We start from the raw sequence: 46,510 nt of genomic DNA on the forward strand, positions 1-46,510 counted from the left end.
GCGAACAGGCGAGTTCACGCCGCCCGGGATAAGCTCGCGGGCTGCACTGTAGAGGTTTTCAGACTTGCTCATGGCGTCGTTCCTGGTTCGTATAAAATGATTAAGCACACTATTCTAAGTGATCCGCGGAAGGTAATGAAATTTTTGCCCCCTTTCATTGCTAAACAATTTTTAAGTATTTTTCACGGGACGACCTGATGCACTCTGGTAAAATCCCTGCGGCGATTTGTATGACGAAAAGACATGGTAATGAAAGCAGACTCTCCCTCTTTTGAAGAACAACAGTTCCGGCGCGCGCAACACCGGATCAGTATCCGGCGCTTGCTTAACCGCGATAAGACACCGCTGGCAATTTTACTGGCCGCCGCTGTAGTCGGTACGCTCGCCGGGCTGGCGGGCGTCGCCTTTGAAAAGGCAGTCAATGCGGTGCTGAACTGGCGTATTGGTACGGTGGCCGGTTTCGCCGACAAAGGATGGCTGGTCTGGGTCTGGGCGTTCGGGTTGTCCGCGCTATTTGCCATGGTGGGCTACTTTCTGGTGCGTAAATTTGCGCCGGAAGCGGGCGGTTCCGGGATCCCTGAAATTGAAGGCGCGCTGGAAGAGCTGCGCCCGGTGCGCTGGTGGCGCGTCATCCCGGTGAAGTTTATCGGCGGCATGGGAACGCTTGGTGCGGGTATGGTACTGGGCCGAGAGGGGCCAACCGTGCAGTTGGGCGGGAACGTCGGGCGCATGGTGGGGGATCTGTTCCGGATGCGCAGCGCGGAAGCGCGCCATACGCTGCTGGCAACAGGTGCCGCAGCGGGGCTTTCGGCGGCGTTTAACGCGCCGCTGGCGGGGATCCTGTTTATCATCGAAGAGATGCGCGCCCAGTTCCGTTACAACCTTATCTCGATCAAAGCGGTCTTTACCGGTGTGATCATGTCGAGCATTGTGTTTCGCATTTTCAATGGCGAAAGCCCGGTGATCGAAGTGGGCAAACTGACCAATGCGCCGGTGAACACGCTGTGGCTGTACCTGATCCTCGGCATGATATTCGGCATTGTCGGCCCGCTGTTTAACACCTTTATTCTGCGTATGCAGGATATGTTCCAGCGCATCCACGGCGGGAATACCATGAAGTGGGTGTTGATGGGCGGTCTGCTGGGCGGCCTGTGCGGCGTGCTGGGGTTCATTGAGCCGAACGCGGCGGGGGGCGGGTTCGGGCTGATCCCGATTGCGGCTGCGGGCAACTTCAGCGTGGGTCTGCTTCTGTTTATGTTTATTTCTCGCGTCATCACGACGGTGCTCTGTTTTTCCTCCGGTGCGCCTGGCGGTATCTTTGCCCCGATGCTGGCGCTGGGGACGCTGCTTGGTACTGCCTTTGGCATGGCCGCTGAGGTCAGTTTTCCGGCATACCATCTGGATGCGGGCACCTTTGCCGTTGCCGGAATGGGGGCGCTGCTGGCGGCCTCCCTGCGCGCGCCGCTCACCGGCATCGTGCTGGTGCTGGAGATGACGGATAATTACCAGCTCATTTTGCCAATGATCATTACCTGTCTCGGCGCGACACTATTAGCCCAATTCCTGGGTGGAAAACCGCTATACTCCACCATTCTTGCACGCACCCTGGCGAAGCAGGAGGCAGAACGGGCCGCAATGCAGAATACTTGAATGAATTACCAGGGTATTAGATAATGACAAAAAGAATTGGGTGAATTTTACCCAATTGCAGTAGCAGTATTCATGGGAGCATAAGATGAGTGATGACGTAGCGTTGCCGCTGGAGTTTACCGAAGCAGCAGCCAACAAAGTGAAAACCCTGATTGCCGACGAAGACAATCCGGATCTGAAACTGCGTGTCTATATTACCGGTGGCGGCTGCAGCGGCTTCCAGTATGGTTTTACCTTTGACGACCAGGTTAACGACGGCGATATGACTATCGAGAAACAGGGCGTCGCGCTGGTGGTTGACCCGATGAGCCTGCAATATCTGGTGGGCGGTTCGGTAGATTACACAGAAGGTCTGGAAGGTTCACGCTTTGTGGTGACGAACCCAAATGCCACCAGCACCTGCGGGTGTGGGTCTTCGTTCAGTATTTAAGCGGGGGCGGGCTGATGCCCTCACACCGGCCCTCTCCCACAGGGAGAGGGAGAAAAGATTAAAAACGGTAACCTTGCGGTTACCGTTTTGCGTTTATCTTCCATTCTCATCCAGCGCGAACGTCGGCAATTTAAGGTGCCAGCGTATCGCCGCCAGACGTATCGCCAGCGTCACCACCATTCCCAGCATGGCTGAATTTTCCAGCGGTATCGCAAAGGTATAGTACGCCGTGGCGTGTACAATCCCGCCAATAATGCAGGCCGTAGCATAGATTTCGGTACGCAGGATCATCGGCACTTCTCGTGCCAGAATATCGCGAATAATCCCGCCGCCTACGCCAGTCAGCACGCCCATGCAGATGGCAACCATGGGCCCTGTACCCGCATTAAAGGCTTTATTCACCCCAATGCCGACAAACACAGCCAGCCCGACGGCATCCAGCACCGGGAGGATCCATTTTGGTAAGCGGCGGGGCTGGCGAACCAGCACGATGGTTAACAGGCAGGTGACCATCGCCACCACCAGATCGGTGGGATCTTTCACCCAAAATACCGGGCCATTATCCAGCGCCATATCGCGGATCGTTCCACCGCCTACGGCGGTCACCACGCCAAGCACCAGCACGCCAAACGGATCCATGCGCAGCTTTCCGGCGAGCAGGACGCCGGAGATAGCAAAAACGGCTGTGCCAAGAATATCCAGCCAATAAACGAGCATCGTTAAATCCTCGAGGGGGGTCTTATGTTAATGACTCTCGGCCAGTGCGGCACAGAGTTGTTTTGCGGCGAGGATAATACGCGGGCTGGCGCGTTCAAACCAGTCGCTGGTGAGGGGGATCACCGGAATTTTTAGCTGGCTTTGCCAGAATTGTTCAATTTTAGGAATCTCGCTCGCATTTCCGACCACAACGATCGCCTGTGGTCGGCGAGCCAGTACCTGTTCCCGGCTGACCTGAGGCCACGGTATCCGGCTGGCCGCAAAGATATTTTCTCCGCCGCACACTTCCAGGACCTGATTCTGAATGGAGCCTTTCCCGGTGGTGAACAGCGGCTGGCTGCCAAACTGCAAAAAGATGCGCTTTTTAACGGGGGTATCGTATTTTGCTTTGAGTGCCGCATAGTCGCTGAGCAGTTGTTTTGCCGCATCCTCGGCTTTGGCCGGGGTTGGGCTGTAGGGCGCCAGAGCGCGTAACGCCTGAGCGACCTGCTCAATGCTCACGGCATCCACCCACATGACCTTGATCCCAAGCGACGTCAGTTGATTAACCTGCCGCTCTGCATTGCCGCCACGCCAGGCGAGCACGAGATCGGGCTTAAGCGCCACGATGCGCTCAAGGTTCATCCCTTGCCAGGTTGCGACCTGTTCAATATGCGCGGCCTGCGGTGGGTAATTGGAAAAGCTGCTTACACCAACGGGGGTGATGCCGGCGGCAAACGCCAGTTCGGCGTTAGCGGGGGAGAGGGTAATCACACGCGGCGCGGCGCAGAGCCAGGCCGGTGCGAGCAGAAGCAGGGCGACCAGCGCCCTGATGGCATGTTTAGCCACGAGCCAGTTTCTGCACAAGGCTCTCCACCATCACGGTGGACTGTTTTGCCGCGACAACCAGGAATTCGTCGAAGCTGATATGAGACTGCTGATCGGCCACGTCAGAGATGGCGCGGACCACCACGAACGGGACGTTGAAATTATGGCAAACGTGGGCAATCGCGGTCGCTTCCATCTCAACGGCGATAGCCTGCGGGAAGTTGTGACGGATTTTTGCCAGGCCGACGGAGCCATTGATGAAGGCATCACCGCTCACAATCAGGCCGCGTACGGCGTTGAGGTTCAGCTCAGCAATGCACTCTTCTGCCGCCGCAACCAGCTTATCGTCGGCCTTAAAGCCGGCCGGGCAACCCGGAAGCTGACCGTATTCGTAGCCGAATGCGGTAACGTCTGCATCGTGGTAACGCGCTTCATCGGAGACGACGATATCACCCACTTTCAGGGTCGGTGCCAGACCGCCTGCAGAGCCGGTGTTAACGATCACGTCTGGCTTGCAGCGCTCAAGCAACAGCGTTGCGCCCAGCGCAGCAGCAACCTTACCGATGCCTGATTTCAGCAGAGCCACGTCAACACCGTTCAGTTGACCGGTATAGATCTCACAACCCCCCAGAGAGAGAGTCTGACGGTTCTCAATTTTGTCACGCAGCAGCGTAACTTCTTCTTCCATTGCACCAATAATGCCGATTTTCATAGATTTACTCGCGATGTGCCTTGTTAAGATGCATAGTCTATCATGCGCTTAAGGGGAAACGCATTCTCACGCGGGGGAGCACATGTCACAGATCGATTTTCGCACCAAAATTAACTGGCACCGACGTTTCCGTTCGCCGCAGGGTGAAAAGAGCGAACATGAGATCCTGCGTATCTTCGAAAGCGATCGCGGGCGGATCATTAACTCGCCTGCCATTCGTCGTCTGCAGCAAAAGACCCAGGTGTTTCCGCTTGAGCGTAACGCTGCCGTGCGCACACGCCTTACCCACTCAATGGAAGTTCAGCAGGTGGGGCGCTACATTGCCAAAGAGATTTTAAGCCGTCTCAAAGAGCAGCGCTTGCTGGAAACCTACGGTCTGGATGAGTTGACCGGACCCTTTGAGAGTATTGTTGAGATGGCCTGCCTGATGCACGACATCGGCAACCCGCCGTTTGGTCACTTTGGCGAGGCGGCGATCAACGACTGGTTCAGGCAGCGACTCTTCCCGTCGGATGCCGTCAGCCAGCCGCTCAGTGATGACCGCTGCGTGGTGCGGGATTTACGCCTGCGTGAAGGCGAAGACGGGCTAAACGATCTGCGTCGTAAAGTGCGTCAGGATCTCTGTCATTTTGAAGGCAATGCGCAGGGGATACGGCTGGTGCACTCCCTGATGCGCATGAATCTGACCTGGGCACAGGTGGGATGCATCCTCAAATATACCCGTCCCGCCTGGTGGATGGGCGAAACGCCCGCTTCGCACAGCTATCTGATGAAAAAGCCGGGCTATTACCTCTCCGAAGAGGCCTATATTGAGCGGTTACGTAAAGAACTTTCATTGACTGCAAATGGCCGCTTCCCGTTGACGTGGATTATGGAAGCCGCCGATGACATCTCCTATTGCGTTGCTGACCTGGAAGACGCGGTTGAAAAAAGAATATTTAGCGTCGAGGAGCTTTATCAGCATCTTTATGATGCATGGGGGAAACATGAAAAAGGTTCGCTGTTTGCCCAGGTGGTTGAAAATGCCTGGGAAAAATCGCGTGCAAATACATTAAGCCGGAGCACCGAAGATCAGTTCTTTATGTATTTGCGGGTCAATACATTAAATAAACTGGTGCCTTACGCCGCCTCGCGCTTTATTGATAATTTGCCGATGATTTTTAGCGGCGAGTTCAATCATGCCTTGCTGGAGGATGACAGTAGCTTCAGCCAGTTGCTTGAGTTATATAAACATGTCGCGATGCGTCATGTATTCAGCCACCCCGATGTCGAACAGTTAGAGCTACAGGGATACCGGGTTATCAGCGGCTTACTGGAAATATATCGCCCTCTGCTGCAATTGTCGGTCGATGAATTCAGCGAGCTGGTGGAACAAGAGCGCGTGCGACGAATACCGATTGAGTCCCGGCTTTATCAGAAACTTTCTACCCGTCATCGTCTGGCTTACGTTGAAGCCATCGGCAAACTGGATCGCCACTCACCGCAGTGGCCGGTGCTCGAATATTATTATCGCTGTCGTCTCATCCAGGACTATATCAGCGGAATGACCGATTTGTATGCCTGGGATGAGTACCGCAAGCTGATGGCGGTGGAATAATCCCGGAGTTTTGTAAAGACGACCAATAAATTTTTACTTTTTCCATAAACTTATCGCCGGAACTAAGCGGTATAAAACGAATCTGAGTTACACAGCAATTTTGCGTTATCTGTAAATCGAGATTGAGAAACATGAAAAAAACCACATTAGCAATGAGTGCACTGGCTCTGAGTTTAGGTTTAGCGCTGTCTCCTCTGACTGCTACTGCAGCCGAGACCGCGTCGTCGGCAGCAACCGCGCAGCAGATGCCAAGCCTGGCACCGATGCTCGAAAAAGTGATGCCATCGGTGGTGAGTATTAACGTTGAGGGCAGCACGACCGTCAATACGCCGCGTATGCCGCGTAACTTCCAGCAGTTCTTCGGCGATAACTCGCCGTTCTGCCAGGACGGTTCGCCATTCCAGAGTTCTCCGTTCTGTCAGGGCGGTGGCGCAGGGGATGACGGCCAGGGCGGCGGCCAGCAGCAGAAATTCATGGCGCTTGGCTCGGGGGTTATTATTGATGCCGCGAAAGGGTATGTCGTTACCAACAACCACGTGGTGGATAACGCCAACAGCATTAAGGTTCAGCTGAGCGACGGGCGTAAATTTGACGCCAAAGTGGTGGGCAAGGACCCACGCTCTGATATCGCACTGATCCAGATTCAGGATCCTAAAAACCTGACGGCGATTAAAATTGCCGACTCCGACGCGCTGCGTGTCGGTGACTACACCGTGGCCATCGGTAACCCGTTCGGTCTGGGCGAAACCGTGACCTCGGGGATTGTTTCAGCGCTGGGCCGTAGCGGCCTGAACGCGGAGAACTATGAAAACTTCATCCAGACGGATGCGGCGATCAACCGCGGTAACTCCGGCGGTGCGCTGGTGAACCTGAACGGTGAGCTGATTGGTATTAACACTGCCATCCTGGCACCGGACGGCGGCAACATCGGTATCGGTTTTGCTATCCCAAGTAACATGGTGAAAAACCTGACCGCGCAGATGGTGCAGTACGGCCAGGTGAAACGCGGTGAGCTGGGTATCATGGGTACCGAGCTGAACTCTGAACTGGCGAAAGCGATGAAAGTTGACGCCCAGCGCGGCGCGTTCGTGAGCCAGGTTATGCCTAACTCCTCCGCAGCAAAAGCGGGGATTAAAGCCGGGGATGTGATCACCTCCCTGAACGGTAAACCGATCAGCAGCTTTGCCGCCCTGCGTGCCGAAGTGGGCTCAATGCCGATTGGCAGCAAAGTCACCCTTGGCCTGCTGCGTGACGGTAAGGCGGTTAACGTGAGTCTGGAGCTGCAGCAGAGCAGCCAGAATCAGGTTGATTCCAGCACCATCTTCAGCGGTATTGAAGGGGCGGAGATGAGCAACAAAGGTGCAGATAAAGGCGTGGTGGTGAATAACGTGAAAGCGAATTCCCCGGCAGCCCGTATCGGCCTGAAAAAAGGTGATGTGATCATGGGTGCTAACCAGCAGCCAGTGAAAAACATCGCTGAACTGCGTAAAATTCTCGACAGCAAACCATCCGTGCTGGCGCTGAATATTCAGCGTGGTGATACTTCTATCTACCTCCTGATGCAATAATCCTCGTAAGCCCCTGCGTGATGTAAGCAGGGGCTTTTTTGTTTCTGTGACCCTTCCCACAAGTCCATACTTCACTGCCTGATTTTGTGCATTCGCACAATGCGACCGTAACCGAACTCCCCTATGCTTGAGCTCTGCTCACAGGAGGGTTACATGGCTGGCTGGCATCTTGATACCAAAATGGCGCAGGATATCGTGGCGCGCACCATGCGCATCATCGATACCAATATCAACGTAATGGATGCCCGAGGGCGCATTATTGGCAGCGGCGATCGCGAGCGTATTGGGGAATTGCACGAAGGTGCACTGCTGGTGCTTTCCCAGGGGCGGGTCGTGGATATCGATGATGCCGTGGCGAAACACCTGCACGGCGTCCGTCAGGGTATCAATTTACCGCTGCGCCTTGAAGGGGAAATTGTTGGCGTAATAGGCCTGACCGGTGAACCCGAATCACTGCGTAAATATGGCGAGCTGGTCTGCATGACGGCGGAGATGATGCTGGAGCAGTCGCGCCTGATGCACCTGCTGGCCCAGGACAGCCGTCTGCGCGAAGAGCTGGTGATGAATCTGATTCAGGCAGAGGAGCATACGCCTGCGCTGAGCGAGTGGGCGCAGCGTCTGGGTATTGACCTGAACCAACCGCGCGTCGTGGCGGTGATTGAGGTGGATAGCGGCCAGCTGGGGGTCGATAGCGCGATGGCTGAATTGCAGCAGCTACAAAACGCGCTGGCAACGCCGGAGCGCGACAACCTGGTGGCGATTGTATCCCTGACGGAAATGGTGGTTCTCAAGCCGGCGCTTAACGCGTTCGGTCGCTGGGATGCGGAAGATCACCGTCGTCGTGTGGAGCAGTTAATTTCCCGTATGAAAGAGAATGGTCAGCTGCGTTTTCGCGTCGCCCTGGGGAATTACTTTACCGGGCCTGGCAGTATCGCCCGCTCATGGCGTACGGCGCGTACCACGATGATGGTGGGTAAACAGCGAATGCCGGAAAGCCGCAGCTATTTTTATCAGGATCTGATGCTGCCGGTACTGCTCGACAGCCTGCGCGGTGGCTGGCAGGCCAATGAGCTGGCGCGTCCGCTCGCGCGTCTGAAAGAGATGGACAACAATGGCCTGCTGCGCCGGACGCTACAGGCGTGGTTCCGGCATAACGTGCAGCCGCTGGCGACGTCGAAAGCGCTGTTCATTCACCGCAACACGCTGGAGTATCGGCTCAACCGGATTTCGGAGCTGACAGGGCTGGATCTGGGAAGTTTTGACGACAGACTGCTGCTGTATGTGGCGTTGCAGCTGGATGAACAGCGATGATGCTGTTTGCCGGGTGGCGGCTTCGCCTTACCCGGCCTACATGATGGTTTTCTCCCTCTCCCTGTGGGAGAGGGCCGGGGTGAGGGCATCAGGCCGCACCCAACTTATTTGTTACGCGTTAATTTCTCAAGATCCGCTTCAATCTCGCTGATCTTATTCGTCACAACGCTTTCAAGGTGACGCAGATCGTCAAGGATCTTACGCTTGAGATCGACTTCGGTACGGTCGCGCTGGCAGATCTGATCGAGTTCATCGATCACATAGCGCAGGTTGGGGCTGATTTCCTGAACCTCTTTGTATCCCTGTCCTACACCGTCTGCGACGACGGTCTTACGCTGGCGTGGATACTTAAACTTCACGCTCTTGGCGAAAAACTCTCCTTTGTCCTTGTGAAAATAGATTTTTAAAATGTCGTTGTTGGCTTCCTGGCGAAGGCTGTAACGATCAATTTCATCAGGATTGGTAATGCCCAGACTTTTCAGATTATCGTACATAGCGGTACCCTTGATCTCAACATAACCTTTGAATAATTAACGAAAAAATCTATTTTCGCCACCCTCAGATATGAAAAAAGCGGGGTTGCCCCCGCTTTTTGTTATATCCGATTAATCGATGGTGCGCAGCAATTCGTTGATGCCCACTTTACCGCGGGTTTTCGCGTCCACTTTCTTCACGATAACCGCACAGTACAGGCTGTACTTACCATCTTTAGACGGCAGGTTGCCGGAAACAACCACGGAGCCTGCCGGAACACGGCCGTAATGGATTTCGCCGGTTTCACGGTCGTAAATACGGGTGCTCTGACCGATGTAAACGCCCATAGAGATCACTGAGCCTTCTTCAACGATCACGCCTTCTACCACTTCAGAGCGCGCGCCGATGAAGCAATTGTCTTCGATGATGGTTGGGTTAGCCTGCAGGGGTTCCAGTACGCCACCGATGCCGACGCCGCCGGACAGGTGAACGTTTTTACCAATCTGCGCGCAGGAGCCCACGGTAGCCCAGGTATCCACCATGGTGCCTTCGTCTACATAGGCACCGATGTTTACGTAGGATGGCATCAGTACGGTGTTACGGGCGATGAACGCGCCCTGACGCACCGCAGCAGGTGGCACTACGCGGAAGCCTTCTTTCTGGAAACGCGCTTCGTCGTAATCAGCGAATTTCATTGGCACTTTATCGAAGTAGCGGCTTTCAGCTCCGTCGATAACCTGGTTATCGTTGATACGGAAAGAGAGCAGCACGGCTTTCTTCAGCCATTGATGAGTGACCCACTGACCGTCGATTTTTTCTGCTACACGCAGCGCGCCGGAATCCAGCAGAGAAATCACCTGGTTAACCGCTTCGCGGGTAACGGTATCCACATTTGCCGGGGTAATCTCGGCGCGACGCTCAAAAGCGGACTCAATAACGTTCTGTAACTGCTGCATTGTTTACTCTTTCCATTTCACTAAAAAACACGTCACCCTTTATCGTTTGGATTGAGGGCTGCTGTCAACCGTTGTTGCACTTCAAGTTGCAGGTCATTATTAAGGGCACGCCGGTCCGCTGTTGCGATTATAAATAAATCTTCTACTCGCTCGCCAATGGTTGTAATTCGGGCCCCGTGAAGCGAAATTCCCAGATCGGCAAAGACCTGGCCGACGCGGGCGAGCAGACCTGGCTGATCCAGGGCAATGAGCTCCAGGAACGATTTACGATCGGTGTGGGTCGGCAGGAAATTGACCTCGGTATCGACGGTAAAGTGGCGCAGTTTCGCGGGCTGACGACGCGGCTGCGGCGGCTGCCAGCTGCGCTGAGTGATGGCCTGCTCCAGACCAAAACGTATCCCCTCATGACGATCCGACGACAGCGGGCTGCCGTCCGGCTCCAGCACAATAAAGGTGTCCATCGCCATGCCGTCGCGGGTGGTGAAAATCTGCGCGTCGTGCACGCTCAGGTTTCGTCTGTCCAGTTCAGCGCATACCGCAGCAAACAGATAAGGGCGGTCCGGGCTCCAGATAAAGATCTCTGTACCACCACGCGTCGCCTGCGGGCTGAGCAGGATCATCGGCTGCGACAAATCATGCTGCAGCAGATGCCGCGCATGCCAGGCGAGCTGGTTTGGGCTGTGACGGACAAAGTAGTTGGCACGACAGCGGGCCCAAATCTGATGCAACGCCTCTTCATCAATGTTGTCCATCCGCAGCAGGGCCAGAGCCTGCAACTGATGGTGGCGCACGCGCTCACGCATGTCCGGCGTGTTTTGCATTCCGCGGCGCAGCTGTTTTTCGGTCGCAAAGTACAGTTCACGCAGCAGGCTCTGCTTCCAGCTGTTCCACAGCGTTTCGTTGGTGGCGCAGATATCGGCCACCGTCAGGCAGACCAGATAGCGCAGACGGTTTTCTGTTTGTACCTCTTCTGCAAACTGCTTGATTACTTCAGGATCCTGAATGTCACGACGCTGTGCGGTGACTGACATCAGTAGATGATGGCGCACCAGCCAGGCCACCAGCTGTGTTTCACGTGAGTTCAGACCGTGCAGTTCGGCAAATTTCAGCACGTCCTGCGCGCCGAGCACCGAGTGGTCACCGCCGCGGCCTTTGGCGATATCGTGGAACAGGGCGGCAATCAGGATCAGCTCCGGATGGGTCAGCCGTGGCCACAGCTCAACGCACAGCGGGTGGCGGGAGCGCGTCTCTTCTTTCGCAAAACTTTCCAGCTTGAGCATGACGCGGATCGTGTGTTCATCCACCGTATAGGCATGGAACAGATCGAACTGCATCTGCCCGACAATGTGCGACCATTGCGGCATATAGGCCCACAGTACGCTGTGACGGTGCATTGGCAGCAGCCCGCGACTGACGGCGCCCGGATGGCGGAGCATGCTCAGGAACAGCGAACGCGCTTCCGGGATATAGCACAGCGGCTGCGTCAGATGGCGGCGCGCATGGCGCAAATGGCGCAGGGTGGTGGAGTAGATCCCGGTGATCGTGCTGTTGCGGACCATGGTGTAGAACATCCGCAGGATCGCTTCCGGCTCGCGCATAAACAGCGTTTCGTCACGCAGATCGATAAGCGTACCGCGTAGCTGAAACTCGTCATCAATGGGGCGCGGTTTTTCGTCGGCCGTCAGCGCCAGAATAGCTTCGTCGAACAGCTGCAATAACATCTGGTTGAGTTCGGTAACGCGTCGGGTCACGCGGAAGAAATCCTTCATCATGTGCTCAACCGGTTCGTTACCCTCGCCGCTGTAGTGAAGGCGCTGGGCCACGCTGAGCTGGCGGTCGAACAACAGACGGTTATCGTAGCGATTAAGTTCAAGATGGAGGGCAAAACGAATGCGCCACAGTAGATGCAGACACTCGTTGAGCTCGTTTCGCTCGGCCTCGGTTAAAAAGCCAAAACCCACCATTTCATCCAGCGAGGTGGCGCCAAAGTGGCGACGGGCTACCCACTGTAATGTGTGGATATCGCGCAGGCCGCCGGGGCTGCTTTTGATATCCGGTTCAAGGTTATAGCTTGTGCCGTGATAGCGCTGGTGGCGCTGATTTTGTTCCTCGACCTTAGCGGCGAAGAACTTTTCTGATGGCCAGAAGCCGTCGCTGAAAATGTGTTTTTGCAGTTCCAGGAACAGCGCGACGTCGCCGATCAGCAGGCGGGTTTCAATCAGGTTGGTGGCAACGGTCAGATCCGATAGCCCCTCCAGCAGGCACTCTTCCAGGGTGCGTACGCTGTGGCCGACTTCCAGTTTCACATCCCAGAGCAGCGTCAGCAATTCGCCAATCTTCTGCGCCTGTTCGTCCGGCAGCTTTTTGCGGCTTAAGATCAGCAGGTCAATATCGGAAAGCGGATGCAGCTCACCGCGGCCATAGCCCCCGACGGCAACCAGCGCCACGTCGCTGACCTGCCCGAACCCGTACTCAATCCACAGGCGTTGCAGAAGCTGGTCAATAAATTCGGTGCGCGCTTCAATGAGCTGTTCGGCGGAAATGCCCGCATCAAACGCGCTTCCCAGCCAGCGCTGGAAGACATCCATATGGGCTTTGATGCCGGCACAGCTCAGCTCGTGCTGCGGCCAGACGCCCGGGTTATCGGGCTGGTCGGGAAGGGTGGGAAGTGCTGTGTTAGCATACTGTTCGGGTAATAGATTACTCATCGTGCGCCACCCATAAGAAAAAGCTATCGCCATTAAAAAAGCCGGCATTTGCCGGCTTTTTTATCATTCATCGTGCGTCAGTATTGCCGGGATGGTGTCATCCTTGCGCAACGTCATAATTTCGCAGCCGTTGTCTGTTACCACAATAGTATGCTCGTACTGTGCAGACAAGCTTCTGTCTTTGGTTTTCACCGTCCAGCCATCTTTCATCGTACGGATACGGTAGTCACCCGCGTTGACCATCGGCTCGATGGTGAAGGTCATCCCTTTTTGCAGCACCACGCCGCCGTCATCCGCATCGTAGTGCAGAACCTGCGGCTCTTCGTGGAAGACGCGGCCAATGCCGTGACCACAATATTCGCGAACCACGGAGAAACCTTCCGCTTCGACAAACTTCTGGATAGCGGCACCAATGGTGCGCAGGCGAATGCCCGGTTTCACCATCTTCAGCGCCAGGTAGAGGCTCTCCTGCGTCACTTTACACAGGCGCTCGCCCAGGATGGTTGGCTTGCCCACGATAAACATCTTCGAGGTGTCACCGTGGTAATCATCTTTAATGACGGTGACGTCGATGTTGACGATGTCGCCATCTTTCAGCAGTTTTTCGTCATCCGGAATACCGTGGCACACCACTTCATTTATAGAAATGCAGACGGATTTCGGGAAACCGTGGTAGCCGAGGCAGGCGGAGACCGCGTGCTGCTCGTTAACGATATAGTCGTTACAGATGCGGTCCAGTTCGCCGGTGCTGACGCCCGGTTTCACGAACGGCTCGATCATTTCCAGCACTTCCGCGGCCAGACGACCGGCGACGCGCATCTTTTCAATTTCTTCAGGGGTCTTAATAGAGATAGCCATGTAATCTGTCCATCGGTGTCGATTTTTTCGACAATACTAGTCTAAGTACCGTCAATGGTATCAGTCAGGCGCACCCCGTGCCAAACTGAGAATCATTAACAGCACACTACGCCAACAATTATTGGTTTCTGGTCGTGATTTGTGGTATAAAGCGCGCCGGACTTCCGATCCATCTCAGATACACAGGCTGGACGGGAGCGATATATCTCACTTTGTGTAACAACACACACGTATCGGCACATATTCCGGGGTGCCCTTCGGGGTCGGTAATATGGGATACGTGGAGGCATAACCCCAACTTTCAATATAGAGGTTTTAAACATGGCAACTGTTTCCATGCGCGACATGCTCAAGGCTGGTGTTCACTTCGGTCACCAGACCCGTTACTGGAACCCGAAAATGAAGCCTTTCATCTTCGGCGCGCGTAACAAAGTTCACATCATCAACCTTGAGAAAACTGTACCAATGTTCAACGAAGCCCTGGCTGAGCTGAACAAGATCGCTTCCCGTAAAGGTAAGATTCTGTTCGTTGGTACTAAGCGCGCTGCAAGCGAAGCTGTGAAAGATGCTGCTAACAGCTGCGACCAGTTCTTCGTGAACCATCGCTGGTTGGGCGGCATGCTGACCAACTGGAAAACTGTTCGTCAGTCCATCAAGCGCCTGAAAGATCTGGAAACCCAGTCTCAGGACGGTACTTTCGACAAGCTGACTAAGAAAGAAGCGCTGATGCGCACTCGTGAGCTGGACAAGCTGGAAAACAGCCTGGGCGGTATCAAAGATATGGGCGGCCTGCCAGACGCGCTGTTCGTAATCGATGCAGACCACGAGCACATCGCAATCAAAGAAGCTAACAACCTGGGTATCCCGGTATTCGCTATCGTTGATACCAACTCCGATCCGGACGGTGTTGACTTCGTTATCCCGGGTAACGACGACGCAATCCGTGCTGTTAGCCTGTACCTGAGCGCTGTAGCTGCTACCGTTCGTGAAGGCCGTTCCCAGGATCTGGCTTCTCAGGCGGAAGAAAGCTTCGTAGAAGCTGAATAATAAGGTTTCACCCCTTATTAGTACCGTGTATGAATAGGGGCCCATTATCGGCCCCTTTTTTCAATTTATACTGTTTGGCCGCAGGCCGGGCAGTTCACATCTCCCGAGGATTTAAGAATGGCTGAAATTACCGCATCCCTGGTAAAAGAGCTGCGCGAGCGTACTGGCGCAGGCATGATGGATTGCAAAAAAGCGCTGACTGAAGCGAACGGCGACATCGAGCTGGCAATCGAAAACATGCGTAAATCCGGTGCGATCAAAGCAGCTAAAAAAGCAGGCAACGTTGCTGCTGACGGCGTGATCATCACTAAAATCGACGGCAACTACGGCATCATTCTGGAAGTTAACTGCCAGACTGACTTCGTTGCTAAAGATGGTGGTTTCCAGGCGTTTGCTAACAAAGTTCTGGACGCAGCTGTTGCTGGCAAAATCACTGACGTTGAAGTTCTGAAAGCACAGTTCGAAGAAGAACGTGTTGCGCTGGTTGCTAAAATCGGTGAGAACATCAACATCCGTCGCGTAGCGTCCCTGGAAGGCGACGTTCTGGGTTCTTACCAGCACGGTGCGCGTATCGGTGTTCTGGTTGCGGCTAAAGGCGCTGACGAAGAGCTGGTTAAACAGCTGGCAATGCACATCGCTGCAAGCAAACCAGAATTCGTTAAGCCAGAAGACGTGTCTGCTGAAGTGGTAGAGAAAGAGTACCAGGTTCAGCTGGACATCGCGATGCAGTCTGGTAAGCCAAAAGAAATCGCAGAGAAAATGGTTGAAGGCCGCATGAAGAAATTCACCGGCGAAGTTTCTCTGACTGGCCAGCCTTTCGTTATGGATCCAAGCAAATCCGTTGCTCAGCTGCTGAAAGAGCACAACGCTGACGTAACTGGCTTCATCCGCTTCGAAGTGGGCGAAGGCATCGAGAAAGTTGAGACTGACTTCGCAGCAGAAGTTGCTGCAATGTCCAAGCAGTCTTAATGATGAAAAAGGAGCCGCCTGAGGGCGGCTTCTTTTTGTCACCCGTCAGACGAAAATCAGACAGGATCCCGTATCGCTGTGCTGGTATGCGACATACTATGTCGCCAGAATTAACCCCCATCTTAATCGTTGACAGTCTCAGGAAAGAAACATGGCTACCAATGCAAAACCCGTGTACAAACGCATTCTGCTTAAGCTGAGTGGCGAAGCGCTGCAGGGATCGGAAGGCTTCGGTATTGACGCAAGCATTCTCGACCGCATGGCACAGGAGATCAAAGAACTTGTCGAACTGGGTATTCAGGTCGGCGTGGTCATTGGCGGTGGCAACCTTTTCCGTGGTGCTGGTCTGGCGAAAGCGGGGATGAACCGCGTTGTGGGCGACCATATGGGTATGCTGGCAACCGTGATGAACGGTCTGGCAATGCGTGATGCGTTGCATCGTGCCTATGTGAATGCCCGCCTGATGTCCGCTATTCCTTTGAATGGCGTTTGCGATAACTACAGCTGGGCAGAAGCGATCAGCCTGCTGCGCAACAACCGCGTGGTGATCCTCTCCGCCGGTACGGGCAACCCGTTCTTTACAACCGATTCCGCTGCCTGCCTGCGCGGTATCGAAATCGAAGCCGATGTGGTGCTGAAAGCAACCAAAGTGGATGGCGTGTTTACCGCCGACCCGGCAAAAGATCCCTCTGCCACCATGTACGATCAGCTGTCCTACAGCGAAGTGCTGGAAAAAGAGCTGAAAGTGATGGATCTTGCCGCCTTCACCCTGGCTCGCGACCACAAACTGCCGATCCGTGTCTTCAACATGAATAAGCCTGGCGCACTGCGCCGCGTGGTTATGGGCGAAAAAGAAGGCACATTGATCACGGAATAATTTCCGTCGGCGATAAATACAGGTAAGATTCCGCTTTATTTTGAAGTGGTATCTTACCCGGACGCGCCATTGGCGTTGTCATGAATTAAACGCGACTATACTTAGCACACCTGTAGCACTGTGCTGGCGGATAGTCTGCCTGAGACAAGTTTTCAAGGATTCGTAACGTGATTAACGACATCAGAAAAGATGCTGAAGTACGCATGGAAAAATGCGTAGAAGCGTTCAAAACCCAAATCAGCAAAATCCGTACTGGCCGTGCTTCTCCAAGCCTGCTGGATGGCATCATCGTAGAGTACTACGGTACGCCTACCCCTCTGCGCCAGCTGGCGAGCGTGACCGTAGAAGATACCCGCACGCTGAAAATCAACGTGTTCGATCGCTCTATGGGCCCGGCGGTTGAGAAAGCGATCATGGCATCTGACCTCGGTCTGAACCCAAGCTCTGCGGGTGCTGATATCCGTGTTCCACTGCCTCCGCTGACCGAAGAGCGTCGTAAAGACCTGATCAAAGTCGTGCGTGGCGAAGCCGAGCAGGGTCGTGTTTCCGTGCGTAACGTCCGTCGTGACGCTAACGATAAAGTGAAAGCGCTGCTGAAAGAAAAAGAGATCAGTGAAGATGACGATCGTCGTTCACAGGACGACATTCAGAAAATGACTGACGCTGCCATCAAGAAAATTGATGCGGCGCTGGCAGATAAAGAAGCGGAACTGATGCAGTTCTGATTTCTGTCTTACACTGATAAACGCCGTTCAGAGGGACTTCGGGTCTTGCTGGCGGCGTTTTGCTTTTATCTGGTCTAACTTTTTTCGGGCATCTCATGAAGCATTTAACTCTCCTTGGCTCAACCGGATCTATCGGTTGCAGCACTCTCGACGTTGTACGCCACAACCCTGCGCTTTACACCGTGACAGCACTGGTGGCCGGGAAGAATGTGCAGCGAATGGTCGAGCAGTGTCTGGAGTTTACGCCCCGCTATGCGGTAATGGATGACGAAGAGAGCGCCCGCCAGCTGAAAGCCGCTCTGCAAGAGAAGGGCAGTCGTACTGAGGTTCTGAGCGGGCAGCAGGCTGCCTGTGAGATGGCCGCGCTGGACGAGGTCGATCAGGTGATGGCCGCCATTGTTGGCGCGGCCGGGTTACTGCCGACGCTGGCCGCCATCGATGCCGGTAAAGATGTTCTGCTGGCGAATAAAGAGTCGCTGGTGACCTGCGGACGCCTGTTTATGGAGGCGGTTAAGCAGCGCGGAGCACGACTTTTGCCGGTCGACAGCGAGCACAACGCCATTTTTCAGAGTTTACCGCAACCTTTTCAGCAGAACCTGGGGTACGCTGACCTGGAGCAGAATGGGGTTGTATCGATTTTGCTTACCGGGTCTGGTGGCCCGTTCCGTGAAACGCCACTGTCTGAACTGAGCGCAATGACGCCGGATCAGGCGTGCCGTCATCCGAACTGGTCAATGGGGCGTAAGATCTCCGTTGACTCTGCCACTATGATGAACAAAGGTCTGGAATACATTGAAGCTCGCTGGCTGTTTAACGCGTCGGCGAAACAGATGGAAGTGCTGATCCACCCGCAATCGGTGATTCACTCGATGGTACGCTATCAGGACGGCAGCGTGCTGGCACAGCTGGGAGAGCCGGATATGCGTACGCCAATTGCACATGCAATGGCATGGCCTGAACGCGTGAAATCTGGCGTGAAGCCACTCGATTTTTGCAAGCTGAGTTCCCTGACGTTCAGTGAACCTGACTACGATCGTTATCCGTGTCTTAAGCTTGCAATGAATGCCTTTGACCAGGGGCAGGCGGCGACGACGGCACTCAATGCAGCCAATGAAATTACCGTTGAAGCATTTCTGAATCAGCAGATCCGTTTCACCGATATCGCTATGCTGAATTTGTCGGTACTGGAGTTGATGGATCTGCGCGAACCACAAAGCGTGGAAGAGGTGCTGGCGGTGGATGAGCAGGCTCGTATTATTGCGCGCAAACAGGTGACACGTCTCGCAAGCTGGTGATAAAGCAAGCACCAGTCGTCGTGCTATTTGTTAGCGTTGGGCTTCGGTGATATAGTCTGCGCCACCTGATCGCAGGTATTTGACTTTAAGTGGTCAGGTAAGCCGTGGTTTGACACGGCTTTTTTACGTATAGGCTTCAGTATTCCTGAGTACCGTTAAATCCTTTTCAGGGACTAAAAACGCGTTATGTTGTCTGCGAATCAACCAATAAGCGAAAACTTGCCAGCTCATGGCTGCCGTCATGTAGCAATCATCATGGATGGCAATGGCCGCTGGGCGAAAAGACAAGGGAAGATACGAGCCTTTGGGCATAAAGCTGGGGCGAAATCTGTTCGCCGCGCCGTCTCTTTTGCCGCCAATAACGGCATTGATGCGTTAACGCTCTATGCTTTTAGCAGTGAAAACTGGAATCGACCTGCGCAGGAAGTGACTGCGTTGATGGAACTGTTTGTGTGGGCGCTCGACAGCGAAGTAAAAAGCCTGCACCGCCACAACGTGCGCCTGCGTGTCATTGGCGAAACCAGTCGTTTTAACTCACGTTTGCAGGAACGGATTCGTAAAGCAGAAGCGCTGACTGAAAATAACACGGGTCTGACGCTGAATATCGCGGCGAATTACGGTGGACGCTGGGATATTATCCAGGGGGTTCGGCACCTGGCCGAACAGGTTCAGGAAGGGTTGTTGAGACCCGACCAAATTGATGAAGACGTGCTGAGCAAGCAAATCTGCATGAATGAACTGGCACCTGTGGATTTGGTAATTAGGACAGGGGGAGAACATCGCATAAGTAACTTTTTGCTGTGGCAAATTGCCTATGCCGAACTTTACTTTACGGATGTGCTTTGGCCCGATTTTGATGAACAAGACTTTGAAGGTGCGCTGCATGCCTTTGCCAATCGAGAGCGTCGTTTCGGCGGCACCGAGCCTGGTGGCGACAAAGCCTGATGGGGGTAGCTTTTGCTGAAGTATCGCCTGGTTTCCGCTTTTGTATTAATACCCATTGTCATTGCGGCGCTGTTTTTACTGCCCCCGGTGGGATTTGCTATTGTCACGCTGGTGGTGTGTATGCTGGCCGCGTGGGAATGGGGACAGTTTAGCGGCTTTACGTCGCGCAGTCAGCGGGTATGGCTGGCGGTACTCTGTGGCTTGATCCTGGCCCTGATGCTGTTTACCTTGCCGGAATATCACCATGATATTCACCAACCACTGGTTGCCGGGTCCCTGTGGGTATCGTTGGCCTGGTGGATCGCCGCCCTTGTTTTGGTGCTTTTTTATCCAGGCTCCGCGGCGTTATGGCGCAACTCAAAAGTGCTGCGCCTTATATTTGGTCTTCTTACCATCGTGCCTTTTTTCTGGGGCATGGTGGCTCTGCGCGCCTGGCACTACGACGAAAACCACTACAGCGGTGCGATTTGGCTGCTTTATGTGATGATTCTGGTCTGGGGGGCTGACTCTGGGGCCTATATGTTTGGTAAACTGTTCGGCAAACATAAACTAGCTCCGAAGGTGTCGCCTGGTAAAACCTGGCAAGGATTCATCGGCGGCCTGTTTACGGCAGCGATTATCTCCTGGGGCTATGGCGTCTGGGCGAATCTGGACATTGCACCGTCAATACTGCTGGTGTGTTCGATTTTTGCCGCGCTGGCCTCGGTACTCGGTGATTTAACCGAAAGTATGTTCAAGCGAGAAGCAGGGATTAAGGACAGCGGACACCTGATTCCAGGGCATGGCGGGATACTGGATCGCATTGACAGCCTGACAGCGGCTGTTCCCGTGTTTGCTTGTCTGCTTTTACTGGTATTCGGGACGATTTAACGGAAGGTTTTATGCTGAGCATTCTCTGGAATCTGGCGGCGTTCATTGTTGCACTGGGTGTACTGATTACCGTGCATGAATTTGGCCATTTCTGGGTTGCTCGCCGTTGCGGTGTGCGCGTAGAGCGGTTCTCCATCGGTTTTGGCAAATCACTCTGGACGCGTACTGACCGTCACGGCACGGAATTTGTCATCGCCCTTATCCCGCTCGGTGGCTACGTCAAAATGCTCGACGAACGTGTTGAGCCTGTGGCCCCTGAGCTTCGACACAGCGCGTTTAACAACAAAACCGTTGGACAACGTGCCGCCATCATTGCTGCCGGACCGGTAGCCAATTTCATCTTTGCTATCTTCGCTTACTGGCTGGTGTTTATCATCGGCGTTCCGGGCGTGCGTCCGGTTGTCGGTGAAATCGCCCCCAATTCCATCGCGGCGAGTGCGCAAATTACGCCGGGGATGGAACTTAAAGCGATTGATGGTATCGAAACCCCTGATTGGGATGCCGTGCGACTGCAACTGGTAGCCAAAATCGGTGATGAGCAGACCACGGTCAGCGTGTCGCCGTTTGGTTCTGACCAGCGACAGAATAAAGTGCTGGATTTGCGTCACTGGAGTTTCGAGCCAGACAAAGAAGATCCCGTCTCTGCGCTGGGGATTCGCCCACGTGGTGCGCAGATCGAACCGATATTAGCCGAAGTTCAGGCAAATTCGGCGGCGAGCAAAGCGGGTTTGCAAGCTGGCGACAGGATCGTTAAAGTCGATGGTCAGCCATTAACACAGTGGATGACCTTTGTTACTCTGGTGCGCGATAATCCGGGTACGTCGCTCGCGCTGGAAGTTGAAAGGCAGGGTAGTCCACTCTCGCTGACGCTGATCCCGGATAGCAAATCGGTCGGCAAAAAGGCAGAAGGGTTTGCAGGCGTTGTGCCTAAAGTGATCCCGCTGCCTGATGAGTACAAGACAATACGCCAGTATGGGCCGTTTAGCGCCATCCTTGAAGCCACGGATAAAACATGGCAACTGATGAAGCTGACGGTAAACATGTTGGGGAAATTGATAACCGGTGATGTGAAACTGAACAACCTCAGTGGGCCAATTTCGATAGCTCAGGGGGCTGGGATGTCAGCGGAGTTCGGGGTGATTTACTATCTCATGTTTCTCGCGCTCATTAGCGTGAACCTTGGGATCATCAACCTGTTCCCGCTTCCCGTTTTAGACGGGGGTCATCTGCTGTTTTTAGCGATTGAAAAGCTAAAAGGCGGGCCGGTATCCGAGCGAGTTCAAGACTTTAGTTATCGCATTGGCTCGATTTTGCTGGTGCTGTTAATGGGGCTTGCACTTTTCAATGATTTCTCTCGGTTGTAAGAGAGTTAGTTAGGAAGAACGCATAATAACGATGGCGATGAAAAAGTTGCTCATAGCGTCGCTGCTGTTTAGCAGCGCCACCGTATACGGTGCTGACGGGTTCGTAGTGAAAGACATTCATTTCGAAGGCCTTCAGCGTGTCGCCGTTGGTGCGGCCCTCCTCAGTATGCCTGTGCGCCCCGGCGATACGGTTAATGATGATGACATCAGTAACACCATCCGTGCTCTGTTTGCCACCGGCAACTTTGAGGATGTCCGCGTCCTGCGCGATGGTGATACGCTGCTGGTTCAGGTAAAAGAACGTCCAACGATCGCCAGTATCACTTTCTCCGGTAACAAGTCGGTGAAAGATGACATGCTCAAGCAAAACCTTGAAGCATCCGGTGTTCGTGTGGGGGAATCTCTGGACCGCACCACCCTTTCAGACATTGAAAAAGGTCTGGAAGACTTCTATTACAGCGTCGGTAAGTACAGCGCCAGCGTGAAAGCGGTGGTGACTCCGCTGCCGCGTAACCGTGTTGACCTGAAGCTGGTCTTCCAGGAAGGCGTCTCGGCGAAGATCCAACAGATCAACATCGTCGGGAACCACGCGTTCACTACCGACGAACTGATCTCCACCTTCCAGCTGCGTGACGAAGTGCCGTGGTGGAACGTGGTGGGCGATCGCAAATACCAGAAACAGAAACTGGCGGGCGACCTCGAAACCCTGCGCAGCTACTATCTGGATCGCGGTTATGCCCGTTTCAACATCGACTCGACTCAGGTGAGTCTGACCCCGGACAAGAAAGGGATCTACATTACGATTAACATCACAGAAGGCGATCAGTACAAGCTTTCGGGTGTTGAAGTAAGTGGCAACCTGGCGGGGCATTCTGCCGAGATCGAATCGCTGACCAAAATTCAGCCAGGCGATCTGTATAGCGGTTCTAAAGTAACCAAAATGGAAGACGGCATTAAAAAGCTGCTCGGCCGTTATGGTTATGCCTATCCGCGTGTGCAAACTCAGCCGGAAATCAACGACGCGGATAAAACCGTTAAGCTTCACGTCAACGTTGATGCGGGCAACCGTTTCTACGTGCGTAAGATCCGCTTCGAAGGTAACGACACCTCCAAAGATTCCGTTCTGCGTCGCGAAATGCGCCAGATGGAAGGGGCATGGTTGGGTAGCGACCTCGTTGACCAGGGTAAAGAGCGTCTGAACCGTCTGGGCTATTTTGAAACGGTTGATACCGATACCCAGCGTGTGCCGGGCAGCCCGGACCAGGTTGATGTCGTGTACAAAGTGAAAGAGCGTAATACCGGTAGCTTTAACTTCGGTGTGGGCTACGGTACTGAAAGCGGCGTGAGCTTCCAGGTTGGCGTTCAGCAGGATAACTGGCTGGGTACGGGTTACTCGGTGGGTATCAACGGTACCAAAAACGACTACCAGACCTACTCTGAGTTCTCTGTCACTAACCCATACTTCACCGTCGACGGTGTGAGCCTGGGTGGTCGTATCTTCTATAACGACTTTAAAGCAGACGACGCGGATCTGTCCTCGTACACCAACAAGAGCTACGGTGTAGACGGTACGCTTGGATTCCCGGTTAACGAATACAACACCCTGCGTGCGGGCTTGGGTTACGTGCATAACGACCTGTCCAATATGCAACCGCAGGTGGCAATGTGGCGTTATCTCGACTCTATCGGCCAGTCGGCGAGCACCTCCAGCGATAACAACGGTTTTGCGGCGGATGACTTCACCTTCAACTACGGCTGGACGTATAACCGCCTTGACCGTGGTTACTTCCCAACGGAGGGCTCTCGTGTCAACCTGAATGGTAAAGTGACTATTCCTGGTTCTGATAACGAGTTCTACAAGTTAACGCTCGATACTGCCTCGTACTTCCCGATCGATGACGATCATAAGTGGGTGGTTCTGGGTCGTACCCGTTGGGGCTATGGCGATGGTTTAGGCGGCAAAGAGATGCCGTTCTATGAGAACTTCTACGCCGGTGGTTCCAGTACCGTTCGTGGCTTCCAGTCCAACAACATTGGTCCGAAAGCGGTTTATTACGGCGGTAATGACGAAGATAACTGCGCAAGCCGGGATCCAAAACAGGTTTGTAGCTCTGATGATGCGGTAGGCGGTAACGCCATGGCCGTGGCGAGCCTTGAGTTCATCACGCCAACGCCATTTATCAGTGATAAATACGCCAACTCAGTCCGTACGTCCTTCTTCTGGGATGCCGGTACCGTGTGGGATACCAACTGGGAGAACACTGCCCAGATGCGTGCGGCAGGTGTTCCAGACTACAGCGATCCGGGCAATATTCGCATGTCTGCAGGTATCGCATTACAATGGATGTCACCGCTGGGGCCGTTGGTCTTCTCTTACGCCCAGCCGTTTAAGAAATATGATGGAGATAAGTCGGAGCAATTCCAGTTTAACATTGGTAAAACCTGGTAATTCTCCGCGGCAAAGGAATGCGTTGGCAGTGTAGCGCTGACAACCGGCGATCGGTAAAACGATCGCCTTGCCACGCAAAGAACGGTACCTTCTGGTGCCAATGGGATGGTAAGGAGTTAATTGTGAAAAAGTGGTTATTAGCTGCAGGTCTCGGTTTAGCGATGGCAACTTCTGCTCAGGCAGCAGACAAAATTGCAATCGTCAACATGGGTAATTTGTTCCAGCAGGTTGCACAGAAAACTGGCGTTTCTGCGACTTTGGAAAACGAATTCAAAGGCCGTGCAAGCGAACTGCAGGGTATGGAAAACGATCTTCAGTCCAAAATGCAGCGTCTGCAGCGTGATGGTTCTACCATGAAATCAAGCGAGCGCAGCAAACTGGAAAAAGACGTAATGGCTCAGCGCCAGACGTTCTCCCAGAAAGCGCAGGCTTTCGAGCAGGATCGTCAGCGTCGTTCTAACGAAGAGCGTGGCAAGCTGGTGACTCGCATTCAGACTGCTGTTAAAGCAGTTGCTGCCGATCAGAACATCGATCTGGTTGTTGATGCGAACGCCGTTGCTTTCAACAGCAGCGATGTTAAAGACATCACCGCTGATGTTCTGAAACAGGTTAAATAAGTAATGCCTTCAATTCGACTGGCTGATTTAGCTCAGCAGTTGGATGCAGAATTACACGGTGATGGCGATATCGTCATCACCGCTGTTGCGTCCATGCAATCTGCTAAAGCTGGCAATATTACCTTCATGGTAAGCCCTAAGTACCGTGAACATCTGGCTCAATGCCAGGCGTCGGCTGTTGTTCTGACGCAGGACGATCTTCCGTTTGCCACTGGTGCGGCACTGGTAGTGAAAAATCCCTACCTGACGTATGCTCGCATGGCACAAATTCTTGATACCACGCCGCAGCCGGCGCAAAACATTGCTGCCAGTGCAGCAATCGATCCGACGGCTCAGCTGGGTAACAACGTAGCAGTCGGCGCAAATGCCGTGATCGAGTCTGGCGTCGTACTGGGCGATAACGTCGTCATCGGCCCGGGCTGCTTCGTTGGGAAAAACACAAAAATCGGCGCCGGGACCCGTTTGTGGGCCAATGTGTCCGTCTACCACGAAGTTGAAATCGGCGAAAATTGCCTCGTTCAGTCCAGCACAGTGATTGGTTCTGACGGTTTTGGCTACGCTAACGATCGTGGTAATTGGGTTAAGATCCCGCAACTTGGTCGCGTTATCATTGGCGATCGCGTTGAGATCGGAGCCTGTACCACCATTGACCGTGGTGCGCTTGACGATACCATTATCGGCAACGGTGTTATTATCGATAATCAGTGCCAGATTGCGCATAACGTTGTGATTGGCGACAATACCGCGGTTGCAGGTGGCGTCATCATGGCAGGCAGCCTGAAAATTGGCCGTTACTGCATGATTGGCGGTGCCAGCGTGATCAATGGTCATATGGAAATATGCGACAAGGTCACCGTGACGGGAATGGGCATGGTAATGCGTCCTATCACTGAGCCAGGCGTCTATTCCTCAGGCATCCCGCTGCAACCTAACAAGGTATGGCGTAAAACAGCAGCTCTGGTGATGAATATTGATGATATGAGCAAGCGACTCAAGTCCCTTGAGCGTAAGATCGATCAACAAGACTAAGCGTTCATCTTTTTAACGCTTAATTTCCCGGCCTGTCGGCTTTCTTTTAAACCGGCAGGCCGTGTTATTATTGCTAATCAGTACATTTTGACAGGAAGAGTATTTTGACTACCGACACTCATACTCTGCATATTGAAGAGATTTTAGAACTTCTGCCGCACCGCTACCCGTTTTTGCTGGTAGACCGTGTGCTGGATTTTGAAGAAGGTCGTTTTCTGCGCGCAGTGAAAAATGTCTCCGTTAACGAGCCATTCTTCCAGGGGCACTTCCCTGGTAAACCCATCTTCCCGGGTGTGTTGATCCTGGAAGCGATGGCACAAGCTACCGGTATTCTTGCGTTTAAAAGCGTAGGCAAACTGGAGCCGGGTGAACTGTACTACTTCGCGGGTATCGATGAAGCGCGCTTCAAGCGTCCTGTCGTGCCTGGTGATCAGATGATCATGGAAGTCACTTTTGAAAAAACGCGTCGTGGCCTGACTCGCTTTAAAGGCGTAGCGCTGGTTGACGGCAAAGTTGTTTGCGAAGCGACGATGATGTGTGCTCGTAGCCGGGAGTCCTGATACGTGATTGATAAATCTGCCTTTATTCATCCTACCGCTATTGTGGAAAACGGCGCCATTATTGGTGCTAATGTCCACATTGGCCCGTTCTGTATTGTTGGTCCCCATGTCGAAATTGGTGAGGGTACAGTACTGAAATCTCACGTTGTCGTGAATGGTCATACGACCATTGGCAGCAACAATGAGATCTATCAGTTCGCCTCCATCGGCGAAGTTAACCAGGATTTAAAATATGCTGGTGAGTCGACCCGTCTGGAAATTGGCGATCGTAACCGTATCCGCGAAAGCGTCACCATTCATCGTGGAACAGTACAGGGTGGTGGGTTGACGAAGGTGGGCAGCGATAACCTGTTTATGGTTAATGCGCACATCGCGCACGACTGTACCGTAGGTGACCGCTGTATTCTTGCCAACAACGCAACGCTGGCAGGACACGTATCGGTTGATGATTTCGCAATTATTGGCGGTATGACCGCAGTCCATCAGTTCTGCATCATTGGTGCACACGTGATGGTCGGCGGATGCTCCGGTGTGGCGCAGGACGTCCCACCGTATGTAATTGCGCAGGGCAACCATGCCACGCCATTCGGCGTGAACATCGAAGGCCTCAAGCGTCGTGGCTTTAGTCGCGAAGCGATTACGGCTATCCGCAACGCGTATAAGTTACTGTACCGTAGCGGCAAAACGCTGGAAGAGGCGAAGCCGGAAATTGCCGAACTGGCGGAAAAGCACCCTGAAGTGAACGCGTTCATGGAATTCTTTGACCGTTCCACAAGGGGTCTGATTCGTTAATGGTCGACAGTCGTCCGCTTACGATAGCCCTGGTCGCCGGAGAAACCTCCGGCGATATTCTTGGTGCCGGTCTTATCCGCGCGCTTAAGGCTCGCGTACCTGATGCTCGCTTTGTTGGCGTTGCAGGCCCGCTAATGCAGGCTGAAGGCTGCGAAGCCTGGTACGAAATGGAAGAGCTGGCCGTGATGGGCATTGTTGAGGTGCTGGGGCGACTGCGTCGTCTGCTGCATATCCGCGCCGATCTTACCCGCCGCTTCACCGAGCTCAAACCCGATGTCTTTGTCGGTATCGATGCGCCTGACTTCAACATTACCCTCGAAGGGAATCTGAAAAAGCAGGGCATTAAAACCATTCACTACGTCAGTCCGTCCGTCTGGGCGTGGCGACAGAAACGCGTTTTCAAAATCGGACGGTCAACCAATCTGGTGCTGGCTTTCCTGCCTTTCGAAAAAGCGTTTTACGACAAATTTAACGTTCCGTGCCGTTTTATCGGGCATACCATGGCGGATGCGATGCCGCTGGATCCGGATAAAAACGCAGCGCGTGACGTGCTGGGGATCCCTCACGATGCGCACTGTCTGGCTCTTCTGCCGGGTAGCCGTGGCGCAGAAGTAGAGATGCTTAGCGCGGACTTCCTGAAAACCGCGCAAATTCTGCGCGATACCTATCCCGATCTCGAAGTGGTTGTGCCGCTGGTGAACGCCAAACGCCGCGAGCAGTTTGAGCGTATCAAAGCCGAGGTTGCACCGGATCTTCACATCCATCTGCTGGATGGAAAAGGCCGTGAGGCGATGGTCGCGAGCGATGCCGCGCTGCTGGCCTCCGGTACGGCAGCCCTGGAGTGCATGCTGGCAAAATGTCCGATGGTGGTAGGCTATCGCATGAAACCGTTCACCTTCTGGCTGGCCAAACGCCTGGTGAAGACGGAGTACGTTTCGCTGCCAAACCTGCTCGCCGGGCGTGAACTGGTGAAAGAGCTTCTGCAGGACGAGTGTCAGCCTCAGGCGCTGGCCGATGCGCTGCTACCGCTGCTTGCCAACGGCAAGACCAGCCACCAGATGCATGATACGTTCCGCGAACTGCATCAGCAGATCCGCTGTAATGCCGATGAGCAAGCGGCTGATGCGGTGCTGGAGTTAGCAAGATGATGGAATTTATTTATCCTCACACCCACCTTGTTGCGGGTGTGGACGAAGTGGGCCGTGGCCCGTTAGTGGGCGCTGTTGTGACCGCGGCGGTGATCCTCGATCCTGCCCGTCCGATTATCGGGTTGAATGACTCCAAAAAGCTTTCAGAAAAGCGCCGACTGGCGTTATTTGATGAGATTCAGGAAAAAGCATTAGCCTGGAGCCTTGGGCGTGCTGAGCCGCATGAAATTGACGAGCTAAACATCCTGCATGCCACAATGCTGGCGATGCAGCGTGCGGTGGCGGGGCTGAAAATTGCCCCGGAGTATGTTCTTATTGACGGCAACCGTTGCCCTGCATTACCAGTGCCTTCCATGGCAGTAGTAAAAGGGGATAGCCGGGTCGCGGAAATCAGTGCGGCTTCTATTATTGCCAAAGTGACTCGCGATGCTGAAATGGCCGCGCTGGATCTCACTTACCCTCAGTATGGCTTCGCTCAGCATAAAGGGTATCCTACAGCCTTCCACCTGGAAAAGCTGGCTGAACATGGCGCAACCGAGCATCACCGGCGCAGTTTTGGCCCGGTGAAACGCGCGCTGGGACTGGTGTCCTGAATCAATACGCAAGCAATTAAGTAACGCGGAATCTGAAGATGGCTGAACCACGTTTCGTACACCTGCGGGTGCATAGCGACTACTCCATGATCGATGGGCTGGCAAAAACCGGGCCGCTGGTAAAAAAGGCGGCCTCACTGGGTATGCCTGCGCTGGCGATCACCGATTTTACCAACCTGTGTGGTCTGGTGAAGTTCTACGGAACGGCGCATGGCGCGGGGATGAAACCCATCGTCGGAGCTGATTTTCATGTGCAGAGCGAACTGCTCGGCGACGAAATGACGCAAATTTCCGTGTTAGCGATGAACAACACGGGTTATCAGAATCTCACCCTGCTTATCTCCAAAGCCTACCAGCGAGGCTACGGCGCCCTGGGGCCATGGATTGACCGGGACTGGCTGGCGGAGCTGAACGAAGGGTTATTGCTGATCTCCGGCGGCCGCATGGGTGATGTGGGCAAATGCCTGCTGCGCGGCAATAGTGCGCTGGTGGATCAGTGCGTATCATTCTATGAAGAGTACTTCCCGGATCGTTATTATCTGGAGCTGATCCGCACCGGTCGCCCGGATGAAGAGAGTTATCTCCATGCCGCTGTGGCGCTTGCGGAAGCGCGCGGGCTGCCCGTGGTGGCAACCAACGATGTACGCTTCCTTGAGGCCGGGGATTTCGACGCTCACGAGATTCGCGTGGCGATCCATGATGGCTTCACCCTCGACGATCCGAAGCGCCCGCGTAATTATTCTTCTCAGCAGTACATGCGCAGCGAAGAGGAGATGTGTGAACTCTTCTCTGACATCCCGGAAGCGCTGGAAAACAGCGTTGAAATCGCCAAGCGCTGTAACGTTACCGTGCGTTTGGGTGAGTATTTCCTGCCGCAGTTCCCGACCGGGGAAATGACCACGGAAGACTTCCTGGTCATGAAATCCAAAGAAGGTCTGGAAGAACGTCTTGAATTCCTTTTCCCGGATGAAGAAGAGCGTAAAAAACGTCGTCCGGAATATGACGAGCGCCTGGATATTGAACTTCAGGTTATCAACCAGATGGGCTTCCCGGGCTACTTCCTGATCGTAATGGAGTTTATCCAGTGGTCGAAGGATAACGGCGTGCCGGTTGGTCCAGGACGTGGTTCCGGTGCCGGGTCACTGGTGGCCTATGCGCTTAAGATCACAGACCTCGACCCGCTGGAATTTGACCTGTTGTTCGAACGTTTCCTTAACCCGGAACGTGTCTCCATGCCCGACTTCGACGTCGACTTCTGTATGGAAAAACGTGACCAGGTTATTGAGCACGTGGCGGATATGTATGGCCGTGACGCGGTATCGCAGATCATTACCTTCGGTACGATGGCGGCGAAAGCGGTTATCCGCGACGTGGGCCGCGTGCTGGGGCATCCGTACGGCTTCGTCGATCGTATCTCTAAGCTGGTGCCGCCCGATCCGGGGATGACGCTGGCAAAAGCGTTTGAAGCCGAGCCGCAGCTGCCGGAAATCTACGAAGCTGACGAAGAAGTCAAAGCGCTGATCGACATGGCGCGTAAGCTGGAAGGCGTCACGCGTAACGCCGGTAAACACGCGGGTGGTGTGGTTATCGCCCCGACCAAAATTACCGACTTTGCGCCGCTCTATTGTGACGAAGCGGGGCAGCACCCGGTTACCCAGTTTGATAAGAACGACGTTGAATACGCCGGGCTGGTGAAGTTCGACTTCCTCGGTCTGCGTACGCTTACCATCATCAACTGGGCGCTGGAGATGATCAACGCCCGCCGCGAGAAGAACGGCGAGCCGCCGCTGGATATCGCGGCCATCCCACTGGATGACAAGAAAAGTTTCGACATGCTGCAGCGCTCGGAGACCACCGCGGTCTTCCAGCTTGAATCCCGTGGCATGAAAGATCTGATTAAACGTCTGCAGCCTGACTGCTTCGAAGATATGATCGCACTGGTGGCGCTGTTCCGTCCGGGACCGCTGCAGTCAGGGATGGTAGATAACTTTATCGACCGTAAGCATGGTCGGGAAGAGATTTCCTACCCGGACGTTCAGTGGCAGCACGAAAGCCTGAAGCCGGTCCTGGAGCCAACCTACGGCATCATCCTGTATCAGGAACAGGTCATGCAGATTGCTCAGGTGCTCTCCGGCTATACCCTCGGCGGCGCGGATATGCTGCGTCGTGCAATGGGTAAGAAAAAGCCGGAGGAGATGGCCAAGCAGCGCTCTATTTTTGAAGATGGCGCGAAGAAAAACGGCATTGACGGCGAGCTGGCAATGAAAATCTTCGACCTGGTGGAGAAATTCGCCGGGTACGGATTTAACAAATCGCACTCTGCCGCCTATGCTTTGGTGTCGTATCAAACCCTGTGGCTGAAGGCGCACTATCCCGCTGAATTTATGGCGGCGGTAATGACCGCCGATATGGACAACACCGAGAAGGTGGTTGGCCTGGTGGATGAGTGCTGGCGCATGGGACTGAAGATCCTGCCGCCGGATATTAACTCGGGTCTTTACCATTTCCACGTTAACGACGACGGGGAGATCGTGTACGGGATCGGCGCGATCAAAGGCGTAGGTGAAGGGCCGATCGAGGCAATCATCGAAGCGCGTAATAACGGTGGTTATTTCCGCGAGCTGTTTGATCTGTGCGCCCGTACCGATACCAAAAAACTGAACCGCCGCGTGCTGGAAAAACTGATCATGTCCGGTGCGTTCGACAGGCTGGGGCCGCACCGCGCCGCGCTGATGAACTCGCTTGGCGACGCGCTGAAAGCCGCGGATCAGCATGCAAAAGCGGAAGCCATTGGCCAGGCGGACATGTTCGGCGTGCTGGCGGAAGAGCCAGAGCAGATCGAGCAGTCTTACGCCAGCTGTCTGCCATGGCCAGAACAGGTGGTGCTGGATGGTGAGCGTGAAACGTTAGGCTTGTACCTGACGGGGCACCCGATCAATCAGTACATCAAAGAAATTGAGCGCTATGTCGGAGGCTACAGGCTGAAAGACATGCATCCGACAGAACGTGGTAAAATCACCACGGCTGCGGGGCTCGTGATTGCTGCAAGGGTTATGGTCACCAAGCGCGGCAATCGTATCGGCATCTGTACCCTGGATGACCGTTCCGGGCGTCTGGAGGTGATGTTATTCACCGACGCGCTGGATAAATACCAGCAATTGCTGGAAAAAGACCGCATACTTATCGTCAGCGGACAGGTCAGCTTTGATGACTTCAGCGGGGGGCTTAAAATGACCGCCCGCGAAGTGATGGACATTGACGAAGCCCGGGAAAAATATGCTCGCGGGCTTGCTATCTCGCTGACGGACAGGCAAATTGATGACCAGCTTTTAAACCGACTCCGTCAGTCTCTGGAACCCCACCGCTCGGGGACAATTCCAGTACATCTCTACTATCAGAGGGCGGATGCACGTGCGCGGTTGCGCTTTGGTGCAACGTGGCGTGTCTCTCCGAGCGATCGTTTACTGAACGATCTCCGTGGCCTCATTGGTTCGGAGCAGGTGGAACTGGAGTTTGACTAATACAGGAATACTATGAGTCTGAATTTCCTTGATTTCGAACAGCCGATTGCTGAGCTGGAAGCGAAAATCGATTCTCTGACAGCGGTAAGCCGTCAGGATGAAAAACTGGATATTAACATCGACGAAGAAGTGCATCGTCTGCGCGAAAAAAGCGTAGAACTGACGCGCAAAATCTTTGCCGATCTCGGCGCATGGCAGATCGCCCAGTTGGCGCGTCACCCACAGCGTCCGTACACCCTGGATTATGTCCGCCTGGCGTTTGACGAATTTGACGAACTGGCAGGCGACCGCGCTTACGCTGACGATAAAGCTATCGTCGGTGGTATCGCTCGTCTGGATGGACGTCCGGTGATGATCATTGGCCATCAGAAAGGCCGTGAAACCAAAGAGAAGATCCGTCGTAACTTTGGTATGCCGGCACCAGAAGGCTACCGTAAAGCCCTGCGTCTGATGGAGATGGCTGAGCGTTTCAATATGCCCATCATCACCTTTATCGACACCCCGGGTGCTTACCCTGGCGTGGGCGCGGAAGAGCGCGGTCAGTCTGAAGCCATCGCACGTAACCTGCGTGAGATGTCTCGCCTGAAGGTGCCTGTCATCTGTACCGTTATTGGTGAAGGTGGTTCCGGTGGTGCGCTGGCGATTGGCGTGGGCGATAAAGTGAATATGCTGCAGTACAGCACCTATTCCGTTATCTCTCCGGAAGGGTGTGCCTCTATCCTGTGGAAGAGCGCCGATAAAGCGCCTCTGGCTGCAGAAGCGATGGGCATCATTGCCCCACGCCTGAAAGAGCTGAAGCTGATCGATACCGTCATCCCTGAGCCTCTGGGTGGTGCGCATCGTAAGCCGGAAGTGATGGCCGCTTCCCTGAAAGCGCAGCTGCTGGCCGATTTGGCGGACCTGGATGTGCTGAGCAAAGAAGACCTGCTCAATCGTCGTTACCAGCGTCTGATGACCTACGGTTACGCGTAAGCTTCACAATTATCTGAAAAGCCGCACACTGTTGCGGCTTTTTTTATACCTGCGGTTTACCCTGGCTATGCTTAGCTAATGTTTTTTAAGGAGGAAGCCCGTGAATATTATTGCCATTATGGGGCCACACGGCGTCTTTTATAAAGATGAGCCCATCAAGGAGCTGGAGCAGGCCCTGCAGTCACGTGGCTATCAGCTGATCTGGCCGCACAACAGCGCTGACCTGCTGAAGTTCATTGAGCACAACCCGCGGATCTGTGGCGTGATCTTCGACTGGGATGAGTACGACCTGGAGCTGTGCAGCGATATCAACAAGCTGAATGAATATCTCCCGCTGTATGCGTTTATCAATACCCACTCGACCATGGACGTCAGTGCCCAGGATATGCGGATGGCGCTGTGGTTTTTCGAATACTCACTCGGCGTGGCCGAAGATATTGCGGCCCGCATTCAGCAATATACCGGCGAGTATCTGGATAACATCACGCCACCGTTTACCCGGGCGCTGTTTACCTATGTGAAGGAAGGAAAGTACACCTTTTGCACGCCTGGTCATATGGCGGGGACGGCTTATCAAAAAAGCCCGGTTGGTTGCCTGTTCTATGATTTCTTCGGCGGCAACACCCTGAAAGCGGATGTATCGATTTCGGTTACCGAGCTTGGCTCATTGCTGGATCACACCGGTCCACATCTGGAAGCCGAAGAGTACATTGCCCGCACCTTTGGGGCCGAGCAGAGCTATATGGTGACCAACGGTACGTCGACGTCAAACAAAATCGTCGGCATGTATGCCGCCCCGGCCGGAAGTACGTTACTCATCGACCGTAACTGCCATAAGTCGCTGGCGCATCTGCTTATGATGAGCGATGTCGTACCGCTCTGGCTGTCACCCACGCGTAACGCGCTGGGGATCCTGGGGGGAATTCCGCGCCGTGAATTCACCCATTCAGCCATAGAAAATAAGGTGGCGGCGATCCCCGGCGCAAGCTGGCCGATCCACGCGGTGATCACCAACTCCACCTATGACGGATTGCTGTATAACACCAACTGGATCAAACAGACGCTGGATGTTCCCTCGATCCACTTTGATTCCGCGTGGGTGCCTTATACCAATTTTCACCCCATCTACGCGGGTAAAAGCGGGATGAGTGGCGAACGCGTGCCGGGCAAAGTGTTTTTCGAAACGCAATCGACGCACAAAATGCTGGCTGCGTTTTCCCAGGCCTCGCTTATCCATATCAAAGGTGAGTACGACGAAGAGACGTTTAACGAAGCGTTTATGATGCACACCACCACCTCACCAAGTTATCCGCTGGTGGCCTCCATTGAAACGGCAGCGGCGATGCTGCGCGGCAATCCGGGTAAGCGTCTTATTAATCGTTCTGTAGAGCGCGCGCTGCATTTCCGCAAAGAGGTTCAGCGGTTAAAAGATGAGGCTGAGGGCTGGTTCTTTGATATCTGGCAGCCGGAAGAGATTGACGAGGCGGAGTGCTGGCCAGTTGCGCCGGGTGAAGAGTGGCACGGCTTCCGTGATGCCGATGCCGACCACATGTTCCTCGACCCGGTAAAAGTGACCATCCTGACGCCGGGCATGGATGAACAGGGCAACATGAGCGACGAAGGCATTCCGGCCGCGCTGGTGGCGAAATTCCTTGATGAGCGCGGCGTGGTGGTGGAGAAAACCGGACCGTATAACCTGTTGTTCCTGTTCAGCATTGGGATTGATAAAACCCGCGCGATGGGTCTGCTACGTGGGCTGATGGAGTTTAAGCGTGCGTACGATCTGAACCTGCGCGTGAAGAACATGCTGCCGGATCTCTATGCGGAGGATCCTGATTTTTATCGCAATATGCGTATACAGGATCTGGCCCAGGGGATCCACAAACTGATCCGCCAGCACGATCTGCCGCGCCTGATGCTGCAGGCGTTTGACGTCTTGCCTGAGATGAAACTAACGCCGCACAAAGCCTGGCAGCGACAGGTGAAAGGGGAGGTAGAAACCGTTGAGCTGGAAAATCTGGTGGGACGCGTCTCGGCCAATATGATCCTGCCTTATCCACCGGGCGTCCCGCTGCTGATGCCGGGAGAGATGATCACCGAAGAGAGCCGTGCGGTGCTCGATTTTCTGCTGATGCTCTGTTCTGTGGGGCGTCACTACCCGGGCTTCGAGACGGATATCCACGGTGCGAAACGTGATGAAAATGGGGTTTACTGGGTGCGAGTCCTAAAATAAAGGTGGCTGCTTGCCAGGGGCGGGTTTTCGGTTGTAACGTTCAGGCATCATAAAAAGGAGAAGCTATGCTGGGTTTAAAACAGGTTCATCATATTGCGATCATTGCCACCGATTACGCCAAAAGTAAGGCCTTTTATTGCGACATTCTGGGCTTTACGCTGTTAAGCGAGGCCTATCGTGTGGAGCGCGACTCCTGGAAAGGCGATCTGGCGTTAAACGGGCAGTATGTGATTGAACTGTTCTCTTTTCCTTTCCCGCCTGCGCGTCCGTCCCGTCCGGAAGCCTGCGGCCTGCGCCATCTGGCTTTTAGCGTGGATGATCTTGACCGTGCGGTAAAACATCTTGAAGAGCATGGCGTGAAATGCGAAGCGATTCGTGTCGATCCGTTTACCGACAAGCGTTTTACTTTTTTCAACGATCCGGACGGTCTTCCGCTGGAGCTTTACCAGCAGTAAGCGCCATCCTGTGTGATAATGCCCGCTCTGTTCGGGCATTTTTTATGTGTAATTCTCTATGACCCTACCCGCTATTGCGCAAGCCGTTTCACCGTATCGCCAGCTGCTGGTGGGATTTAGCGGTGGCCTGGATTCCACGGTGTTGCTCCATCGCCTCAAGCTCTGGCGCGATCAGCAACCTGACGTTCAGCTCCGGGCGATGCATATCCATCATGGGCTGAGTCCTCACGCCGACGCCTGGGTTGCGCACTGTGAAGCGGTGTGTTCCGCATGGGCGATCCCGCTTGAGATTAAACGGGTGGTGCTCAGAGATGAGGGGCTCGGTATTGAAGCGCACGCGCGTAAAGCGCGCTATGCCGCATTTACCGCGGCATTACAGCCCGGCGAAGCGCTGGTCACGGCACAGCACCTTGACGACCAGTGCGAAACCTTTTTGCTGGCGTTAAAACGGGGAAGTGGCCCGGCGGGGCTCTCCGCCATGCCTGAACGCTCTGATTTTGCCGGGACGCAATTATTGCGTCCGCTGCTTGGCGAGTCGCGCGCATCGCTGGAAGCCTGGGCGCAGCAATATCAGCTGAGCTGGATTGAAGATGAGAGCAATCAGGACGATGGCTACGATCGTAATTTCCTGCGTCTGCGTGTTTTGCCGTTACTGACCGCACGCTGGCCGCACTTTGCAGACGCAACAGCACGAAGCGCCCTGCTGTGTGCCGAACAGGAGAGCCTGCTGGATGAACTGCTGAGTGAAGAACTGGCTGAACTGATTTCGGTTAACGGGGCGTTGGCGATCGCACCGCTGGAGGCGATGAGTCCGGTTCGTCGGGCCGCGCTGCTGCGCCGTTGGCTGGCCTCTCACCGTGCCGCGATGCCATCGCGTGCCATGCTGGGACGTATCTGGGACGAAGTCGCCCAGGCGCGGGAGGATGCAACGCCGTGCGTGCACCTGAACGGTTTTGACGTCAGGCGCTATAAAGGCCAGCTGTGGTGGGTGAAATCGACCCCCTCGCTTGCAGATGTGGTGCTCGGCTGGCCATCGCCTGCGAAACCGCTGCTGTTGCCCTGGGATATGGGAAGCTTGTCTCTGGAGACGCCAGGCCATGTGCGTTTACCGAAAGCCGAAGAACCGGTCACCGTGCGCTTTAAGGCCAGCGGTATGCTGCACATTGTCGGACGTAACGGTGGAAGGAAGCTCAAAAAAATCTGGCAGGAGTGCAATGTGCCGCCCTGGTTGCGCGATACCACGCCGTTACTTTTTTACGGTGAAACACTGATTGCGGCGGCAGGGGTATTCATTACAGAAGAGGGCTGGGCAGAATCGGGCGTGAGTCTGGAGTGGAAAACGTAACGGGCAGCCAGGCTGCCCGTTAGTGTCATCAGGATTCGCTCACCACGACGGTGCCGATTTGCGGGTGGCTGAAGCTGGCAATTTTGTCCAGGCGTAGCTCACGCGTCGCACCGGCGTCTTCCACTATCAGATATTCCACATTCTTACGTGAAACCAGGTCGCTGGCTTTCGCCTTCAACACTTCGCCATCTTTTAACTCCAGCGTCAGTATTAAATGATGCTGGCAGGCGAGTTCGAGGTTGTCATAGTCATCACAATTGATGGGTTGATAAGTATCATTCATCGACATAATCGCTCACCAGTAAATTCGCCGCAGCATACGCTGCTTTTTCCCTGACCGATTCTGAAAGGCTCTCATCAGAGGCCACTTCATTAAGCACTTTCAATACACAGCCCAACGCATCCGGGACATATCCCAGATCTCCGCTGGCGATTTCCGCATACCGTTTGCGAATTAGCTCACAATAATTATTCACATCCCCTCCCGCCAGCGCACTGACTTACTGTGAGATATCATTAAGCCTACGAAGATAAACTCGGTTTAGCAAGGTGACTATACCATACTCATTTAAGCAATATCAGAGCCTTGATGGCGCCGTATTCATCACGGCGTAACAGCCTTTTGCCGCTGTTTTCGCTACAATGTGCGCCTGATTCGAAAGGAGTTCTCCCATGGCGCTGAAAGCGACAATTTATAAAGCGGTGGTCAATGTGGCTGACCTTGACCGCAACCAGTTTCTGGATGCGTCACTGACGCTGGCGCGTCACCCCTCTGAAACCCAGGAGCGCATGATGCTGCGCCTGCTGGCGTGGATTAAATATGCCGACGAGCGTCTGCAGTTTACCCGTGGCTTAAGCGCAGAAGACGAGCCGGAAGCCTGGCTGCGTAACGATCATCTGGGTATCGATTTATGGATTGAACTTGGTCTGCCGGATGAGCGCCGCCTCAAAAAGGCGTGTACCCAGTCTGCGGAAGTGGCGCTATTCGCGTACAACCAACGCGCTGCGGAAATCTGGTGGCAGCAAACCAAGAGCAAGTGCGGTCAGTTTAAAAACCTCACGGTCTGGTATCTGGATGATGAACAACTGGCGCAGCTGAGCGAATTTGCCAGCCGGACGATGACTCTGCAGGCGACGATCCAGGACGGCGCAATCTGGCTTTCTGACTCTCAGAATAATCTGGAAATTCATCTGACGGCGTGGCAGCCTGCTTCATGATCGTGTTGTCCCGAAACGTCAGCATCCCGGACAATGAGCTGGAGATCACCGCCATCCGTGCGCAGGGGGCGGGGGGACAGCACGTTAACAAGGCTTCAACCGCTATCCATTTGCGCTTTGACATTCGGGCCTCAAGCCTGCCAGAGTATTATAAGGAAAGTCTGCTCGCTGCCAGCCATCATCTGATCACCAGTGACGGTGTCATTGTGATCAAGGCGCAGGAGTACCGTAGCCAGGAGTTAAACCGGGAAGCGGCAATTGCCAGACTGGTGGCGGTGATAAAAGAATTAACTGCGGTGCAAAAAAGCCGTCGGGCAACGCGGCCAACCCGCGCATCGAAAGAGCGTCGGTTGTCGTCAAAGGCTCAGAAATCCACAGTGAAAGCACTACGCGGTAAAGTTCGTCGCCCTTTGGATTGACGAAAAGGAACACTATTTCATAAGGAATTCATTGTGAAAAAAGCATTATGGTCAGCGTTGGCAGTGAGTACGCTCTTTGCGCTTTTCGGATGTAACAACCGTTCGGAAACGCAGGTCCTGCAGCCAACGCAGAATGAAGAGTTAAAGCCAATGCAGCAGAGCTGGCGCGGCGTACTGCCTTGTGCCGACTGTGAAGGCATTGAGACGTCGCTGTTCCTGCAAAAAGACGGTACGTGGGTCATGAATCAGCGGTATCAGGGCGCGAAAGAACCCTCCTCTTTTGCGACTTACGGGACATGGGCACGCACGGCCGAGAAGTTGGTGTTGACCGATACGAGCGGTGAGAAAACGTATTTCCGCGCCAAAGGCGAAGGGATGGAGATGCTCGACCGTGAAGGTAACCCGATTGAATCCCAGTTCAACTACACGCTGGCTCCGGTGAAAGCGGCGCTGCCTGCCACGCCGATGCCGATGCGGGGCATGTATTTCTATATGGCTGATGCGGCCATCTTTACAGACTGCGCAACGGGTAAGAAAGTGAGCGTGGCGAACAATGCCCAGCTGGAACGGGATTATGCGGTCGCACGCGGAAATGACAGTAAGCCGGTATTATTGACGGTCGACGGTCACTTTACGCTGGAGCCAAACCCGGATAGCGGCGAGTTGGTGAAAACCCTTGTGGCAGATAAAGATGCGAAGTTCGCGGCAGGCAAAGACTGTAACAGTAAATAACGCTGGCTTTGCGCCATGAAAAAACCCCGCCTGAGCGGGGTTTTTTATTTAACCTTTGATGGCTTTTACCAGGTAATCAAGGATATCACCGGTCTTGATCATCTGTTTTTCGCCGCTACGACGGTATTTATATTCAATCTCGTCGCTGTCAAGGTTACGGTCACCGATAACGATGGTATGAGGAATACCAATCAGTTCCATATCAGCAAACATCACGCCCGGACGTTCTTTACGGTCGTCCATCAGCACTTCGATACCCTGCGCGCGCAGCTCTGCGTACAGTTTCTCAGCCAGCTCCTGCACACGGTAAGACTTGTGCATGTTCATTGGCAGGATCGCCACCTGGAACGGCGCGATGTTATCCGGCCAGACAATGCCACGCTCGTCGTAGTTCTGCTCAATCGCCGCAGCCACCACGCGCGTGACCCCGATACCGTAGCAACCCATGGTCAGGATCTGGTTACGGCCATCTTCACCCTGAACGGCAGCGTTCAGCGCACGGGAATATTTATCGCCCAACTGGAAGATATGGCCCACTTCGATGCCGCGTTTAATCATCAGGGTGCCCTGGCCATCCGGGCTTGGATCGCCTGCAACAACGTTGCGAATATCCGCCACTTCTGGCGTTGCCACATCGCGATCCCAGTTGATGCCAAAGTAGTGTTTACCATCAATGTTAGCGCCTGCAGCGAAGTCGCTCATCGCCGCAACCGTGCGGTCAATCACAACAGGCACAGGCATATTCACCGGACCCAGAGAGCCTGGGCCTGCGTTTACGACGGCGCGGATTTCCGCTTCCGTTGCGAAGGTCAGTGGGCTGGCAACCTGTGGCAGCTTCTCAGCTTTCACTTCGTTCAGCTCGTGATCACCACGTACCAGCAGGGCAACCAGCGGGTATGCACTGCCTTCTGTGGATTTCACCAGCAGCGTTTTAACGGTTTTTTCGATCGGCAGCGCAAACTGCTCAACCAGCTCGGCAATGGTTTTGGCATTTGGCGTGTCAACCAGCGTCATTTCCTGGGTTGCCGCGCCGCGTGGTTCTTTTGGTGCCAGTGCTTCAGCAAATTCAATGTTTGCCGCGTAGTCAGAGGAGTCAGAGAAGATCACATCGTCTTCACCGCTCTGCGCCAGAACCTGGAACTCATGGGACGCGCTACCACCGATAGAGCCGGTATCGGCCTGCACAGCACGGAAATCCAGCCCCATGCGGGAGAAGATTTTGCTGTAAGCCTCGTACATTTTGTCGTAGGTCTCTTGCAGAGATTCCTGAGAAGTATGGAAAGAGTAAGCATCTTTCATCAGGAATTCGCGAGAACGCATAACGCCGAAACGTGGGCGAACTTCGTCACGGAACTTGGTCTGGATCTGGAAGAAGTTCAGCGGCAGCTGTTTGTAAGAGCTCAGCTCATTGCGAATCAGATCGGTGATCACTTCTTCATGCGTTGGGCCGAGGACGAACGGACGCTCGCCACGGTCAACGAAGCGCAGCAGTTCAGGGCCATATTGCTCCCAACGGCCACTCTCCTGCCACAGGTCAGCGGGCTGAACCACGGGCATGGACACCTCGATAGCACCGGCGTTATTCATCTCTTCACGCACGATGTTTTCGACTTTTTTCAGGACGCGCACGCCGGTCGGCAGCCAGGTGTACAACCCGGAGGCCAGCTTGCGGATCATCCCGGCGCGCAGCATCAGCTGATGGCTGATGACTTCGGCGTCGGCAGGTGTCTCCTTCAGTGTGGAGAGCAGATATTGGCTAGTACGCATGTTGTTACGGTTCCATTTCGACGATTGGAACAGGCTGAAACGCCAGCCTGACACAAAAAAAGTGGTTTAGTTTACCAGTGTGGCAAAGATGCCAAAAGAGAGGAGAAGAAAATTACCTGGGTTCCAGGGCAAACACTTCAAAACCGGTCTCTGTCACGCGCCAGCGGACATTAAAATCCAGCAGCCAGACGGCGTAGGTTTTCCCGGCTTCCTCTTCTTTACGGTAGGCTGGACGCGGATCCTGCGCCAGAACGTCTACGATAAAGTCCCGCAAACGGGGATAGCGCTTTTCCAGTTGGCTAAGTTGCGTAAGCAGTTCTGGCGTAAAGTGAACAGGCATATCCGCCTGCGGTGCTTGCTGGGCGTAGCTGGCCCGGGCATCTGGCAACGCTTCGGCAAAAGGCAGATAGGGTTTAATGTCGATAACCGGGGTGCCATCAACCAGGTCAAGGCTGCCTAACTCCAGTATCACCTGATCTTTCTGACAGCGTATTCCTTTCAGTTCAACCAGCGACATGCCGATCGGGTTTGGACGAAAGGTTGAGCGGGTCGCGAATACCCCCATCCGGGCATTTCCGCCCAGACGAGGAGGGCGCACCGTAGGACGCCAGCCACCGTCCATCGTCTGGTGAAACACAAAAACAACCCATAAATGGCTGAACGCCTCAAGCCCGCGCACCGCATCGGCCTGATTATAGGGCGCAATCAAGTGAAGTTCACCGCTGCCGCTGGTGACTAGACCCGGCTGGCGTGGCACGGCAAACTTCTCTTTGTAAGGAGAGCGGATAACGCCTATCTGTTCGAAATGAAAGGCACTCATTTCGCCGAAATGGTCAGCGCCGAACCAATACACACCGCCTGACGATAGCAGCCAGGTGTCCCGCTGGTGACTTCACAGCTGTGCAACAGTACCGCGTTAGCTTTCATTTTGGCCGCGTTGATCTGCATACGTTTACGGGCTGTCGGAATGTTGGGTGGGGAGTCCTGATTGGTAGCCTGACAGGATTCACCGCTCACCTCACCGAGCTCACGGAAAGGCTTGCCCACGAGGTCGTCGGCTTTGGTAATGATACGTACCGGCGCAGGGCGAGGCGCTTTAGGTTTAACGGGCTCTGCTTTTGGCGGGGTTGCAGTGCTTTGAACGGGTTCAACTGGAGATCTGCTTAGCATAGAACAGCCGCTCAGCATCAGTGCTAAAAGACAGATCGGTAAAGCACGCATAATAATTCCTCAGTGGATAATCAAAACGTCAGATATTGAATCAGTTGACTGCACAAATGACAAGACGGGCAGAAGCCCGTCTTGATGATATTACACTGAGGTCAGATTACCAGCCTTTAACCGCGCCGCCGTTAAACACTTTGTTGGCTTCCTGGTAAACTTCTTCAGACTGATAAGCCTGAACGAATTTCTTCACGTTTTCCGCGTCTTTGTTGTCTTCACGGGTCACGATCAGGTTAACGTACGGGGAATCTTTGTCTTCAACAAAGATGCCGTCTTTTGCCGGGGTCAGGCCAATCTGGCTGGCGTAGGTAGTGTTGATAACAGCCAGGGCGATCTGCGCATCGTCCAGAGAGCGTGGCAGCTGTGGCGCTTCCAGCTCAACAATTTTCAGATTTTTCGGGTTCTCGGTCACGTCGAGAACGGTCGGCAGCAGGCCAACGCCGTCTTTCAGTTTAATCAGGCCCACTTTCTGCAGCAGCAGCAGGGAGCGGCCCAGGTTAGTTGGATCGTTTGGCACAGCAACCTGAGAGCCTGGCTGCAGTTCGTCCAGCGATTTAATCTTCTTGGAGTAGCCCGCGATTGGGTAAACGAAGGTGTTACCCACCGCAACCAGTTTGTAGCCGCGATCCTTAATCTGCTGATCCAGGTACGGTTTGTGCTGGAAGGCGTTGGCGTCAATATCGCCTTTGCTCAGCGCTTCGTTCGGCAGAACGTAATCGTTGAAGGTCACCAGCTCAACATCAAGGCCATACTTCTCTTTTGCCACTTTCTGAGCGGTTTCAGCAACCTGTTGTTCTGCACCCACGATAACGCCCACTTTAATGTGGTTTGGATCTTTTTCGTCCTGACCACAACCCACCAGTGCCAGAGAGCCGATCAGCGCGCCTGCTGCAGCAAAGGTCTTTAATTTAAACGCCATGTTTTTATCCTTAACTCGTCGAGTTTGTGTTGTGTGTAACGTTATTTGTGCGTAACAGCCCGGACGATGCGATCGCCAGAGAACTGGATGAGATAAACCAGTACAACCAGCAATACCAGAACGGTATTCATTACGGTAGCGTTATAACCAATATAGCCGTACTGGTAACCAATCTGGCCTAAACCGCCAGCGCCAACGGCACCGCCCATCGCGGAATAACCGACCAGGGTGATAAGCGTAATGGTTGCCGCATTCACTAGGCCTGGCAGTGCTTCCGGCAGCAGAACCTTGCGCACGATCTGCATCGGTGTGGCGCCCATTGCGCGGGAAGCTTCGATCAACCCGGTTGGAATTTCAAGCAGGGCGTTTTCCACCATACGTGCGATAAACGGCGCGGCGCCAACCGTCAGGGGAACAATGGCCGCCTGCAGACCAATAGAGGTGCCGACAATCACGCGGGTGAATGGAATCATCCATACCAGCAGAATAATAAACGGGATAGAACGGAAGATATTCACCAGCGCAGAGAGCGTACGGTACAGCTTGGCGTTCTCAATGATTTGACCCGGACGCGTCACGTACAGCAGTACGCCGACCGGCAGGCCAATCACAAAACCAAAGAAACCGGATACAAAGGTCATTGCCAGCGTTTCCCAAACGCCGCGAACCAGCAGCCACATCATCGGCTCAGACATAACCCAGTACCTCTATTTTTACGTGATGTTCTTGCAGCCAGGCAATTGCCGCCTGGGTTTCTTCTTGTGTGCCGTGCATTTCCGTCAGCATGATGCCGAACTTCACGCCACCGGCGTAATCCATCTGCGCGCTGATGATGTTGTTGTTCACATTGAAGCGGCGCGCGGTTTCGGAAAGCAGCGGGGCATCAACGGACTGACCGGTGAACTCCATTCGCAGCATCGGGACGCTGTCCGTCGTGGGTTCGGTTTTCAAACGTTCCAGATAATCTTCCGGAATATCCAGATGCAGTGTGGACTGAATAAATTGCTGCGCCAGCGGGGTCTTAGGATGTGAAAACACTTCACTTACCGTGTCCTGCTCAATCAGTTCACCGTTGCTGATCACGGCAACACAGTCACAGATGCGTTTTACGACATTCATCTCGTGGGTAATAAGGAGGATCGTCAGGCCGAGACGACGGTTAATGTCTTTCAGCAGTTCCAGAATAGAACGGGTGGTGGCCGGGTCTAATGCGCTGGTGGCTTCATCGCACAGCAGCACTTTGGGATTGCTTGCCAGCGCACGGGCAATGGCTACACGCTGTTTTTGTCCGCCAGACAGATTGGCCGGGTAGCTATCATGTTTATCACCCAGACCGACGAGATCCAGCAGCTCGGTTACGCGACGCTTAACCTCATCTTTAGGCGTGTTGTCGAGCTCCAGCGGTAAGGCGACGTTGCCGAACACCGTGCGTGACGCCAGCAGGTTAAAGTGCTGGAAGATCATGCCAATCTGGCGACGCGCTTTGGTCAGTTCTTTTTCTGAGAGCGCGGTCAGTTCTTGTCCGCCAACTTCTACGCTGCCCTGGGTTGGGCGCTCAAGCAGGTTAACACAACGGATCAGTGTACTTTTACCTGCACCCGATGCGCCAATGACGCCATAAATCTGACCAGCAGGAACATGCAGGCTGACATTGTTCAGCGCCTGAATGGTTCGGTTCCCCTGCTGGAACACTTTGGTGATATTGGAAAGTTTAATCATTAGATTATTTTTATCGTATGTAAGTTAGCCGTGGCATTTTCGTCTGCCAGATACGGGTGATGCCCGTAAACAAAACGGATGTTAAGGCATCCAGACGTCTAAATCAATCCAACTCTGTGCGATGAGCACTTTATTGCGCTGCGATTCATGAGATACTAGCTGAACACGCCTTTTTCAGGAGCAAACCGGTGGCAAAATCAGTACCCGCAATTTTTCTCGATCGTGATGGCACTATTAATGTGGATCACGGTTATGTTCACGAGATTGACGAGTTCGAATTTATCGAAGGCGTTATCGATGCCATGCGCCAGCTAAAAGAGATGGGCTATGCGCTGGTGGTTGTCACCAACCAGTCTGGTATCGCGCGTGGCAAATTTACCGAAGCGCAATTCGAAACGCTGACGGAATGGATGGATTGGTCTCTTGCCGACCGCGGTGTTGATCTTGATGGCATCTATTATTGTCCTCATCACCCGCAGGGAACGGTAGAAGAGTATCGCCAGACCTGTGATTGCCGTAAGCCGCACCCGGGGATGTTTATCTCGGCGCAGGAATTTCTGCATATTGATATGGCCGCTTCTTATATGGTGGGCGATAAAATGGAAGATATGCAGGCGGCAACCGCGGCGGGTGTGGGTACCAAAGTATTAGTTCGCACCGGCAAACCCGTGACGCCAGAAGCAGAGACTGCAGCGGATTGGGTGATTAATAGCCTGGACGAGCTGCCTGAAGCGATCAAAAAGCACCAAAAATAGGTTTTTTGGCGAAAAGATGAGCGGTTGAAATAAAAATGCATATTTCCGCTTGTCATTCCCCGGAGGCCCCCTATAATGCGCCTCCATCGACACGGCGGATGTGAATCACTTCACAAACAACCCGGTCGGTTGAAGAGAAAAAATCCTGAAAATCAGGGTTGAC

45 protein-coding genes (1 of these 45 running past the window's edge) are annotated in these 46,510 nt (G+C 54.1%); 29 read left to right on the plus strand and 16 right to left on the minus strand.

The features are described 5' to 3' along the window. Positions 1-72 carry the start of a glutamate-1-semialdehyde 2,1-aminomutase gene (gene hemL / locus ACOTZF_RS18975; protein ID WP_038981245.1) on the minus strand. It extends 1,209 nt beyond the left edge of the window, so 72 of the gene's 1,281 nt are visible here — the first part of the coding sequence; its start codon is at positions 70-72; the stop codon falls past the left edge of the window. A 177-nt stretch (positions 73-249) separates the two neighbouring features. On the opposite strand from hemL, the gene clcA reads away from it, so the two are divergent. Beyond that, entirely contained in the window at positions 250-1,650 is a 1,401-nt protein-coding gene (clcA, locus tag ACOTZF_RS18980) for a H(+)/Cl(-) exchange transporter ClcA (protein ID WP_038981247.1), read from the plus strand. An 85-nt stretch (positions 1,651-1,735) separates the two neighbouring features. Next, a complete protein-coding gene (gene erpA / locus ACOTZF_RS18985) occupies positions 1,736-2,080 on the plus strand; it encodes an iron-sulfur cluster insertion protein ErpA (protein ID WP_013095643.1) in 345 nt (114 codons plus the stop codon). 93 nt (positions 2,081-2,173) lie between these two features. Here the strand turns inward: erpA and ACOTZF_RS18990 are convergent, their stop codons facing one another. From ACOTZF_RS18990 to mtnN, 3 genes are read right to left on the minus strand one after another with little or no spacing between them, the layout of a single operon-like run. After that, positions 2,174-2,797: a TRIC cation channel family protein gene (locus ACOTZF_RS18990; RefSeq protein ID WP_013095644.1), complete on the minus strand. Its 624-nt coding sequence runs from the start codon at positions 2,795-2,797 to the stop codon at positions 2,174-2,176. Positions 2,798-2,824: 27 nt separating this feature from the next. Beyond that, positions 2,825-3,625, minus strand: coding sequence for a vitamin B12 ABC transporter substrate-binding protein BtuF (gene btuF, locus ACOTZF_RS18995; protein ID WP_038981249.1), 801 nt, complete (start codon positions 3,623-3,625; stop codon positions 2,825-2,827). Next, positions 3,618-4,316, minus strand: a complete 699-nt coding sequence (gene mtnN / locus ACOTZF_RS19000) for a 5'-methylthioadenosine/S-adenosylhomocysteine nucleosidase (RefSeq protein WP_013095646.1) — start codon at positions 4,314-4,316, stop codon at positions 3,618-3,620. The genes btuF and mtnN overlap by 8 nt, the downstream gene beginning before the upstream one ends. An 82-nt stretch (positions 4,317-4,398) precedes the next feature. Between mtnN and dgt the strand changes: the two genes are divergently transcribed. From dgt to cdaR, 3 genes are all read left to right on the plus strand, one after another. Then, positions 4,399-5,913 carry a dGTPase gene (dgt, locus tag ACOTZF_RS19005; RefSeq protein WP_013095647.1) on the plus strand — a complete coding sequence of 505 codons (1,515 nt, stop codon included), beginning with the start codon at positions 4,399-4,401 and terminating at the stop codon, positions 5,911-5,913. 131 nt (positions 5,914-6,044) lie between these two features. Further along, a complete protein-coding gene (degP, locus tag ACOTZF_RS19010; protein WP_013095648.1) occupies positions 6,045-7,481 on the plus strand; it encodes a serine endoprotease DegP in 1,437 nt (478 codons plus the stop codon). A gap of 153 nt (positions 7,482-7,634) precedes the next feature. After that, on the plus strand, positions 7,635-8,792 hold the full coding sequence (gene cdaR, locus ACOTZF_RS19015; protein WP_126347502.1) for a DNA-binding transcriptional regulator CdaR: 1,158 nt from the start codon (positions 7,635-7,637) through the stop codon (positions 8,790-8,792). Between the two features lie 104 nt (positions 8,793-8,896). On the opposite strand, the gene ACOTZF_RS19020 is transcribed toward cdaR, so the two are convergent. From ACOTZF_RS19020 to map, 4 genes are all read right to left on the minus strand, one after another. Then, the gene (locus ACOTZF_RS19020) at positions 8,897-9,286 is read right to left on the minus strand and encodes a DUF3461 family protein (RefSeq protein ID WP_008501916.1); all 390 of its coding nucleotides are present in this window, start codon (positions 9,284-9,286) and stop codon (positions 8,897-8,899) included. Positions 9,287-9,397: 111 nt separating this feature from the next. Further along, complete coding sequence (dapD, locus tag ACOTZF_RS19025) at positions 9,398-10,222, minus strand: 2,3,4,5-tetrahydropyridine-2,6-dicarboxylate N-succinyltransferase (RefSeq protein ID WP_013095650.1); 825 nt, start codon at positions 10,220-10,222, stop codon at positions 9,398-9,400. Between the two features lie 32 nt (positions 10,223-10,254). Further along, complete coding sequence (glnD, locus tag ACOTZF_RS19030) at positions 10,255-12,930, minus strand: bifunctional uridylyltransferase/uridylyl-removing protein GlnD (protein WP_013095651.1); 2,676 nt, start codon at positions 12,928-12,930, stop codon at positions 10,255-10,257. A 63-nt stretch (positions 12,931-12,993) separates the two neighbouring features. Continuing rightward, the gene (map, locus tag ACOTZF_RS19035) at positions 12,994-13,788 is read right to left on the minus strand and encodes a type I methionyl aminopeptidase (protein WP_013095652.1); all 795 of its coding nucleotides are present in this window, start codon (positions 13,786-13,788) and stop codon (positions 12,994-12,996) included. Positions 13,789-14,109: 321 nt separating this feature from the next. On the opposite strand from map, the gene rpsB reads away from it, so the two are divergent. From rpsB to tilS, 20 genes are all read left to right on the plus strand, one after another. Then, on the plus strand, positions 14,110-14,835 hold the full coding sequence (rpsB, locus tag ACOTZF_RS19040; RefSeq protein WP_013095653.1) for a 30S ribosomal protein S2: 726 nt from the start codon (positions 14,110-14,112) through the stop codon (positions 14,833-14,835). A gap of 117 nt (positions 14,836-14,952) precedes the next feature. Next, positions 14,953-15,804: a translation elongation factor Ts gene (gene tsf, locus ACOTZF_RS19045; RefSeq protein WP_008501911.1), complete on the plus strand. Its 852-nt coding sequence runs from the start codon at positions 14,953-14,955 to the stop codon at positions 15,802-15,804. A 151-nt stretch (positions 15,805-15,955) separates the two neighbouring features. After that, the gene (gene pyrH / locus ACOTZF_RS19050) at positions 15,956-16,681 is read left to right on the plus strand and encodes a UMP kinase (protein ID WP_003856194.1); all 726 of its coding nucleotides are present in this window, start codon (positions 15,956-15,958) and stop codon (positions 16,679-16,681) included. 167 nt (positions 16,682-16,848) lie between these two features. Then, the gene (frr, locus tag ACOTZF_RS19055) at positions 16,849-17,406 is read left to right on the plus strand and encodes a ribosome recycling factor (RefSeq protein ID WP_008501909.1); all 558 of its coding nucleotides are present in this window, start codon (positions 16,849-16,851) and stop codon (positions 17,404-17,406) included. Positions 17,407-17,501: 95 nt separating this feature from the next. Beyond that, positions 17,502-18,701, plus strand: a complete 1,200-nt coding sequence (ispC, locus tag ACOTZF_RS19060) for a 1-deoxy-D-xylulose-5-phosphate reductoisomerase (RefSeq protein ID WP_038981256.1) — start codon at positions 17,502-17,504, stop codon at positions 18,699-18,701. A gap of 186 nt (positions 18,702-18,887) precedes the next feature. Continuing rightward, the gene (gene ispU / locus ACOTZF_RS19065) at positions 18,888-19,646 is read left to right on the plus strand and encodes a (2E,6E)-farnesyl-diphosphate-specific ditrans,polycis-undecaprenyl-diphosphate synthase (protein ID WP_038981258.1); all 759 of its coding nucleotides are present in this window, start codon (positions 18,888-18,890) and stop codon (positions 19,644-19,646) included. Positions 19,647-19,658: 12 nt separating this feature from the next. Beyond that, the gene (gene cdsA / locus ACOTZF_RS19070) at positions 19,659-20,516 is read left to right on the plus strand and encodes a phosphatidate cytidylyltransferase (protein WP_129317754.1); all 858 of its coding nucleotides are present in this window, start codon (positions 19,659-19,661) and stop codon (positions 20,514-20,516) included. A gap of 11 nt (positions 20,517-20,527) precedes the next feature. Further along, positions 20,528-21,880 carry a sigma E protease regulator RseP gene (gene rseP, locus ACOTZF_RS19075; RefSeq protein ID WP_014830712.1) on the plus strand — a complete coding sequence of 451 codons (1,353 nt, stop codon included), beginning with the start codon at positions 20,528-20,530 and terminating at the stop codon, positions 21,878-21,880. A 31-nt stretch (positions 21,881-21,911) separates the two neighbouring features. Next, the gene (gene bamA, locus ACOTZF_RS19080) at positions 21,912-24,329 is read left to right on the plus strand and encodes an outer membrane protein assembly factor BamA (RefSeq protein ID WP_013095659.1); all 2,418 of its coding nucleotides are present in this window, start codon (positions 21,912-21,914) and stop codon (positions 24,327-24,329) included. Positions 24,330-24,451: 122 nt separating this feature from the next. Then, positions 24,452-24,946, plus strand: coding sequence for a molecular chaperone Skp (skp, locus tag ACOTZF_RS19085; protein WP_013095660.1), 495 nt, complete (start codon positions 24,452-24,454; stop codon positions 24,944-24,946). A 3-nt stretch (positions 24,947-24,949) separates the two neighbouring features. Further along, complete coding sequence (lpxD, locus tag ACOTZF_RS19090; RefSeq protein ID WP_013095661.1) at positions 24,950-25,975, plus strand: UDP-3-O-(3-hydroxymyristoyl)glucosamine N-acyltransferase; 1,026 nt, start codon at positions 24,950-24,952, stop codon at positions 25,973-25,975. 104 nt (positions 25,976-26,079) lie between these two features. Further along, positions 26,080-26,535, plus strand: coding sequence for a 3-hydroxyacyl-ACP dehydratase FabZ (fabZ, locus tag ACOTZF_RS19095; protein ID WP_010426706.1), 456 nt, complete (start codon positions 26,080-26,082; stop codon positions 26,533-26,535). Positions 26,536-26,538: 3 nt separating this feature from the next. Next, complete coding sequence (lpxA, locus tag ACOTZF_RS19100) at positions 26,539-27,327, plus strand: acyl-ACP--UDP-N-acetylglucosamine O-acyltransferase (protein ID WP_094916179.1); 789 nt, start codon at positions 26,539-26,541, stop codon at positions 27,325-27,327. After that, positions 27,327-28,475 (plus strand): lipid-A-disaccharide synthase, encoded by a 1,149-nt coding sequence (lpxB, locus tag ACOTZF_RS19105; RefSeq protein ID WP_013095663.1) that lies wholly within the window; start codon positions 27,327-27,329, stop codon positions 28,473-28,475. The genes lpxA and lpxB overlap by 1 nt, the downstream gene beginning before the upstream one ends. Beyond that, positions 28,472-29,068, plus strand: coding sequence for a ribonuclease HII (gene rnhB / locus ACOTZF_RS19110; RefSeq protein ID WP_013095664.1), 597 nt, complete (start codon positions 28,472-28,474; stop codon positions 29,066-29,068). The genes lpxB and rnhB overlap by 4 nt, the downstream gene beginning before the upstream one ends. A gap of 38 nt (positions 29,069-29,106) precedes the next feature. Beyond that, the gene (gene dnaE / locus ACOTZF_RS19115; RefSeq protein ID WP_129317755.1) at positions 29,107-32,589 is read left to right on the plus strand and encodes a DNA polymerase III subunit alpha; all 3,483 of its coding nucleotides are present in this window, start codon (positions 29,107-29,109) and stop codon (positions 32,587-32,589) included. A 12-nt stretch (positions 32,590-32,601) separates the two neighbouring features. Further along, a complete protein-coding gene (gene accA / locus ACOTZF_RS19120) occupies positions 32,602-33,561 on the plus strand; it encodes an acetyl-CoA carboxylase carboxyl transferase subunit alpha (RefSeq protein ID WP_013095666.1) in 960 nt (319 codons plus the stop codon). A 100-nt stretch (positions 33,562-33,661) separates the two neighbouring features. Beyond that, the gene (locus tag ACOTZF_RS19125) at positions 33,662-35,794 is read left to right on the plus strand and encodes a lysine decarboxylase LdcC (RefSeq protein ID WP_029883819.1); all 2,133 of its coding nucleotides are present in this window, start codon (positions 33,662-33,664) and stop codon (positions 35,792-35,794) included. A gap of 65 nt (positions 35,795-35,859) precedes the next feature. Further along, positions 35,860-36,249: a VOC family protein gene (locus ACOTZF_RS19130; RefSeq protein WP_013095668.1), complete on the plus strand. Its 390-nt coding sequence runs from the start codon at positions 35,860-35,862 to the stop codon at positions 36,247-36,249. A gap of 58 nt (positions 36,250-36,307) precedes the next feature. Beyond that, the gene (gene tilS, locus ACOTZF_RS19135; protein WP_129251985.1) at positions 36,308-37,594 is read left to right on the plus strand and encodes a tRNA lysidine(34) synthetase TilS; all 1,287 of its coding nucleotides are present in this window, start codon (positions 36,308-36,310) and stop codon (positions 37,592-37,594) included. A 28-nt stretch (positions 37,595-37,622) separates the two neighbouring features. Here tilS and rof read toward each other — a convergent pair whose 3' ends face one another. Next, a complete protein-coding gene (gene rof, locus ACOTZF_RS19140; protein WP_014830722.1) occupies positions 37,623-37,883 on the minus strand; it encodes a Rho-binding antiterminator in 261 nt (86 codons plus the stop codon). Beyond that, complete coding sequence (locus ACOTZF_RS19145; RefSeq protein WP_008501889.1) at positions 37,870-38,070, minus strand: YaeP family protein; 201 nt, start codon at positions 38,068-38,070, stop codon at positions 37,870-37,872. The genes rof and ACOTZF_RS19145 overlap by 14 nt, the downstream gene beginning before the upstream one ends. A gap of 196 nt (positions 38,071-38,266) precedes the next feature. Here ACOTZF_RS19145 and ACOTZF_RS19150 point away from each other — a divergent pair, with 196 nt between their 5' ends. Genes ACOTZF_RS19150 through nlpE form a run of 3 tightly spaced genes read left to right on the plus strand, consistent with a single transcriptional unit; the run spans position 38,267 to position 39,963 of the window. Beyond that, a complete protein-coding gene (locus ACOTZF_RS19150) occupies positions 38,267-38,812 on the plus strand; it encodes a YaeQ family protein (RefSeq protein ID WP_040022781.1) in 546 nt (181 codons plus the stop codon). After that, entirely contained in the window at positions 38,809-39,231 is a 423-nt protein-coding gene (gene arfB / locus ACOTZF_RS19155; protein ID WP_020688557.1) for an alternative ribosome rescue aminoacyl-tRNA hydrolase ArfB, read from the plus strand. Before ACOTZF_RS19150 ends, arfB begins: the two co-directional genes overlap by 4 nt. 33 nt (positions 39,232-39,264) lie before the next feature. Further along, a complete protein-coding gene (gene nlpE / locus ACOTZF_RS19160; protein ID WP_013095674.1) occupies positions 39,265-39,963 on the plus strand; it encodes an envelope stress response activation lipoprotein NlpE in 699 nt (232 codons plus the stop codon). A 48-nt stretch (positions 39,964-40,011) separates the two neighbouring features. Here nlpE and proS read toward each other — a convergent pair whose 3' ends face one another. The 6 genes from proS to metN all read right to left on the minus strand — a co-directional run bounded on the left by proS (position 40,012) and on the right by metN (position 45,592). Then, entirely contained in the window at positions 40,012-41,730 is a 1,719-nt protein-coding gene (proS, locus tag ACOTZF_RS19165; protein WP_020688559.1) for a proline--tRNA ligase, read from the minus strand. A 112-nt stretch (positions 41,731-41,842) separates the two neighbouring features. After that, the gene (gene tsaA, locus ACOTZF_RS19170) at positions 41,843-42,550 is read right to left on the minus strand and encodes a tRNA (N6-threonylcarbamoyladenosine(37)-N6)-methyltransferase TrmO (protein ID WP_038418726.1); all 708 of its coding nucleotides are present in this window, start codon (positions 42,548-42,550) and stop codon (positions 41,843-41,845) included. Continuing rightward, positions 42,547-42,951, minus strand: a complete 405-nt coding sequence (gene rcsF, locus ACOTZF_RS19175) for an Rcs stress response system protein RcsF (protein WP_023621752.1) — start codon at positions 42,949-42,951, stop codon at positions 42,547-42,549. The genes tsaA and rcsF overlap by 4 nt, the downstream gene beginning before the upstream one ends. Before the next feature lie 106 nt (positions 42,952-43,057). After that, positions 43,058-43,873 carry a methionine ABC transporter substrate-binding lipoprotein MetQ gene (gene metQ, locus ACOTZF_RS19180; RefSeq protein ID WP_013095678.1) on the minus strand — a complete coding sequence of 272 codons (816 nt, stop codon included), beginning with the start codon at positions 43,871-43,873 and terminating at the stop codon, positions 43,058-43,060. 41 nt (positions 43,874-43,914) lie between these two features. Further along, positions 43,915-44,568 carry a methionine ABC transporter permease MetI gene (locus tag ACOTZF_RS19185; protein WP_003856130.1) on the minus strand — a complete coding sequence of 218 codons (654 nt, stop codon included), beginning with the start codon at positions 44,566-44,568 and terminating at the stop codon, positions 43,915-43,917. Then, positions 44,561-45,592: a methionine ABC transporter ATP-binding protein MetN gene (gene metN / locus ACOTZF_RS19190; RefSeq protein ID WP_421636195.1), complete on the minus strand. Its 1,032-nt coding sequence runs from the start codon at positions 45,590-45,592 to the stop codon at positions 44,561-44,563. The genes ACOTZF_RS19185 and metN overlap by 8 nt, the downstream gene beginning before the upstream one ends. 188 nt (positions 45,593-45,780) lie before the next feature. Here metN and gmhB point away from each other — a divergent pair, with 188 nt between their 5' ends. Next, on the plus strand, positions 45,781-46,347 hold the full coding sequence (gene gmhB, locus ACOTZF_RS19195) for a D-glycero-beta-D-manno-heptose 1,7-bisphosphate 7-phosphatase (RefSeq protein ID WP_129251983.1): 567 nt from the start codon (positions 45,781-45,783) through the stop codon (positions 46,345-46,347). Positions 46,348-46,510 lie beyond the last annotated feature (163 nt).

This window comes from Enterobacter cloacae complex sp. SHL021, from assembly GCF_049237765.1.
Lineage (GTDB): Bacteria > Pseudomonadota > Gammaproteobacteria > Enterobacterales > Enterobacteriaceae > Enterobacter > Enterobacter cloacae.

What these genes read in the sequence shown, in the direction of transcription:
- clcA (WP_038981247.1), top strand. Translation starts at nt 250, where the DNA reads ATGAAAGCAGACTCTCCCTCTTTTGAAGAACAACAGTTCCGGCGCGCG.
- erpA (WP_013095643.1), top strand. Translation starts at nt 1,736, where the DNA reads ATGAGTGATGACGTAGCGTTGCCGCTGGAGTTTACCGAAGCAGCAGCC.
- ACOTZF_RS18990 (WP_013095644.1), bottom strand. Translation starts at nt 2,797, where the DNA reads ATGCTCGTTTATTGGCTGGATATTCTTGGCACAGCCGTTTTTGCTATC.
- mtnN (WP_013095646.1), bottom strand. Translation starts at nt 4,316, where the DNA reads ATGAAAATCGGCATTATTGGTGCAATGGAAGAAGAAGTTACGCTGCTG.
- dgt (WP_013095647.1), top strand. Translation starts at nt 4,399, where the DNA reads ATGTCACAGATCGATTTTCGCACCAAAATTAACTGGCACCGACGTTTC.
- degP (WP_013095648.1), top strand. Translation starts at nt 6,045, where the DNA reads ATGAAAAAAACCACATTAGCAATGAGTGCACTGGCTCTGAGTTTAGGT.
- cdaR (WP_126347502.1), top strand. Translation starts at nt 7,635, where the DNA reads ATGGCTGGCTGGCATCTTGATACCAAAATGGCGCAGGATATCGTGGCG.
- ACOTZF_RS19020 (WP_008501916.1), bottom strand. Translation starts at nt 9,286, where the DNA reads ATGTACGATAATCTGAAAAGTCTGGGCATTACCAATCCTGATGAAATT.
- dapD (WP_013095650.1), bottom strand. Translation starts at nt 10,222, where the DNA reads ATGCAGCAGTTACAGAACGTTATTGAGTCCGCTTTTGAGCGTCGCGCC.
- glnD (WP_013095651.1), bottom strand. Translation starts at nt 12,930, where the DNA reads ATGAGTAATCTATTACCCGAACAGTATGCTAACACAGCACTTCCCACC.
- map (WP_013095652.1), bottom strand. Translation starts at nt 13,788, where the DNA reads ATGGCTATCTCTATTAAGACCCCTGAAGAAATTGAAAAGATGCGCGTC.
- rpsB (WP_013095653.1), top strand. Translation starts at nt 14,110, where the DNA reads ATGGCAACTGTTTCCATGCGCGACATGCTCAAGGCTGGTGTTCACTTC.
- tsf (WP_008501911.1), top strand. Translation starts at nt 14,953, where the DNA reads ATGGCTGAAATTACCGCATCCCTGGTAAAAGAGCTGCGCGAGCGTACT.
- pyrH (WP_003856194.1), top strand. Translation starts at nt 15,956, where the DNA reads ATGGCTACCAATGCAAAACCCGTGTACAAACGCATTCTGCTTAAGCTG.
- ispC (WP_038981256.1), top strand. Translation starts at nt 17,502, where the DNA reads ATGAAGCATTTAACTCTCCTTGGCTCAACCGGATCTATCGGTTGCAGC.
- ispU (WP_038981258.1), top strand. Translation starts at nt 18,888, where the DNA reads ATGTTGTCTGCGAATCAACCAATAAGCGAAAACTTGCCAGCTCATGGC.
- rseP (WP_014830712.1), top strand. Translation starts at nt 20,528, where the DNA reads ATGCTGAGCATTCTCTGGAATCTGGCGGCGTTCATTGTTGCACTGGGT.
- bamA (WP_013095659.1), top strand. Translation starts at nt 21,912, where the DNA reads ATGGCGATGAAAAAGTTGCTCATAGCGTCGCTGCTGTTTAGCAGCGCC.
- lpxD (WP_013095661.1), top strand. Translation starts at nt 24,950, where the DNA reads ATGCCTTCAATTCGACTGGCTGATTTAGCTCAGCAGTTGGATGCAGAA.
- lpxB (WP_013095663.1), top strand. Translation starts at nt 27,327, where the DNA reads ATGGTCGACAGTCGTCCGCTTACGATAGCCCTGGTCGCCGGAGAAACC.
- rnhB (WP_013095664.1), top strand. Translation starts at nt 28,472, where the DNA reads ATGATGGAATTTATTTATCCTCACACCCACCTTGTTGCGGGTGTGGAC.
- dnaE (WP_129317755.1), top strand. Translation starts at nt 29,107, where the DNA reads ATGGCTGAACCACGTTTCGTACACCTGCGGGTGCATAGCGACTACTCC.
- accA (WP_013095666.1), top strand. Translation starts at nt 32,602, where the DNA reads ATGAGTCTGAATTTCCTTGATTTCGAACAGCCGATTGCTGAGCTGGAA.
- ACOTZF_RS19130 (WP_013095668.1), top strand. Translation starts at nt 35,860, where the DNA reads ATGCTGGGTTTAAAACAGGTTCATCATATTGCGATCATTGCCACCGAT.
- tilS (WP_129251985.1), top strand. Translation starts at nt 36,308, where the DNA reads ATGACCCTACCCGCTATTGCGCAAGCCGTTTCACCGTATCGCCAGCTG.
- rof (WP_014830722.1), bottom strand. Translation starts at nt 37,883, where the DNA reads ATGTCGATGAATGATACTTATCAACCCATCAATTGTGATGACTATGAC.
- ACOTZF_RS19150 (WP_040022781.1), top strand. Translation starts at nt 38,267, where the DNA reads ATGGCGCTGAAAGCGACAATTTATAAAGCGGTGGTCAATGTGGCTGAC.
- arfB (WP_020688557.1), top strand. Translation starts at nt 38,809, where the DNA reads ATGATCGTGTTGTCCCGAAACGTCAGCATCCCGGACAATGAGCTGGAG.
- proS (WP_020688559.1), bottom strand. Translation starts at nt 41,730, where the DNA reads ATGCGTACTAGCCAATATCTGCTCTCCACACTGAAGGAGACACCTGCC.
- tsaA (WP_038418726.1), bottom strand. Translation starts at nt 42,550, where the DNA reads ATGAGTGCCTTTCATTTCGAACAGATAGGCGTTATCCGCTCTCCTTAC.
- rcsF (WP_023621752.1), bottom strand. Translation starts at nt 42,951, where the DNA reads ATGCGTGCTTTACCGATCTGTCTTTTAGCACTGATGCTGAGCGGCTGT.
- metQ (WP_013095678.1), bottom strand. Translation starts at nt 43,873, where the DNA reads ATGGCGTTTAAATTAAAGACCTTTGCTGCAGCAGGCGCGCTGATCGGC.
- ACOTZF_RS19185 (WP_003856130.1), bottom strand. Translation starts at nt 44,568, where the DNA reads ATGTCTGAGCCGATGATGTGGCTGCTGGTTCGCGGCGTTTGGGAAACG.
- metN (WP_421636195.1), bottom strand. Translation starts at nt 45,592, where the DNA reads ATGATTAAACTTTCCAATATCACCAAAGTGTTCCAGCAGGGGAACCGA.